The following is a 55,710-nucleotide window of genomic DNA, read 5'->3' on the forward strand; positions in this document are numbered from 1 at the left end:
CCGGGCTCGCTGAAGGCGAGCGATTCGTTAGCCCAGGGTGGAGTCCGCGGCAAGCGAAGCGCGGCAAGGACGTAACCCTGGGTGTAGAACCAAAGAAGAAAAAAACCCTGAAGGGGTGAGATAACGGGCAAAGAGGGCCTAATGATCAAGGCAGGTGGATGCCGCGGTCTTCGGGGTTTTCGGCGGGGCGGTAGAAGATGGCGATGTTGCCGATCACGCCTACCAGGTCGCTGGCGGTGCGCTCGGCCATCAACTCAGCCAGCTTCTTGCGCTCGTCTTTATGGTCGACGAACTTGACTTTGATCAGTTCGTGGGCGTTGATGGAGCGGTCGAACTCTTCCACCAGCGGTTCGGTCAGTCCATGCTGCCCCACCTGCACCACGGGTTTGAGGCTGTGGGCCAAGCCTTTCAGATATTTTCGCTGACTTCCTGACAATCCCAGCATAGGCCGAGACTTTAACACGTCTGCACGACCCCCGGTCGAACTTCCAACTCCCAATCTCCAATTCACAAGTTCGGACTCTCTGGCGAATCGGTCCCTGTCAGGGACAAGAACGGAAGGTCCTGGCTCAGAACTTATGACCGGCAGCACTAGCCTTGCATCTGGGCGATGAGGCGGCGGACGGCGGGGGAGGCCGGGGCGTCGACGACGGAGCCGTTCTCGAAATGGATGCGGGTGCCCGGATGGGGACGGACGCGGGGGCCGGGCAGCAGGATTCCCGTCAGGTTGAGCGGGTCGGCGGCCGATATCGAGATGCGTTCAGGCTCCTGGGGCGTACCCGAGCGGCGCAGGTGGCGCAGGGCGTCCACCGCCTCGGGAAGGGCGAACTGCTCGCCCCTGGGTCCGGAGACGAAGCGTCCGCCGCGCACCTCTCCGCGCGACTCCATGCGCCGCAAGATCATGAGCAGGTCGCGCCAGGGCACGTTGAGGCTCTCGCGCTGGGCCAGGTCGCGGAAGACCACTCCCCAGCGGGCCAGCAACTGGCGGGCGTAGGACTCGACTGCCTCGGTCTCTTGCCGCTCTGTCTGCATCCCTTCGCCGCCGGCCTGGGACAGGTGAGGACGCAGCAGCGTCCAGCGTCCGGTGGGAGACCCCTGCTTGCGCGGCATGGCGCGTCCGCGGCGCAGCGACTTGCGGCGCACCGGTTTGCGGCGGCGCTTGGGATCGATGAGACGGCGCAGGTTGTCGAAGCCGTCGGCGGTGGCCAAGCCCGAAGCGGCCAGTTCCCACAGCCCTTCCTCCACCTGAGAGGGCAGCAGTCCGCTGGCATCCACCAGGTCGTCGAGAAAACTGGCGCCCAACCGGCGCAGGGTTTCCAGCACCGCTTGTCCGTGGGCGGAAAGGTCGGCAGCCGGGTCGCCCTGACCGTGGTGCAGACCCAGCAGGCCGCGCAGGTCCTGGCGGTGAAAGAAGGCCACCGGGGCCAGCTTGGTGGGACGTCCGGAGCGGCCCGACTCGGAGGCGTCCTCGCCGTAACCGCTGCGGACGCTCAGGCGTCCCCAGGCGAAGCGTCCCGACAGGCACAGGTTGTCGAGCAGGTCGGGAGAGTAGTCGGAGAGGCGGGCCGGCAAGAGGACGCTTTCCCAAGCCGAAGCCGGGGCTTCCAGTCCTTGCAGTTGTTCCAGCACCTGTTCCAGTCCGGCCTGCCCGTGCAGCCGCGTACCCGGGACGAGGTGTTGCCAGCGCAGCAGAAAGCGCATGAAGGTGGACTCCGAGACCGCTTCGATCTGGCGGCGAAGGCGTCCCAGGGTGAGACGGTGGATGCGGGCCAGCAGTCGGCGGTCGCACCATTCCAGCGCGGTTTCTCCGCCCGGGCGGAAGCTGCCCCGCAGGATCTGCCCCTGGCCCTCCAGGCCGGCCAGGGCGATTTCGATATCGCCCAGCGGAAGGCCGTAAGCATCGGCCAGTTCGTGGGCCGTGACCGGGCCGCAGGTTTCCATGCGTCCGCGCACCAGCTCGCGCAGCGACTCTTCCCGCGACAGGTCGCGGTCGCGGTTCCACAGGAAGTCTTCGTCCCGGGTCAATCGCAGTCCGTAGATCTTTTCGATGATCAAGGCGCGCTCGACCGCTACCCAGAGGACGCGCCGCACTCCGTCCTCGCCCTGCAGCTCCACCCGCAGCGCCCGATGCGGTAAAGACTCGCCGTTACCGGCCAGGCTCGATGCGGTCTGGCCGGAGGCTTGCCGGTAAGTTCCACCTTGGCCCCGCGCGGCCACGGCCAGGGGATGAAGCTCCTGAAAGCAGGCCTGAAGCTCGTCGTCTTTCTCCTCGGGCAGGACGATGAGCGTCAGCAGCGCGTCGTGCAGTTCGTCGGCGTTGCGCATCAGCGGCGCGGCTTCTTCCACCACCCTCTGGATGGCCGAAGCGTCGAGCAGGCCCATCTCTTCTTCGCGGGGAGGCAGGAAGCGCCGGGTCTGCACCGCCCGGGCCCGCCGTTCTTCCAGCGGGGCGTCGTCCAAAAAGGCGTAGGGATTGGCGTTGAGGATCTCGTGGGAGAGGGGCGAGGGCTCCGGCGTGTCGACCGCCGCGCATTCGACCCGTCCCTCTTCGATGGCGGCCAGCAGGTCTTCCAGGGCCTCGACGTCCATGGCCTCGGTGAGGCAGTCGTGGAGGGTGTCCTTAACCAGCGGATGGTCGGGCACTTCGATGTCGCCCACGATGTTTTCGAGGCAGGCGGCGGACTCGGGAAAGACCGAGGCCAGCAGGTCTTGGGAGCGCATGCGCTGAAGCTGGGGAGGCACCTTCTTGCCGCCGGCGAAGCGCAGCACTTGCAGGGCCCGTCCCGCGTTCCAGCGCCAGCGGGTGGGGAAGAGGGGCGAGTCGAGCGTGGCCTGAACCAGCACCTCGCGGACGTTGTGCGAGGTGAGGAAGGCGAAGACGCTCTCCAGCGGAAAGCTGTGCTGGTCGCTGAGCGAGATGCAGATGCCGTTCTCGGTGGCCGCCGCCTGCAGCTCGAAGTTGAAGGAGCGGCAGAACTTCTTGCGCAGGGCCAGCCCCCAGGCGCGGTTGAGGCGGCTGCCCAGGGGCGAGTGGATGATGAGCTGCATGCCTCCGCCCTCGTCGAAGAAGCGCTCGGCCACCAGGCAGTCGAGGCTAGGCATGCGTCCTCCCAGCGCCCGCTGCCCGGCCCGCAGATAGTCCACCGCCTGGCGGGCCGCCGAGGCGTCCAGTCCGCAGTGTTCTTGCAGCCATTGCCCGGCCTCCTCGGGGGACGATTCCACGGCCTTGCAGCGCACTTCGCTGAGGGCCTGGGAAAGCTCCTGGGTGCGTCCCGGCACTTCGCCGAACCAGAAGGGAATGGTGGGAGCGGCGCCCTGAGCGTCCTCGACTCGCAGGACGCCTTCCTCCAGCTTGCGGATGCGCCAGGAGGTGTTGCCCAGCAGAAAGATGTCCCCCTTGGAGCTTTCCAGCGCGAAGTCCTCGTCGACGCTGCCGACGGGGATGTCTCCCGGGTCCATCTTGACCAGATAGTCGGCCACCTCGGGGATGGCGCCTCCCGAAGTGATGGCGCTGAGGCGGGCGTTGCGGCGTCCCCGCACCAGGCCGTTGACGCGGTCGCGGTGCAGATAGGCCCCCCGGCGTCCCTTGCGGGTAGAGGTGCCTTCCGAAAGCATGGCCAGCAGGGCCTCATAGTCGCGGCGCTCGAGTTGGTTGTAGGGCATGGCCCGGCTCAGCACCCGGAAAAGCTCCTCCTCCTTCCAGTCGCGCGAGGCGCATTCGGCCACGATCTGCTGGGCCAGCACGTCCAGCGGACTGTGGGGGATGAGGATGCGGTCCAGGTCGCCGCGTCCGACGGCGTGGACCAGGGCGGCGCATTCCAGCAGGTCGTCGCGGCTGAGGGCGATGAGGCGTCCTTTGGGAATGGCGCCCTTCCAGTGTCCCGAGCGTCCGATGCGCTGCAAGGCCAGGGCGATGGCGCGTGTGGCGCCGATCTGGCACACCAGGTCGACGTGACCGATGTCGATGCCCAGCTCCAGCGAAGCCGTGGCCACCACCGCCTTCAGTTCGCCCTTCTTGAGGCGCCGTTCGGCGCTGAGGCGGATTTCTTTGGAGAGGCTGCCGTGGTGGCAAGCGACCAGCTCCTCGCCCAGCATCTCCGAGAGGTGGTGGGTGACGCGCTCGGCCAGGCGCCGGGTGTTGACGAAGACCAGCGTGGTCTTGTGTTCCCCGATGTAGCGGGCCAGCAGGCGGTAGACGTCCTGCCAGGTGTCGTGGGAAGGGACGGCCGCCAATTCGTCCTCGGGGATCTCCACCTCGAGGTCCGTCTGGCGGCGATGCCCCACGTCCACGATCTCGCAGTGCCGGTCCCGGCCCACCAGGTAGCGGGCCATCTTTTCCACCGGTTTGACGGTGGCCGAGAGTCCGATGCGTTGCAGCGGACGTCCGCAAAGGGCCTCCAGCCTCTCCAGCGTCAGCAGCAGGTGGGAGCCGCGCTTGTCGCGGGCCAGCGAGTGGATCTCGTCGAGGATGACCGTCCGCGTGGTGCTGAGGGCTCTGCGCCCGTACTCGCTTGTGAGCAGGATGTAGAGGGATTCCGGGGTGGTGACCAGGATATGGGGAGGATGCTGAAGCATCTTGCGGCGTTCTGATTGGGGCGTATCGCCGCTGCGCACCTGGGGACGGATTTCGGGGAGCTCCAGGCCCATGCGCGTGGCGCCTTGAGCGATCTCCCGCAGCGGACTGAGCAGGTTGGCCCGGATGTCGTTGGCCAGCGCCTTGAGGGGAGAGACGTAGACGACCTGAATCTCGTCCTCGAGTTGGCCCCGCAGTCCGCGGCGGGCCAGGTCGTCGATTTCGCACAAGAAGGCCGACAGCGTCTTGCCCGATCCCGTGGGAGCCGAGATGAGGACGTTGCGCCCCTCCCTGATCAGCGGCCAGCCCATTCGCTGCGGCTCGGTAGGCTCACCGAAGGTCTCCGAAAACCACTGCGCCACCGCCGGATGAAATGCGTCCAGACTCATGAAAAACCCTCGGCAAACCCGCTACTCCCCGCCGCCGGCTCAAAAAGATGAAAAGTCTCCTCCTCAACCATGGGCCCGGTGCGCTGGAAGATGTCTTGCAGGCGCGGATCCCCGATCAGCCGGGGCCAGAGCTCCTCGAACTCCTGCAAATCCTCGAACTCCCACAATTCGATGAACTCGCCCACCGTCCCCACCTTGGACTTGAAAATGCCGGCCAGCTTGAGTCGATGCTCGCGCACCAGGGGGAGGATCTCTTGCTGGAAGATGCCTTCGAAGGGGCCGATCTGATGGGCGCGCACCCGGTAGCTTACCCGCAACAGGATCATATTCACCAGTTTAACACGCCGCAGGCTGCGCCACTCCCAACCGCCAACTGCCAGCTCTCAAGCCATATCAGAGGCTCTGGAAGTAGCGGTAGGTCTGCAGACCGCCCGAGAGATTCTTGGCGTCGTAGCCGTTTTGGCGCAGGGCGCGGACGGCGTAGTAGGCCCGCTGGCCCACCATGCAGATGACCCAGATCTCGCGGTCCTTGGGCAATTCGTGCATGCGGTGGCGCAGTTGGGAAAGAGGCACGTTGACCGCTCCCGGAACGTGTTCCTTCTCGTATTCCTGCGGCTCGCGGACGTCCACCAGCAGGGCCCCGGTTTGCGACAATTGGCGCCAATCGGCCAGCGGCAGGTCGCCTCTCAAGTGGTTGGCCGCGATCATTCCGGCCATGTTGACCGGATCTTTGGCGGCCCCGAACTGGGGGGCGTAGCACAGTTCGGCCTCTTCCAGATCGTAGACGGTGGCGTTCATTTGCAGGGCCATGGCGATGGTGTCGATGCGGCGCTCCACTCCTTTTTCGCCCACCGCCTGGGCTCCCAACAGCTTGCCGTCGCCCCGCGAGAAGAGAAGCTTCAGATGGATGGGCCGCGCCCCCGGGAAGTAGCTGACGTGATGTCCCGGATGCAGGTAGACGCAGGCGAACTCATTCATGCCGTCGGCCAGCAGCCCCTTCTCGCTGGCTCCGGTCTGAGCCACCACCAGTTTGAAGATGCCGCAGACCGCCGTCGACTGGGCGCCGCGGAAGGTGGAAGGCCGTTCCAGGATGGAATCGGCGGCCACTCGTCCCTGCCGGTTGGCGGGTCCCGCCAGGGGAAAGACGCGCGGAGTCCCCGAGACCACATGACGCACTTCCACGGCGTCGCCCACGGCCCACACGTGGGGGGCGGAAGTGCGCATCTGTTCGTCCACCCTGATGGCTCCCTGATTCCCCAGCGCCAGTCCGGCTTGGCGGGCCAGCGTACTCTCCGGACGCACTCCCATGGCCAGGATGACCAGTCCCGCCGGCAGGCGCCGGCCCGATTCGGTCAGCACCCGCAAGGCGTCCCCCCGCCTTTCGAAGCCCCGCAGAGCGTCGCCCAGCACGATCTCCACTCCCTGGGCGCGCAGATGTTCTTCCACGGGCTTGGCCATCTCAGGGTCCATAGATGGAAGAATCTGCTCAGCCTTCTCCAGCAGGGTGATGGAAAGGCCCCGTCGCGACAGGTTTTCGGCCATCTCCATTCCGATGAAGCCGGCCCCCGCGATGACCGCGCCATGCTTGCTTTGCCGCCGCTCGAGCCACTCGCGGATGCGCCGCGAGTCGGGAATGGTGCGCAGCGAAAAAATGCCGGGCAGATCGATTCCCGGCAGCGGCGGGCGGATGGGAGCCGCTCCGGGAGAAAGCACCAGAGCGTCGTAGTCTTCCCGATAGACCTCGTCGCTGCGCAGGTTCTTGACCTCGATGGTCCGCCGGCGGGTATCCAGGGAGAGAACCTCGCTCAGCGTCCGCACCTCGATGTTGAAGCGCTCCTGGAAGAGTTGGGGAGAGGCTACCAGCAGTTGGGCTTCGTTGGAGATGACGTCGCCCACATAGTAGGGCAGGCCGCAGTTGGCGAAGGACACGTAGGGTCCGCGGTCGATGATGACGATGCGGCAGCTTTCGCACAGCCTTCTGGCCCGCGCCGCACAGGACGCCCCTCCCGCCACGCCGCCGACGATGATGATCTTCTTGCTCATGATTCCGTCCTGCTGCAACCGAAGCAACGGTCGGGCCAATCCTGAGCAGCGTGACAGGGAGGCGCAGGGCCGGGGCCCTGTGGGATTTGCCTTGCAATGGGGGATTTCGCCTCCTCCCCTCAACATCAAGTCGGCTTTTTTGGGATACTGAACGGGTTTTGAGTCGAGAACTGAATACCCCCTTGTGGGAAAGGAGATAGCTTTCATGAAGAAACTGGCGCTTGCAGCAATTGCCCTGACGGTTCTGACGGCCAACGCCTGGGCGGGCGTGGTGGTCGAGATGACGGTGACCGACCTGACCAACAACCAAAGCCGGCCCGCCAAAATCTACGCACAGGACGGGCTCCTGCGGATGGACACGGAAGAGCCGGGGGAAGGGAGCATCACCGTCCTCTTCCTGGGCGACTCCACCGCCTTCATTCTTCACGAAGAGCAGTCCTACATCGAGATGGACGAGGAAACCGTGGCCCGGCTTTCCAGTCAGATCGATCAGGCCATGAAGCAGATGGAGGAGCAGTTGAAGAACATGCCTCCGGCCCAGCGCGAGATGATGGAAAAGATGATGAAGGATCGCATGCCCAACATGATGGGCGAGGCCATGGAGCCTCCGGTGATCGAGAAAGGCGGCACCAGCCAGACCGCCGGCTACAGTTGCACTATGTATGAAATCTACCGCAAGGACGAGAAAGTACGCGAACTGTGCGCCGCCTCGCGTTCCGAGCTGCAGGCCGGCGAAGAACTCGTCGAGTCCTTTCAGGCCATGGCCAAGTTCATGCAGAAGATGATGGAAGCCATGCCTCAGATGAGCGAGATGATGGAGGGCACTTTCGCCGAGTTCGCCTCCATAGACGGCTTTCCGGTCATGTCGCGCCAATTCGACGACGGCCAGGCCGTGGAAGAAACGCTGCTCGACAGCATCCAGCCGATGAGCCTGGGACCCAACATTTTCAAGATCCCCTCCGGCTACAAGAAGCAGAGCGTCGGCAACTGAGTGCCGGCTAGGAATCGAGAGTGCCGACCGGTCCGGTCCGCCGCCGGCGGGCCGGACGGTTCTGAAAGACTTTAGCCTTCTCGCCCAGCATGCGTGTGACGTGGGTGAGTTGATGGCGCAGATTGCGCTCTTCGCCCATCACCAAGGCCCGCCCCTCCAGCACCTCGCGGCGGAATTCCGTCCAGTTGGAGGCCTTGCAGGCGGTAAAAGCCGTGCCCAGCATGGACAGGTAATGTCCGTCTGAGCCGCCGGTCACCGGTTTTCCGTTCTGCACCGCCCATCCCACCGCCATCAAATTGCTCTTGTGGGGCAGCACCTGATTGATGACCTCGATGCAGTCGGCCGCCTGCACGAATTGAGGATGCTTGCAGAAGAAGGGATAGCTGCGGCGGGGACCCGGCACGAAAGGATGGGGCAAGGTCACCAGGATGTCGCGCCCTTGCACCGCCTGAAAGAGCTTGTGGGTGGTCAGGCGGGTGCGGCAACTGGCCAGCGATGACTTGTTGCGCCGGATGAAGGGGGCCACTTCGCGGCTGAAGAAGTTTTCCAGGGCGTCGCAGTCGTCGAAGTAAAGCAAGATGTCCTTGCCTTCCCAGGTGGTCACCTCGACGCCGGGGAAGACCCGTCCCGGAGCCAACCGTTCGGCTTCCAGAACCCCGCTGATGGCGTTGTGGTCGGTGATGACCAGATGCACGCTCATCTCCTCCGCCGCCGCTACGATGTCGCGCACCGGGGTGGAGCAGTCGTGGCTATGATCGCTGTGGAAGTGCATGTCGACCAACATGTGGTCTCGACGCAGAGCGGCGATGTCCGGCCTCTCGAAGACAACTTGCATTGGCCTCCTATGGTCCGCCGCGGCGCCCCTCCATGTCAAGCCGCCGGGGAACCGAGAAGACCTGCACCTTCTTGACAAGAAAAGCGCGCAGCCGGTAAAAGAAGGCGGTCCCGACGGTCTCTTCTTGCCGGGAGTAAACGCCATGACATCGGATGAAGCCCGCGCCATCGCCGCCTCGGCCCTGGGCGAAACCTCGGCCAATCACCTGCAGGTGGCCTTCGTGTTGGAAAAGGAGGGCGACTGGGTGATTCTGCTGACGCGGGGAGGCCAGGACTGGGTGGTCAGGGTGCCCGTCCAAGAAGCTCCTACGGCCGACCTCTTCCGCCGCCGGGTGGCGCAAGAAGTCCAACGCCTTTTTTGATGGGGAGAGAAGATTCATGGCCAAGCTATGGGGAGGACGGTTTTCGCAGCAGGCCGATGAGGTCTTCGCCCGCTTCAACGCCTCTCTTCCTTTCGACCGCCGCCTGCTGGACTGCGACCTGCAAGCCGCCCGGGCCCACTGCCAGGCCCTGCAAGAGGCCGGGGCCCTGAGCCAAGAGGAGTCTGAACGCCTGCAGCAGGCCCTGCTGCAAATCGGCCGCCAGGCCCAAGAAGACCCCTCCTTCATCGATCAGGCCATCGCCGATGGCGTCGAGGACGTGCACAGCCTGGTGGAAAGCCAACTGCAGCAGCGGGTGGGCGAGTTGGGACTCAAGCTCAATACCGGACGCAGCCGCAATGACCAGGTGGCGACCGGCTTCCGGCTCTATCTGCGCGGGGCCTGCGACGAGTCGCTGTGGCTGCTCAGGCAATTGCAGTCGGCCCTGCTGGAACTGGCCGCCCGAAACCGGCAAGCCGTGCTCCCCGGCTATACCCATCTGCAACGGGCCCAACCGCTGCTCTGGCCGCACTACTTGCTGGCCTATGTGGAGATGTTGGAACGCGACGCTCAGCGCTTCTCTGAAGCCCGCCGCCGCATCAACACCTGTCCGTTGGGGGCCGCAGCCCTGGCCGGCTCAAACTATCCCGTGGACCGGCGGCTGCAAGCCCGCTTGATGGGCTTCGAAGCGGTGGCCCGCAACAGCGTGGACGCCATCGCCGACCGTGACTTCGTGCTCGACTACACTTCGGCCGCGTCGATCCTCATGATGCACCTTTCCCGTCTCTGCGAAGACTGGATCCTCTACAGCTCGAGCGAGTTCGGCTTCCTCAGCTTCGGCGATGCCGTCACCACCGGCTCATCGCTGATGCCTCAGAAGAAGAATCCCGACGCCCTGGAGCTGATCCGCGGCAAGTCGGCCCGCGTCTTCGCCGCCCATCAGGGCATGCTGGCGCTGCTCAAGGGACTGCCCCTGGCCTACAACAAGGACCTGCAAGAGGACAAGGAAGGCGCCTTCGACTGCGCCGACACGGTAACCGACAGCCTGCGTATCGCCGCCATCGTGGCCCGCCACACTACCCTCCATCCCGAGCGCATGCGCCAAGCCGCCGGCGAAGGCTATCTCAACGCCACCGAGTTGGCCGACTACCTGGCGGGCAAAGGACTGCCCTTCCGCAGCGCCCATGAAGTGGCGGGCAAGGCGGTGCTGAGGGCCATCGAACTGGGGTGTCCTCTGGAAGAGATGGACCTTTCGGAGTACCGCCGCATTTCTGACCTCTTCGCTTCCGATCTCTTTCAATGCCTGACTCTGGAGAGGACGCTGGCGTCCAAGGACGTGGAGGGCGGCACGGCCCCGTCACGGGTCGAGGCAGCCCTGCAAGAGGCCCGCCGCCGGGTGGCTCAGGCGCAGCGCCTGTTGGAGGAATCGCGGGAGTCCGCTGCGGGTCCCGAGCGCTGACCGTCAATTTCCCGACGCTTTCTCCAGAATTTGACGATTCTCTGACGCCCCTGCCGGGTCTCCTAAATCTCTGTGGATGAAGGACAAAATTGCTGGTTAGCTGCTTTCGCGCGGCTCCTTGCGCCTTGGCATGCCGTTTGCGTACTAGCAGGTCGGGGTAAAACGACTCTCCGGTCCCGGTCCCAAACAGATGGGGGAGACCGGGTCGGAGATGAGGGCAAACGGATCCCGGACGCCGCCAAGCCGAGGCGTCCGGGACCGATGCTCGCAGCTAGGAGAGGACAAGTCATGACGCCGGCCCGCCGACAGCCTCAGCAAGCCCAAGACCTTCAACAGCAGAAAGAAGAAATGGAAGACATCCTGCGGCAGGTTGGCGACTACGTGTCGCGGCTGTCCGAGGGCTGCACCCTGGTGCGGGAGAACTTCCAGCAGGGTGATCACGCCCTGGGACAAAAGCGCCTCAGCGAAATGCTGGAGGGGCTGGGCTGGGTCACCAAGGCCTTTGCCGTTTCCCGTCCGCTGCTGCAAGAACGGCGCATCGAGCTGGCCTTGGACGGTCTTCCCGATGCTCTCCAGCCAGCCTTGGAGGGGTTGCAGAATCAAGACTTCGGCTTGGTCGGCGACGTGCTCGAGTACGAGGTTCAGCCCATCCTGCAAGAGTGGCGGTTGGAGCTTGAGAAACTCTAACAGGTGAAGGGTGAGCGCGATGCCAGCGATCAAGGTCTCCAAGCTCAAGGGCCGTGTCCGCCCCTTGGCGGTTGACGGGGGTCAGCCCGTTCGCGGCGAACTGCTTCCCTACGGGCGCCAAACCATCGAGGAGGAAGACCTGCAAGCGGTCTGTGAAGCCTTGCGGTCGCCTCTCATCACCACGGGCCCGCGGGTCGATTCTTTCGAGAAAGCCTTCGCCAGGCGGGTGGGAGTCCGTCAATGCGTCGCCGTCAACAGCGGCACGGCGGCACTGCACTGCGCCGCTCACGTGCTGGGAATCGGTCCGGGCGACGAGGTCATCGTGCCGACCTTGACCTTCGCGGCCACCGCCAACGTGGTTCTCTACCAGGGTGCGCGTCCGGTTTTCGCCGACGTCGATCCCGACCAGTTGCTCATCGATCCAACCAGCGTGGAAAGCCTGATCACGCCCCGCACGCGGGCCATATTCGCCGTCGACTATGCCGGCCAGCCTTGCGATTATCCGGCCCTGCGCCAGTTGGCCGAGCGCCACGGCCTGGCCCTGCTGGCCGATGCCTGTCATGCGCCGGGCGCCAGGCTGCAAGGCCGTCCGGTGGGTAGCCTGGCCGATGTGACCTGCTTTTCCCTTCATCCCGTCAAGCACATGACGACGGGAGAAGGCGGCTTGATTACCACCGACCGGGAAGACTGGGCGGCCCGAATGCGGCGCTTCCGCAATCACGGCATCAGCGTCGATCATCGTGACCGCCTCAAAAATGGATCCTGGCACTACGAAATCCGTCAGCTTGGCTATAACTATCGCTTGACCGACGTGCAGAGCGCTCTGGGCCTGTCCCAGTTGCGCCGGCTGCGTCAGTGGGTCAAGTCCCGCCGGCGCATTGCCGCCCGTTATGACCGGGAGCTGAGGCAATTCGACGCGCTGCGTCCGCTCAAGGTCAGAGAGGACGTCGAGCATGCCTACCACCTTTACGTGGTGCGTCTTGATCTGTCCCGCCTGAGGGTCGGCCGCGGCCAGGTCTTCAAAGCCTTGAGGGCCGAAGGAATCGGCGTCAACGTCCACTACATCCCCGTCCACCTGCACCCGCTCTACCGGCGCCAGTTGGGCACCGGCCCAGGACTCTGTCCCCAGGCCGAGAAGGCCTATTCGGAGATCGTCACTCTGCCCGTCTTTCCCTCCATGACCCCCGGCGAGCAGGACGACGTCCTGGAGGCCTTAAACAAGGTCCTGCAAGCTTACCGCCGCTGAACCCGGCTGCTTCCACGCTCAGTCATCCTCTTCTGCAAGCTCGATGCGCACCCGCAGGCGCGCCCCGTCCTGATCATATGGCGCGCCGGGATAGGGAGGAAAGGTGCGGGCCCGCAGAATATCGATGAGCTCGCGGCCGCTGTAGCTCTTGTCGGGATCGATACGCAGCTCGCGGTCGAGATCGCCCGCCTGGCGCGGCGCCGACGGCGACTTGGGCTGAGGACGCGCCTGCAGGCGGCCTTGCAGCCACAGCGGAATCGAGGAAGCCAGCAACTGAGTGGCGGTATCGATCAAACGGGCGTAGAGAGCCGCTGCGGTGTCGGTGCCGAGGGTATGAACCGCCTCCTGAGCCAGGATGGGTCCCGTGTTGAGTCCGCCGTCGATGAGATGCAGGGTGACTCCGGCGGGCTCTTTGGCGGCGATGGCCCAGGCGTGAGGATGAGCTCCCCGTCCATGCGGAAGCAGCGAGGGGTGGAGGTTGGCTGCGCCCTCGGGAAAGAGGTCGAGAATCGAGGCGGGTATGGAATCGCCGTAGAGGACGCTGAGTCCATGAGTGGGTCGCAGCCCCTCCATCTCGCTTCGCGTCTGCTCTTTTTCGAGTTGGTCGGACTTCCAGATCGGGATGTCGTCTCCCACGGCGTTTCGAATACGCTCGGAGTCTCTTTCCCCCGGCGGATGCACGACCGCTCCCACCACCTGGCCGGCGAGAAACTCCACCGCCCGAATCCCCAGTTCACCGTTGACGAAAAGTACCAGACGAGCCATTCAACCTCCTCGCTTTCATCCCTCCGCGTGCTGGCGTGGTCGCGGCGGAGTCCATTTCATTCTAACCCGTCCGGGCCCAAAAAAGGCCTAAAGTCTCGCCCCTGGTTGGGGACGCTTCGGCCGCATGGCCAAGCGGTGGCCCCTGCCGACGCAAACGAGGTAAAAGGACAGCGCAGGGCTGTGAATTGTGATAAGCTTTCCCAGTCATTGTGGACGGCGCCTTCGTGTGCCGATTGGAGAACGGTCAGAGAAACTTCGGAGAGTACCTTCCTGCAGGTCTTTGTTCCAGTTCCGAAATTATGGGGAATAACCGTATCCACAGGACGGGTTGTTCCGTGCTGCCCTCGACTCGGAGTGCGGGGTGGAACCTCAGTTTCAAATCAGTCAGATGCCGGTCTCAGACCGGGCAGAGGAGTATCGAGTATCATGTCGAAGAGGATTTATGTTGGAAACCTCCCCTACAGCACCAACGAAGCCGAATTGCGCGAGCTTTTCGAGCAGCATGGGGAGGTGGACGATGTCAGCCTGATCTACGACCGCGACACCGGCCGCGCCCGGGGCTTCGGCTTCGTGGAAATGGAAGACGGTGACGCCGATGACGCCATCGGCGCCCTCAATGGGTCGGAGTTGGGCGGACGACGCCTGACGGTTAACGAAGCCCGTCCCCGTGGCGGCGGCGGCGGTGGCGGAGGCCGCGGCAACTACCGCAACGAACCCCGCTGGTAGCCCACGCCAGTGCTGCGGGTCAAGTTTCTGAGCCATGCTGCATCCTAACTTCATTCGGATTCACCTCATACTTGCATTTCGCACCTCGATCTTGGCAAGACTCTGGCTCAAAACTCCTGACTCGCCGGGCACTGCGACCCCACGCTAAATGAGATTGCGCAGCCGAGCGCGACCCGCCTGCGAGCGGCGCGGTTGGCTGACCAGGAAGTTTCAGGCCGCATCCGGTTTTCGCCGGATGCGGCCTTTTCTATCTGGAGGCTTTCCGTTGCCGCCAGCTCGCGTAAGTGGCATCCTATGCCGGTTAATCGATAACTCGCAGAGAGGATGCTTTTATGCTCACGGTTTGGACTCGGCACGGTGTCATGCGGCTCCATCTCGCGCTGGCCTTGCTGGCGCTTTTCCTCCCCGCCTGCGCGCCTTCGCAGGCTCCCGGAGCCGCCGACGACACCCCGGCGCCCCCGGCCGAAGAATTACGGCCCCAAGAGCCCTTCGTCACCTCCGACACCGACCGGCTGCGGGCCGCCCTGGTCTTTCCTCTCAGCGAAAACCTGCTGCGCTCGGTCGCGGCGGCGGTGCCGGGCGGCCATCCGCTGGCCCGCACCCAGCCGATGGGAAAGGTGGAAGAGCATTCCCAGTTGGTGAAGTTGCTGGAAGGCAACGAGGTGACCGTGCTGGACGCGCGGGATCTGGCCCAGCAGGCCATCGAGGAGGCCCGCCGCCAGGGCGGCCTGCAGGAATGGCTGCGCGAGGCTTTCCCGCAGAGCGCCGAGAGGGCCATCCAACGCTTGGACGAACTGAACGCCGACAGTCTCTTCAACCAGCGCGACGATCATTTTTATCTGCGGGCCGAGGACGGCTCCTTCGACCCCATCTTTCCCGGAGTGCCTTCCATGTACTGGGCCCGCGACTGGGCCATCAGCACTCCCCGCGGATTGATCATCGGCAACGGCATGCGCTTCGGGCGTTCACGCGAAAACCACGTGGCCCGGCTCATCTTTCAATTCGCGCCCCTCTTTCAGCAGATTCCGGTGGCTTTCGACGCCTCGGCCCATCAGGTTCACTTGGATGGAGGCGACACCATCGTCCTCGACCGGGACACCCTGCTGCTGGGCGTGGGCAACCGTTCCAGCCGCGAGGCCGCGCCTCTCCTGGCCAAGGAGCTCAACATGGAGGTGCTGGCCGTCAACATGCCGCCGCGCGATCGGGGCGGGGCGCTGGGCCGGTCCTTGCTGCACCTCGATACCATCTTCAACATCGTCGACCACGACAAGGCCCTGGCTTTGCCCTACTTTCTGGAAGAGGAATTCTCCCAAAGCAATCCGCTCAAAGACGTCCTGGCCGGGTTGAAGCGTCAGACCGAAGAGCTGATCGAAGCCCATCCCGACTACGATTTCCCCGACACCGAAGAGATTCAGAGCACCCTCGAGGCTATTCCCGAGGTCGGTTGGGTGACCCGCTATGCGGCGGGGACGGGCGAGGAGCAAGCCCTGGAAATGAAGCTGGTCGACTACTTTCGTCAAGAGGGATACACCGTGATTCCGGTGGGCGGACCTCAGGGCGGCCTGCCCCCGCTCAAGTACTTTCTGGAACGGGTGCTCTACGAGTTGAATTGGCAGGGAGCCAACGTGGTGCAATTGGCCCCCGGGCACGTCATCGCCTACCGCCACAACGTCCACACCAACCAGGCCCTGCGCGACGCCGGCGTGCAGGTCTCGACCTTCGACGGCGACCTGCTGGCCCACCACAACGGCGGACCCCACTGCCTGGTCATGCCGTTGTTGCGAAACCCCTGACGGGCGTCGCCAACTTCCAACTCTTGCAACTTGCAAGGACCAACTCACAATCGGATGCGTCCCGGGCTTTCCATTAAAGACACGACTATTTCAAGCAGAAAATCGTGACTCGAGATCTGTCGTTTCTCCCTTCTATGCTGTGGGCGTTGTGTCAAATGCTTCACCCATAGTAAAGGAGAAACGACGATGAGACAGAGTGTTCGATGGTTGATCTGCGGGTTGGTGTTGGCGGGGCTGCTGGCCGTGGGCGGCGCCAAACTGATCGTGGGCGAGATGGCGGATGCCGAGGCGTTTTGTTGCGGTGCACCTCCGCCTAGCTGCGGCGAGTTCGGGATGCCAAGGTGTGAATAAGAGCCTTTAGGAGCGGTTTCTAGCTGATATATTGCACCCATAGGTGACTTCATGGCATACTTCAGGCGATGTCTGAGGCAATGTTTGTCCTCTTGGGTTTGAGCCACTTGGTGGTCATCGCTCACCTCCTAATCAGCTCCCGCTACGGAATTGCAAAGCAGATGCCTTTGCTCAAGGCCTTTATCGGCTGGTCGCTCGTTCAGGAACTTCTCGCACAGTCCATCTGGCTTCTCGATGGACACGGCACATTGTTCTACTTCCACTTCTACTACGTCACCTGCTTGATTCACTTTGGGTTCATCACGGTCCTGATCCTTGATGTACATCGGGGGTGCCGTATTCGCTGGACTTGGAGGTCAAGTGGAATGATGGCGGTTTTCTTGGTGGTCTTCTTGGGGCACTTTCTGATCACTGCCGGAGCAGCGGCCAGCGGATACCTGGTAGCCATCACTTTGCTGTTGCATGTGCATGCTTTCTTGTGCGCGGCCCTGAACCTGGCCTTGGCCTACAGCTCCGGCGTCGACCTGGGGCGGGTTCGGGGAGCCGCGCTGTGGGCCGTTTCGGTGGTCACCGTACTCAACTACGTGGTCTACATCACACCGGCCTTCGACCTGCTCCCCTACGCCGTCATGCGCCACCTCATCCCCTGGGTATCGCTGCTCTTCTGGCTGCTCCTGCTCTACGGCCTGCGCTTCAAACCCGAACAAGCCTTCCAAACCGCCCGCCCCAAAACACGCACCACCTGAGTCACCAGCTGTGGTGGGCCCGCTCTCAGGCCGTGTGGGCGACCAGGGAGGCTTTTCGCAGGGCCTGGGTGAGGTCGGCAATGAGGTCTTCGGGGGCCTCGATGCCTACCGAGAAGCGGATCAGGCTGTCGCTGATGCCGGCGCGCCGGCGCTGCTCGGGCGTCATGCCCACGTGCGAGGTTGTGGCCGGACGCGTCACCAGCGACTCCACGCCTCCCAGGCTGGGAGCCGAAACCGGAAGCTCCAGGGCCTTGAGAAAAGCGTCGGCCTGCTCCACTCCACCCCTCAGTACGAAGCTGAGCATGCTCCCGTATCCGTCCAGCAATTGAGAGGCGCGTTCATGGTCGCGATGCGACTCCAGTCCCGGATAGTGCACCTTGGCAACCCCCTCCTGCTTCTCCAGGAAGCGGGCGATTTGCAGGGCCGAGGCGTTCTGATGGCGCATGCGCAGGGCCAGCGTCTTGAGTCCCCGGTGGAGCAGGAAACAAGCATGGGGGTCAAGGGAACCGCCCAGGTGATTAAGCTTGTGGCGGGCTCGCCGCACCAGCAACTTCTTTCCGATGATGGCGCCCGCAACGATGTCGGTGTGGCCGTTGAGGCTCTTGGTGGCCGAGTGCAGCGAAAGGTCGAATCCCCATTCGGCGGGACGGAAGTTGACGGGGCTGGCGAAGGTGTTGTCGATCATCGACACCAGTCCGTGCTTGCGGGCGAACTCCACGGCCGCCTTCAAATCGCCAACCTGAATCAGGGGGTTGGAGACGGTCTCGACGTAGATGGCCTTGGTCGAGGTCCGCATCTTCCGCTCCCAGGAGGCGGGATCGTCGGGGTCGATGTAGTCGATCTCGATGCCCAGATCCTTGAAGTCCTGGTCGATGAAGTTGTGGGTGCCTCCGTAAAGGGTCTCCTGGGCCAGCAGGTGATCGCCGGACCTGAGCACGCTCAGCAGGGCCGTGGTGATGGCGGCCATTCCCGAGGACGTGAGCAGGGCGTCCTCGGCGTTTTCCAGGGCAGCCAGCTTGCGGTGAAGGACCAGGTGGTTGGGAGTGTTGTTGAGGCGGATGTACTTGATGTCGTGGTAGTCGCTCTGGCCCCCGAATTCGTAGGTTGAAGACTGGAAAATAGGCAGGCTGACGGCCCCCTCGATGCGTTCCTCCGGATCTCCGGCATGGATCAGCTTGGTGTCGAATCTCAGGTCTTTCTTCACGTCCGGCTCCTTTCGCTGGCGAGCATCCAGTTTAGCCCCAAAGCCGTCCCCCGTCCATGCTCCTGCTATGGTGAGGCCATGAGACGCTACTGTCGCCGCCCTTTTCCTCCTTACCGGCACCGCCCGGGACGCACGCCCCATCCCGTGCTGGATGAAGGGGGGCATTTATACGGTCAGGAAGAGCCTCGGCCCGGCCGTTTTGATCCACAACGGTGGGAGGAGAGCGAGGACTACCTGTGGGGCGCCGACCTCTTCAATCACGGCTACTTTTGGGAGGCCCACGAGGCCTGGGAAGGACTTTGGCGCGGGGTGCGGGGCAGGCCCGAGGGCGACTTCCTGCGTGGATTGATCCAGGTGGCGGCGGCCTTCCTCAAGCGGGCCCAAGGCCGGGAGAAGGGAACGCTCAGCCTGCGCGGCAAGGCCTTTGAGAAACTGCGTCCGCTGGCGGAGGGGCGAGGGCGCTACGCCGGCGTTCGACTGGCGGACTGGATGCAGGACGTCGACGAGGCCCTCTCCCAAGACAAGGCAGCGCCTCCCCTGCTTATCGGAGAAGGGTGATGAACTATCCGGAACGGGCCGGGTTGCCCCGCCCGTTCCGTCCACCGCCACCGCCCCCCCCGAGCCACCGTCCACTCCTCTTGCGGTGCCGCGCCCGTCACCGTTGACGTCAAGCACAAACCCATCCAAAAGCCAACACTGATATTGACCCGCATGTGTTCATAGCGCTGCATGAGCACGTTTCCGTCGCTCAATCCCCACCCGGACGCGTTCTAGAAAGAAGATGACCGATGTGGGGGCCTAAGCAGTGTTGCACTAAAATTGATCAATGGTTAAAATCGCATGCGTCATGAAAACAGGAAGAGACCTCGAGGACTTGAAGAGCTGAGGCGGACGGCTAAAGAGGGAAGCATTGTCCACACCCTGCACTTTCGCAAGGAACTGCGTGACGCGGGGGCTGACTCCGAGGATGTGAACAGTGTCTTGCATGATCCTGACACCGTGCTGGAATCGATGCAGTTCGACCAAAGTTTCAGCAACTGGAAGTGTCGGATCAGGGGCCCAGACAGTCGGGGCGAACCCTTGACGATCATCGCTGCCCTGGATGAGGAGAACGCCACCATCGTCCTCATCACCGCCTTCTAGGAGGACATACGTATGCAATGTACCTGCAGATTCGAAGTCATGGAAGAACCCTATCCATTTCAAGAAACACGGGTGGAGGGCGTCGTTTTGGTCGGGTTGGAGCGAAAAAAGTGCGGGCGTTGCGGCGCCGACGATCTTCGCATTCCCAGGATGGGCCAGTTGCTGAGGCTTCTGGCTTACTCGGTGGTGGCCCGGCCTGGTCGGCTGGCGCCGCCGGAGATATCAAAGCTGCGCGCGGACCTGCTCTTTCAGCAGGGTGAATTTGCCAGCATGCTTGGCGTCAGCCAGCCCGTGCTGTGCCGCTGGGAGACCGGCAAGCGCAGGCCTTCCCGCATCAGCGATGTGGCGCTGCGGCTGGCCTTTTTGACGATGCCCCCACGAAACGGGCGCTTCCCGTGGGAAGCTCCCGTGCAAGAACGTCTCTCCCCCTTGTTGGGACCTTTGGTGCACCTGGCCCGTCCCCGCTCCTGGCCGATTCGTTTCGACGTGCGCAGGTCGCCCCAGGATCTGATCGAAGAGGTCGTATATCGAGCCCGGAAAACCGTGGCTTCCGGGACTGCGGAGGCGACCCCGGATGTCACTTCGGCTGGGATTTCGGTACAATGACGGGGTGATTGAACGTAGGAAAAGCATCGCGGTCAGGGTCGGCGACGTGATGGTGGGAGGGGAGCATCCCATCGTCGTCCAGTCGATGACCAATACCGACACCGCCGACGTCGACTCCACCGTCAACCAGGTCGCGGCCCTGCACGAGGCCGGATCCGAACTGGTCAGGGTGACGGTCAATACCGATGAGGCCGCCAAGGCGCTGCCGCGCATCGTGGAAGAACTCGACAAGCGCGGCTGCCAGGTGCCGGTGATCGGCGACTTCCACTACAACGGACACCTGTTGCTGACCCGCTACCCCGAATGCGCCCGAGCCCTGGCCAAGTACCGCATCAACCCCGGAAACGTGGGCATGGGACGCCACCATGACACCAACTTCAGGGCCATGATCGAAGTGGCCCTGAAGAACGGGAAACCCGTCCGCATCGGCGTCAACTGGGGCTCTCTCGACCAGGCCCTGCTCTCGCGCATGATGGACCAGAACGCCCGGCTCGACGAGCCCAAGGACGCTAAGGAAGTGCTGGTTGAGACCATCATCCGCAGCGGAATCGAATCGGCCGGACTGGCCCGGGAATACGGCCTGCCCAAGGACCGCATCATCATCAGCGCCAAGGTTTCGGAAGTGCCGGACCTGGTGGACGTCTACACCCGCCTGGCCGGACGCTGCGACTACGCCCTCCACCTCGGACTGACCGAGGCGGGGATGGGCACGCGGGGCATCGTGGCCAGCACGGCCGGGCTTTCGGTGCTGCTGCAGCGGGGCATCGGCGACACCATCCGCGTCAGCCTGACACCCCGTCCCGGCGGCGACCGGCGCGAGGAGGTCTACGTGGCTCAGCAGGTGCTGCAAGCCCTTCACATCCGCAGTTTCTCGCCCCGGGTCACGGCCTGCCCCGGCTGCGGCCGCACCACCTCGACCTTTTTCCAGGAACTGGCCGACCAGATCCAGGAGGTGCTGGGGCGCAAGATGACGGCCTGGAAAGAGACCTATCCGGGCGTGGAGGAACTCAAGGTGGCGGTGATGGGATGCGTCGTCAACGGACCGGGCGAGTCCAAGCACGCCGACATCGGCATTTCGCTTCCCGGCACCGGCGAATCGCCCAAAGCCCCCGTCTACGTCGACGGACGCCACTTCCGCACCCTCAAAGGCCCCGACATCGCCGGGGACTTCCTCGACATCCTGGAAGAATACGTAGAAGGACGCTACGGCGGCGCCGATGAACCGGTGGGCGCCTCCAGCGCCAGCGCAACATGATGCACCATTGATCGATTGCTGCGCGGCCAAGCCGGCACTCCCCTGCACGCCATGATTCAAGCCCGCCGCCTCAACAAGCTCTACGGCAGACAGAAGGCCATCGAGGACCTTACCTTCAGCGTTGAAGCAGGTGAAATTGTAGGACTGCTGGGCCCCAACGGAGCGGGCAAGACGACTACCATGCGCATTCTGGCGGGATACTTCCCGCCCACCTCGGGCACGGTGCGGGTGGCCGGATTCGACCTGCTGCGCCAGCCGCGACAGGCCAAGTCGCGCATCGGATACCTTCCTGAGAGGCCGCCTCTTTATCCTCATTTGCGGGTGGACGCCTACCTGCGCCTGGTGGACACTCTCAAAGGCGCCGCCGAAGAACCCTTCAGCCGGCGCCTGCAACAGGTCAAGGACGAGTGCGGACTGTCCGACTGCGGATCGCAGCTCATCGCTCACCTCTCCAAGGGCTTCCGCCGCCGGCTGGGACTGGCCCAGGCTCTCATCCATGACCCCCAGGTGCTGATCCTGGACGAGCCCACCGAAGGCCTCGATCCCCAGCAGATCAGCGAGGTGCGCACGCTCATCCAGGGTTTGGCGGGACGCCGCTCGGTGCTGCTTTCCACCCACATCCTTCCCGAAGTCAGCGTCACCTGCGGACGCGTCCTCATCATCCACCGCGGACGCCTCATCGCCGAGGGCTCGCCCCGCGACCTGCGTTCGCGCCTGGGCCGCGGCGCTCTCATCGAGATGCAGGTGGAAGGCCCGGTGGAATCGCTTCCCGCCCGCCTCAGGGCCATGGCCGGCGTCAGCAACGCCGTGCTGGAAGAATCGCCGGGCCGCGGACGCCTGCTGCTGGTGGAAGCCGAGGCCGGCGCCGACATCCGCGCCCAGTCGGCCCGCCTGGTGGTGGAATCGGGATGCGGATTGCTCAGCATGCACAGCCGCGACGCCTCGCTGGAAGATATTTTCCTCCACCTCACGACCGAGGAGGAACGGGCCGCCCCAGACTCCCCACCGTCCTCTCGGGAGGACCCGGACAGGGAGGAGGTGGCTGGGTGAGTCCCGTCCTGGCGCTGGCACGCAAGGAGCTGTCGCGCCTCTTTGCCACTCCCGTGGCCTACCTGCTCTTGGCCGCCTTTTATCTGGCCCTGGGAGTGGTCTTTCTGCTGCTGCTCGAGGGCCTGCAGAGCCAATTCCAGCAGGTGGCTGCCGAGGCCCGCCAAAGCGGAGCTTCAGCGCCCGCCTTCGACCTGCCGGAGGCGCTTTTGGAAGCCCTCATCCAGGTCATGGGCAACCTGTTCCTCTTCCTGGCGCCCGTGTTGACCATGGGCTTTTTCGCCGGCGAGTCGAGGCAGGGGACGCTGGAACTGCTCCTCACCTCTCCCCTCTCGGCCCTTCAGATCGCTCTCGGCAAGTACCTGGCGGCCCTGCTCTTCCTGCTGCTCATGACGGCTCCGGCCTTCGGGCTCTCCCTGCTGCTGGCGGGACTCAGTTCGCCGCCGCTGCCCTGGACCTCGGCCTTGCTGGCTCCGCTGGGGCTGCTGCTGCTGGCTTCCGCCATGCTCTCGCTCACGCTGGCCGTTTCCTCCTTGACGGAAAGCCAGTTGCTCTCGGCCGTGCTGGGCTTCGTCCTGCTGACGATCTTGTGGTTGCTGGCTTCCTTTCCCTGGCCGCTGCCCTCGGCGGCTCAGGACCTCTTCCGCTATGCATCGCTGGCCCACCATTTCAACGACTTCACCTACGGCGTTTTAGACACCCGCCACCTGATCTACTGGCTCTCGCTGACCGGACTGGGTCTGGCCTTGACGGGGCTTTCGCTGCACCAGCGCAGATGGAGGACGTGAGCCATGAAATCCCTGCGCCGCCCCATCCTCTACCTGGCTTTGGCCCTGCTCTTGAGCAGCTCGGCGGGATCCTTGACCTCGGGCCGGTTCGACGGCCCCATCCTCTACGTCTTCGCGGCCGGGACGGCTCTGTTGCTGCTGGGCCTGCTGAGCGGCGGCCTGAGGGCTCCGCGGCGGGCGGCCGAAGCCCAACTGAGCGCGCTGGCCTGGGCGGTCCTCTCCTTGATCCTGTTCCTGCTCGTCAATCTGGCCAGCGCCCATAACTACCGTCGCCTCGACTTCAGCCAGGCCCGGCTCAACTCGCTTTCGCCGATAAGTCTGACGGTGCTGGAGAATTCCCAGGGGCCTTTGCATCTGTTGGCCTTCATCCGCGATCCCCAGGCGGTGCAGGCGCTGCGCCACCTGATGGAGCAGTACCGGGCCGCCTATCCTCAATGGACGTACCGCATCGTCGACCCTCAGCAGGAACCCGCGCTGGCGCGCGAACACGGTATCGAATCCCCGACTCAGGCCGTGCTGGAAAGCGATTTGGGACGCCATAGGCTCGACCTCCTCTTCCCCAATCAGCAGTGGCGTCCCGACAACGAAGAACGCATCACGGCAGGGGTGCTGCAAGTCACCCAGGTCGAGACCAAAGCCGCCTATTTCCTGGTGGGACACGGAGAGCGTGATTTGGACGACCTGCGCGCCGAAGGCTTCCGCATGGCCGCCGATGCCCTGCGGGCCCAACGCTATCAGGTCCGCACCCTCTCGCTGATGCAAGTCCAGGCCGTGCCCGAGGACGCGCGAGTCCTCATCGCGGCGGGCCCTCAGGTGGACTTTCAGCCCCGTGAAACCGACCTGCTGCGCGATTACCTCGACAACGGCGGATGCCTGATGATCATGGTCGACCCGCTCACCGACTTCCGCATGGATGACTTCCTGGGGGCCTACGGACTGGCCCTGGGCGGAGACCTGCTGCTGGACGAAACGGCGGCCTCTCCCGTCCTGGGCTCCATCGCACCCCTGGCCATCGTCGACCGGGCTCATCCCGTGACCCGGCCCATCTATGGCAACTACCTGGTCTTCCCGCGGGCCCAAAGCGTGCAGCGAAGGGAAAGCCGGCTGGGGTACGGCACTTATGGGCTGGCCTCCACCTCTCCCCGCAGTTGGAGCGAAAGCGAAGTGAATACCGCACCATACTCTTTTGATTCCGAGGAGGACCGCCGAGGCCCTCACTTCGTGGCCGCGGCGGCTTCGCTTCCCCCTTCCCGCCTGCTGCTGGTGGGCGACTCCGATTTCGCTGCCAACGCCTACTTCGGGGAGTACCGCTCGGGAGACTTTTTCGTGCTGGCCGTGCAGTGGCTGATGGGCGATGCCGAATCCCTCAAGATCCCCCCGCGCAGCGAGGTGGACCGGCGATTCCGCATCACCCTGGGCGGGCTGCGCGCGCTGCGTTGGACGCTGCTGGCCGGACTTCCCTTGTTGCCTCTGCTGGCCGGCCTGTGGGTGTGGCGGCGTCGGCGCGCCTGAATCCTTCGGCCTGGCACAGGCATCATAACAACCGTGCGTTCAAATGCCCCTCTTTCCACGGAAAAATTGCAACGTGCAGAGGACTTGCGGCGTGAGAGAGGGGCAAGGAGTTCGAAGACAAGGACGGGGTGAGGCATATGGAAATCGGCATCACCTGTTATCCCACCTACGGCGGCAGCGGCATCGTGGCCACCGAACTGGGACAACAATTGGCCCGCAGGGGACACACGGTTCACTTCATCAGCTCGTCGCTGCCCAACCGCTTGATGGAGCTGGGCGACAACGTTTTCTTCCACGAAGTGGAGCCCATGAACTACCCCCTCTTCGAGTACGTGCCCTACGATTTGGCGCTGGCCACCAAGATGGTGGACGTGGCTTCAAGCCATGACCTCGACCTTCTCCACGTCCACTACGCCATTCCCCACGCCATCAGCGGATACCTGGCCCGCGAGATGATGCGTCCGCGCTGCCTGCCGGTCATCACCACCCTGCACGGCACCGACATCACCCTGGTGGGCAAAGACCACTCCTACCTTTCCATCACGCGCTTCGGAATCGAACAGAGCGACGGCGTCACGGCCGTCAGCGAGTTCCTGCGTCAGGCCACCTTGGAGGAGTTCTGCGACTGCGACATCCGCACCATTCCCAACTTCGTCGACGTGGAGAGGGTGCGCCGCATGGACTCTCCCGAACTGCGCTCGCGCTTCGCGCCCAACGGCGAGAAGGTGCTGGTGCATACCTCAAACTTCCGTCCCGTCAAGCGCGTCGAGGACGTCATCCGGGTCTTTGAGCAGGTGCAGCGCCAGGTGCCGGCCGTCCTGCTCATGATGGGCGACGGCGTGGAACGCTCCAAGGCCCAATACCTGGCCAAGCAACTGGGGCTCTCAAAGAAGATCTTCTTCATGGGAATGGTGGGGATGGTGGAAAGCTACCTCTCCATCTGCGACCTCATGCTGCTGCCCTCGGAAACCGAGAGCTTCGGGTTGGCGGCGCTGGAAGCCATGGCCTGCGAGGTGCCGGTTGTGGCTACCGACGTGGGCGGACTTCCCGAGGTTGTGACTCCAGGCAGCAACGGATACCTGTGCCGCCTGGGCGACGTTGACGAGATGGCCGCCAAAGCGCTGGAGATCCTCCACCCCGACAACCTCCCCCGCTACGCCCAAAACGCCCGCCGCACGGCCGTCGACGTTTTCTCCATCGACAAGGTCGTGCCCAAGTACGAGGAGTACTATCAGGAAGTCCTCGACCGCCAGCCTGTTGGTTGTTCTTAACGGATCGACATTCGAATGTCGAGCTTCGAACGTCACTCCCACGTTTCCCGGATGAACCCTTCCACCTCGTCCCAGTAGTCGATGCGGGTGCCGTCGGGGAGGCGAAGGCCGTGGTTGGCGCCGGGATAGACCTTGTAGCGGAAGGGCTGGCCCTGCTCGATGAGTTCGTCGAGGTGAGCCAGGCATTCGGGTATGGGGATGCTGCGGTCTTTCTCCCCCAGCAGCCACAGGGTCGGAGCCTTCATGATGCGCAGCGAGGGGAGGGGATCGAACCCGTCCGGCCCCTGGTATCGGGCCAGGCGCTCCTGGATCTCCTCATCCGTCAGCGTGGTGGGGCGCCCCGCGTCGTCTCCGGTCAAATCGCTGTAGTAGATTTCCTCTCCCACCGTCACCGTGGGTCCCGAGACGATGACGGCGAAAGCCACCAATGGGGACTGAGATGCGGCCTTGGGGATGATCCAGCCGGCTTGGCTGACGCCCACCAGTCCAATGCGTGCGCGGTCGATCCTGGGATGACTGGCCAGCAAGCGCACGCCTGCCAGCGCGTCCTGGGCCAGGAGTCCCAGCATATGCTCGCTGTTGGCGGGACCGACGCCGCTGTAGAGGCCTGAAGAGCGTCCCACGCCGCGCTTGTCGTAGATGAGCACGGCGAATCCGCGCGGAACCAGAGCCTCGGCGACCCGCCGCATCACGCGCCGGGTGCTGCGTCCCGACCCGTGGACGGCCACCACGGCTGGGAAAGGCCCGCTGCCCTCGGGCAGGATCAAGTCGCCCGCCAGAACGGCATCGCCGCTCTCGAAGGTGATGTCGTCGGGTCTCTCGGAAGCCCCCCCGCGGATGCTTGAACCGGCTGCGCCGCCGGCCTTAGCCGGGGACGTGCCGGAACCGTCTCCGCCCGAGCCGCTCCCGACCCCGACGCCGCCGAAGAACCACAGGACGCCTGCCGGCAGCAGCGCCACGGCGAAGACCAATCCGATCAGACCCAGCAGGGGCAGCAAGTTGCGCTTGAGTTCCTGCCGTGAAGCTTGGCGTCGATCTCGCGGACGGTCCATGGTCGTTCTTTCTCCTCCCGACCTCCCGATACTGGCGAGGTGTTGCAGCCGCGGGCGAAGCGGCTACAAACTCCAAGGTTTTTGTATTCTATATTTTCGCACGCCAGCACGGTCATTGGGCGAGAAATCTTGAGAACGGAGGGAGGGACGGGGCGGCTTAGAGAAGGCTTTTCAGGCGTGGCATCAGGGCCTCGGTCCATGCCGCAAGCAGTTCCTGATCGGTGTCTTCGCTGACCAGATAAATGAAGAAGTCCTCATCTTCGGCGGCGATGACGGTGGCCTCCGGGTGGTTGAAGACGTTGACGTCGAGGGAAGCGATGACCTGGCGGGCCAAGTCCTCGCGGGAGGCCAATTGTTGCCCGTCGCGGCGAACTTCCAGCACGATTGAAATCCGGTGCTCCCCGTCGCGGGTCAGGAAGGGGTAATGAATGAAGGAAACGCCCTCGGCCTGGCAGAAGTGGGCCATGCCCAGCGAGTACTCCCCAGGCAGTTCGGCCAAGGCTTCGCCCCAAGCGGGGTTGGAAGGGAGTACCGGCAGTTGGCCGTGCTCTCCAGGGTCGCTCGAGCACTTGAAATGATCGCGCAGGGCCTGGTAGTAGTGATCGACGGCTTCAACGCTGAGCGGGTAGAACTGCCACAGTGCGTAAAGGGCCAGAGTGGCGATGAGAAGGGCGGCCGCCCGGCTCAGGTAGCGCATCATTCCCGGCGGGCTGTCGAGTCCGTCCAGGATGCGCTCCTGCAGCCCTTCGGGTACCGGTTGAGACTCCCAGGCGCGGCGCACCGACTGGCGCGTTTCTTCCCGGCTTTGCCGTTCCGCGGTGCAGGCGGAGCAGGACTCCAAGTGGCTGAGCAGGTCGCGGTTGGACTCCACCGACAGCTCTCCGGCGATGAAGTCATCGAGGAGCTGAAGGGTCCTGCTGCAGTCCTTGGGTTGGTAACGTGTCATGTCTCAATCACTCTAACTTGGGGCCGGGAGAGCATGCAGTCGACTATTTAACAATGGCGATGATTGCCGATCTCGCTTTGCTCTGCTGTTCGTTCTCCAACTAAGTTAGCCCCGTTATCCCGCCCCGCCGGCCCGGTCATCGTCCCGGCAGGCCTGCAGGAACTTCTTGCGGAACATGTTGCGTCCCCGGTTGAGACGCGACATCACCGTTCCCAGCGGCAATTCGGTAATGTGGGCGATTTCCTGATAAGTAAACCCCTCGGCGTCGGCCAAGAGCAGAACCGTGCGGTAATGCTCGGGCAGGGACTGGATGATGCTGAGTATTTCTTGGTTTTCCAGTTGACGTGTTCCGGCGGGCTCGACGGCCAGGCGTTCTTCGGAAACGTCCTCCACCTCCACCCACTGAAAGCGTCCCTGCTTGCGCAGGTGCTTGCTTCGAATGCGGAAGAGAATGCGGAAGAGCCAGGCTTTGCAGTCGCTGCCGGCTTGATATCCGTGGAACGACTTCCAGGCCTCCTGGTAGGTTTCTTGCACCAGGTCTTCGGCGACCGTGGGATTTCGCATCATGCCCAGGGCGGCCCGATAAAGAGCCTCCCGATGAGGCAGGGCTTCCTCGCGAAAAACGGCCCGTCGGTTTCGACCCGGTATCACGTCATGATTCTAGCGTCCTTTCTCTTTGGCGTCCAAAAGACCTTGTGACGCATCCTCCTGAGAATCCTCAACAAAGAGTCCTCGCCTTGCTGTCGATGGCGTCGGTCAAGGTGGCCATCCGCTTCATGTTGATAAGCAGCTTGCGTCCCTGGTATTCGATGAATCCCTTCTTGCGGAATCCCGACATGATGGTCGACACATGAGGACGGTTGGCCCCGATCAGGCGGGCCAGATGCTCGTGGGAGAGGGGGAAACGCAGCTTGCGCACGCAGTCCTGGGAGACGATATCCTTGCCGTGGCTGGCGCCCAGCTTGATGAGGGTTTGGGCCAGGCGTTCCTCGGTTCCCATGAAGCTCAGCGACTTGATGTCTTCGCGCGCCTCGCCCAGCTTCTGGCTGAGGATGCGGATGAAGTTGAGAGCCAGACTGGAACGCTCGGTCAGCAACGTCACGAAGGCTTGACGCGAGAGCACTCCCACCCAGCATTCCTCGTGAGCGGTGGCTTCCGATTGATGGGCCGGCCGGGGACCGAGGATATTCTCTCCCAGAATGTCGCCCGTCTTGAAAAAGCCCACGATGCGTTCTTTGCCGCCCTCGCTGCCCACCGCCGACCGCACGCTGCCGCGGAAGATGATGTAGATCTGGTTAGCGGCCTGGCCGCGTTCGAAAAGGGTGTCGCCTTTGGCGAATATCCGGTCCTTGCAGATCCCGGCCACGGCTGTGACGTCATCGTCCTTCAGACCCTCCAGCAGCGGGCATTGCTTGAGGTGCCACAACTTGTCCATGTTGGCCATCTCTTTGCTCATGCGAGATGTGGTGCGTATCATTCGTCTTGATCTCCCTTCACCTTTATGAAATGGTGGCGGGTCAGCGGTTTATTCCCAAGATTTTGAGTATAATCATGGCGCTTCCGGCGGGGTGGTAGAATCGAGTGGTTTGTCACTAGCGCCGGAGGGGTTTTCATGGCCAAGATCATTCTTGAAGAGGACTTGCGGGACGTGCCCGAGGGCGGGACTTTTTCCGTACCGGCGGGAGCCGTCGTTACCGATTTGGCGCGCGAGGCGGCTGAAAAGCGCTCCATCACCCTGCAAGAGTCGACGGGCGGCACCATCGCCCTGGGCGCCGATCATGGCGGCTTCGCCATGAAGGAAGAGGTCAAGAAGCTGCTGCGGGAACTGGGCCATGAAGTGCATGACGTGGGGGTTTTCGACGAGTCCCCCGCCGACTATCCCGAGGTGGCCTACCAGGTGGCGCTGGCCGTATCGCAGGGACGCTGCCGCTGGGGCATCATGGTGGACGGTGCCGGCATCGGATCCTGCATGGCGGCCAACAAGGTGCCGGGCGTGCGGGCGGCCCTCTGTTACGACGAGGCCACGGCCCGCAACAGCCGTCAGCACAACTACGCCAACGTGCTCACCCTGGGCGGACGCATGATTTCGAGCCAAGCCATGGAAACCATCGTCCGCACTTGGCTGGAAACCCCTTACGGCGAGGCGCGCCATGGCCGCCGCGTCGACAAGATCATGGACATCGAAAGTAAGTACCTGCGTTGACAAGCGCCGGGAATCCAAGGGAAGAGACCCTCATGGCAAGAAATCCAGCGACATCTGTTTATCGAGTATTGGCCCTGACGGCCCTGTTGGCCCTTCTGGCCTGGGCCTGCCAGACGTCTGAACCAGCCGAGACGCTTTCCAAAGAAAGCTATTCGGAATACCTGCGAACCCTTTCTGGCGACGAATACGAGGGACGAGCCCCGGCAACGCCCGGAGGCAGCAAGGCGGCCGAATACATCCGGGACAAGTTCCAGGCCTTCGGACTGCAGCCCGTCAACGGCGACTCCTTTTATCAGCAGGTGTCGCTGGTTGGCATGACGGCTTCCTCCGACCTGACCCTCGAGATCGGCGGCGCGGCCCGGCACAGCCTGCGGATGCCTCAGGACGCGGTGGCCTGGGCGGGAGTCGAAGAAGAGCGCATCGAGGTTTCCGATGCCGATTTGGTCTTCGTCGGCTACGGCGTCAACGCTCCCGAGGCCCATTGGGACGATTACAAGGGGCACGATGTCGAGGGCAAGGTGCTGCTCATGCTGGTCAACGACCCGCCTTCCGACGATCCCACCCATTTCGGCGGCAAGGCCCTGACCTACTACGGACGCTGGACCTACAAGCTGGAGGAAGCCGCCCGCCGGGGAGCCGTGGGCGTCATGCTCATCCACGAAACCGAGATGGCCGGCTACCCCTGGGGCGTGGTGGTCAATTCCTGGACGGGAGAGCAAATGTCGCTGCCGGCTCAGGGCGAGAAGAGCACCCGCTTCGAGTCGTGGATCAAGAACCAGCGTGCCGACGAACTCCTGAAAGCGGCCGGAAGCAGCTTCCAGGAAGCCCGCGAGAAGGCGTCCTCCCCCGAATTCGAGCCCATCGACCTGCCTTTCAAGGTCTCGGTGGCTTTCGACAACGCCATCCGCAGGGCCGAGGCCCCCAACGTCTTGGCCAAGCTTGAAGGGTCCGATCCCGAACTCAAGGAGCAGGTGGTGATCGTCACTTCCCACTACGATCACCTGGGCAAGGCCGAGGCCACGGTCGACTTCCGCAACCAGGACGATCTCATCTACAACGGGGCCTTCGACAATGCCTCGGGTACGGCGGCTCTCCTCGAAATGGCCCGGGTGATGGTCTCCTGGCCTCACGAGCGCCGGCCCAAGCGAAGCGTCATCTTCGCCGCCGTCACGGCCGAAGAGCAGGGATTGCTGGGATCTCAATACTACGCCCAGAACCCGCTCGTTCCGCTTTCCGAAACTCAGGCCAACATCAACATCGACGGCGTCAACGTGTGGGGACCGGCCGAGGACATCGTGGCCATGGGCGCCGAGCGCTCCACCCTGGAGCCGCTGGTGCAGCAGGTGGCCGGGGAAATGGAGATGACCCTCTCCCCCGATCCTTCTCCGGAGAAGGGCTATTACTTCCGTTCCGACCATTTCAACTTCGTCAAGGTGGGCGTCCCTTCGGTCTATCTCGACATGGGATTGCAGTTCCGCGACAAGCCTGACGATTGGGGCAGGAAGTTGATGGAGGACTACGTTGCCAACCACTATCATCAGCCCAGCGACGAGTTCGATCCCGAGTGGCCGCTGACGGGGGCGCTGCAACTGATGGAATTCACCATGAAGGTGATCGAGCGGGTGGGCAATGCCGAGGATATGATGCAGTGGCGGGAAGGCGACCCCTTCTACGAAATGCGCCGCCGGCAACTGCAAGCCGGTTCCTGACGCGTTTCCATGATTTTCCGTCTAGACAACGTCGCCAAAGAGTTCGGCACTCAGTTGCTCTTCCGCGAAGTCACGGCCCAGTGCAACGAAGGTGAGCGCATCGGTCTGATCGGACGCAACGGCACCGGCAAGACCACCCTCTTCGACCTGATCGAGGGGAAGGAGAAACCCGACCAGGGACGCGTCAGCCGCTCCTCCGGGCTGGAAGTGGGGCGCATCGCGCAGATTCCCGATTTCCAGCCCGGCAACAGCGTGCGCCAGGAGGCTCTGCGCGTTTTCGAGCACTTCCGCCAGATGGAAGAGCGGGTCGCCCAGCTCGAGCACGACATGGCCGGGGGTGAGCTGTCCGAGCAGTTGGCCCGCGAATACGACCAGTTGCGCAGCCGGCTTCACCTCCACGGCGGATACGATTACGAGGCCCGCACCGAGGCCGTACTGCTGGGCATCGGCTTCCCCAAGGACCTGGTCGACGCTCCCTGGGAACGCCTCTCGGGAGGACAGAAAAACCGCCTGCTGGTGGCTCAGACATTGCTCTCTCCCAGCGATCTGCTGCTGCTCGACGAGCCCACAAACCATCTCGACCTTAAGGCCATCCTGTGGCTGACCGAGTATCTGCGGGGACTGCCCGAAGCTTACATCGTGGTCAGCCATGACCGCCGCTTTCTCGACGACGTCACCGACCGGACCTGGGAGCTGGAAGGCAAGCGGCTGCATCTCTACTCGGGCTCTTTCAGCAAGGCGCGCAAAGAGCGCGAGCAGCGCATGGCCCAGCGCGAGGCCGAGTACCAGCGGCAGCAGGAATGGAAGTCCAAGACCGAGGACTTTATCCGGCGCAACATCTACGGGCAGAAGACCAAGCAGGCCCAGTCGCGCCGCAAGAAGCTGGAAAGGACCGAGTGGCTGGAGGCGCCCCAGCGGGACGATGCCGTCCTCCACCTCAAGATATCGGAAGGACGCCGGGGCGGGGCCCAGACCTTCACTTTGCGAGATGCCGATCTGGGCTACCCGTCCAAGACGGTGCTGCGCGGCGTGTCGTTGAGCGTCCGGCGGGGTGAGCGCCTGGGGCTGGTGGGCTCCAACGGCAGCGGCAAGACCACTTTGCTCAAAACCCTGGCGGGCGACCTGCCCGTGCTTGACGGCGACTTCGAGTGGGGACCGAACAACGACCTGGCCTACTACTCTCAGGAGCCCGAGTTGGGCAACAGGGACGAGACCGTCTACGACGTCCTGCGCCGGCTCGACCCCCGCACCACCGACGAAGAACTGCGCAACTTCGCGGCTCTCTTTCTCTTCCGGGGCAACGACATCGAAAAGCCTCTGGGAGCTCTCAGCGGAGGCGAGCGCAGTCGTCTGGCCCTGGCGGGACTGGTCTACGAGTCGGCCAACGTCCTCATCATGGACGAGCCCACCAACCACCTCGACATCGCCAGCCGCGAGGCCCTGGAACGGATGCTCTCCACCTACAAGGGCACTTTGCTGGTGGTCTCCCACGATCTCTACTTCCTGGGCAACGTGGTCGACCAGTTCTACTGGCTTCACGACGGCGGCCTGCACCCCCTCAAGTCCCTCAGCGACCTCCACTACGACGACCCTCTGGCGGCGGGAAACGGGAGACCAGCGCGGGACGTGACCAAGGCTGCTCAGCCTGACCGCGTCAACTCAGCGCCCAAGTCGAAACTCTCCAAGAACCGCCTTCGCAAAATGCGCCGGGAGGTCGAGAACCTGGAAGCCAAAGTGGCCCATCTGGAATCGGAAAAATCCCGTCTCGAAGATCTCCTCCAAGACCCTCAACGGTCCTACGAAGATCTCCAGGAGCTCTCTCAGTCCCACGCCCAAGTCGATCGGCAGTTAACCGACCTCTACTGGAAGTGGGAAGAAAAAGCCGAAGAACTGGCCCGCCAGGAGTCCTGAATTCCCCCCGTTACGCGTTTAGGCACCCGCAGGTCAGTCCTGGCGCAGGGCCAGGAGGGGGTCTATGGTGGCGGCGCGGCGGGCGGGGGCCAGGGTGGCCAAGGTGGCGGCCAGGGCCAGCAGCAGCGTTACGGCGCCGTAGGTGACGGCGTCCAGGGAGCTGACGTTGAGCAGCAGGCCCGACATCAGTTCTCCGGCGGCCATGGCGCCGGCAAGGCCCAAGACCAGTCCCACCGCCAGCAGCTTGAGTCCGTTGCCCAGAACCTGTCCCATGACGTGGGCGCGGCGGGCGCCCAGCGCCATGCGGATGCCGATTTCGTGGGTCTGCTGGCTGACGGCGTAGGAGATCACTCCGTAGACGCCGCCCAGTGCCAAGATCAGCGCCACTGCAGCGAAGAGTCCGAAGACCCAGGAATAGGCCCGGCGGATATAGAGCGAGCGGTCCAGCCTTTCGGCCATGGTGGCCACATTGTAGATGGGCAGTGAGGCGTCGAGTTCGCGCACCAGCCGGCGCGAGGGCTCGACCAGGGTGTTGGGATCGACCGAGGTGCGCAGCACCATGGTCATGCGAGGGATGCTGAATTGCCGGAAAGGCACGAAGACGCCCGGTCTCATGTCTTGGTCCAGTCCATAGTGCTTGGTGTCGTGGGCCACGCCCACCACCGTCATCCAGTCGCGTCCGCCCCCGCCCCGGATGCGTTTGCCTACGGCATCCTGATTGGGCCAGTGGAGGCGGGCCATGCTCTCGTTGATCACCACCACCTCGTTTTCCTCAAGGCCTTCGCTCTCCTCGAACCAGCGTCCGGATTTCACGCGGATGCCCATGGTTTCGAAGTAATCGGGGGTGGCTACCCTGAAGAGGACCACTGGATTGGCTTCGTCCTCGCCGCGTTCGGGCGCTCCCTCGGCTTCGAAGAAATTGCCCCAGTGGCCTCCCAGCGGCGTGGATGAGACGGCGCCCGCCGAGACGACTCCGGGAAGGGCCTTGCTGCGTTCGATCAATTCCTGAAAAAAGGCCCGGATCTGTTCGTCCTCGGAATGCCTCTGGGGAGATAGGGAAACGCCATAGGTGAGGATGTTGGACACCTGAAATCCCGGATCGACCTCTTGCAGTCCGGCGAAGGTGCGGAAAAGCAGTCCGGCCCCGATCAGCAGCACGAAGGCCAGCGCCAGTTCGGCCACCACCAGTCCGTTGAGGGTGCGCCGTCCGCCTGCCGAAGCGCCCGCCCGCAGGGCCGAGTCGCGGATCACCTGCTGCACGTTGAGGCGGGTCGACTGAAAGGAGGGCATGAGTCCGAAGAGCACCGCCGTTGAGAGCAGCACGGCCACGAAAAAGAGCAGGAAGCGCCAGTCGAAGCTGAAGGCCACCCATGCGGGCATGCGGTCCGCCATCAGGGCCACCACAGCGCGCAGTCCGGCCCAGCCGGCCAGTCCGCCGAGGACACCGCCCAAGAGCGAGTAGAGCAGGCTTTCGGTGAGCAACTGGCGCATGATGCGCGTGCGGCTGGCGCCCAGCGAGAGGCGGATGCCCATTTCGCGCGTCCGCGAGGCGCCGCGGGCCAGCATCAGCCCGGCCACGTTGGCACAGGCGATCAGCAGCACAAGTCCCACCGCTCCCAGAAGCAGCATGGTCACGGCCCGCACGTCGCCCAGATAGCGCTCGCGCAGCGGCGTCAGGCGGGGCGAGGTGATGTCGTTGACCGAACGCTGCTCGACCTGGCCCTTGTGGACGCGGGTCAGGTCCTGGCGGGCCTGCTCGATGGTGACGCCCGGCTTGAGGCGTCCGATGCCGTCCAGGTACCAGCCGTCCTGGGAGGTGGGGTCGGACTGCAGCGGTATCCACAGGTCGACGGCGTCGGGGAAGACGGCTTCTCTGGGCAGCACGCCGATGATTTCGTAGGGGGTGTCGTCGAGTCTCAGGGTCTCGCCCAGCACGTCTTCGCGTCCGCCGTAAAGGCGCTGCCACATGCCGTGGCTCAAGAGCACGACTTTCTCGCCGCCCACCTGGTCTTCTTCAGGAGTGAAATTGCGTCCCAGCACCGGGCGGTAGCCCAGCAGCGCCGCCAGGTCGTGGGTGGTCTCCAGTCCGCGCACCCGCTCGGCGTCGCCTTCGGTGGCCAGGTTGAAGGTGGAATCGTCCCACACCGAAATCAGCTCGAAGGTCTGGTTGTCACGCCGCCAGACGTGGAAGTCCGGGTCGGAAATGCCCACGTATTCCAGGTTCCACTGAGGGGCTTTCTCGTCCAGGTCGACCAGCCGTTCGGGAGCGGGCAGCGGCAGGGGACGCATGAAGAGTCCGCTGTAGATGTTGAAGATGACCGTGTTGCCGGCGATCCCCAGCGCCAGCATGCCCGTGATCATCAGGGTGAAACCCGGCTTGCGCAACATCCAACGCAGCGACAACTTCACGTCTTGCCAAAATGCCGTCATGCCCTCACTCCTCCTTCTCCACGCCTGGCGCCAACCGAACCATATCCAGTGTGACGAAACTCGCCGTCGAATGGTTGGTCCGTTTGCCTTTTCTCTAAGACACTCCGCCTTGCGGTCGGTTAGCCCTTTTGACGGCAATGAGCTCCCAGTGCCGCCGGTCATCGGGATCCTTCGACCAGAGCACTCCCATTTCTCAACCCTTTTCCCGGATTATTCGCGCCCATCTTCGTAGATTTCCCCTTGAGGAGCGTTAGTAGAAGCTGAAAGGAGGCATCGAGCAAGTACAATGCACCGCCCGGGGGCGTGGCCGGCGCGACCGCCTTGCGCCCACAACTCTTAGAAAGGAGGTCCCAAATGCAACTGACCCTCGATTTGCCCGAAGAACTGATGAAAGACGTCCAATTCGAAGCCGACCACGAAGAGGTTTCGGTCGAGGAATGGCTCAAAAAGCTCATCGCGCGCAACGTCTGGCGCCGCCAACTGCAAAACCGCAAACCCGGCAACCGCCCCCACATTTCAGAAGTTATCGCCGACCTGATGAAGGACGTGCCCGCTGAGGACTTGGAGATGTTGCCAGACCCCAGAGAGCTTGACCACTATCTTTACGGAACGCCGAAAAGAAACAGCGATGAGTAGGACCATCTTCGCGGACACCTTCTACTGGATCGCCCTAGCCAAGCCCACAGATCCAGCTCATGCTGGCGCCTGCAGCCTAAGGGAGAGCATGACGGATGCCAGTCTCCTGACAACTGATGAGGTGCTGGTCGAGTATTTGGCTTACTTCTCGGCGACGCCCGCCCATGTGAGACTACGGGTGGCCCTAAGTGTCAGGAGTATCCTCAACGACCCTGTCATTGACGTTGTCCCCCAAGATCGGGAGACCTTCCTGGCCGGTCTCGACTACTTCCAGGCCCGCCTGGACAAGCACTACAGCCTCACCGACTGCATCGCCATGCTAACCATGCGCAAACGCGGCGTCACCGCCGTCCTGACCAACGACCGCCACTTCGCCCAGGAAGGTTTCCGGCTCCTCTTCGACGGCGGACCGGGCTAGGAGAGAACCCAAATGAAGCTGACCATCGATCTTGCCCGAAGAACTGATGAGAGACGTCCAATTCGAAGCCGACCACGAAGAGGTCCCGGTCGAGGAATGGCTCAAGAAGCTCATCAAGCGCAACGTCTGGCGCCGCCAACTGCAAAACCGCATGCGCGGCAACTGCCCCCACATCGCGGAACTCATCCTTGAGAACATGAAGGACGCATTTCCCGAGGAATTGGCCAAGCACCCCAGAGACGGAGCGAGCGAACACGACCACTACATTTACGGCACCCCGAAGAGGAACTCATGATTGAGGCTGGGGTGCTCTTCCCCGATACCTTTCACTGGATCGCTCTCACCGAGCCTCGAGACGCTGGGCACGAACGCGCCCTTGCGCTGTCGCGCCAACTCAACGCAGATAACGTTACGATCCCTAGGACAGAGCGACCTACCAGTCGGGAAGTTCGTAGGCCATGAGGATCAAGGAATCTCCTTCCTTAAACTCGTATTGCTGCCAGTTGACTGTTCCCCTGCGCATGCGTCGGTCGCGGCTGGGATTCAGCACTAGGACTCGTTCGCCGGCAGAAGTCAGGGACTCGTAACCCAACAGACAGACTTCTTCCCTTGAATCGACGATTTTCTGGTAGAGATTTCGAAACTTGCATCCCAGCCACTCCTCCGGCACAGGCGTGAGGTAAATCTCGTTGCTGTCCATGGAGGCGGTGAGGAGTCGCTCGAAGACCTCGGTGATGCCCGGACTGATGACGCTTTGAGCCATGATTTTTTCAGCAAGATCCTCGACCGAGACGATCTCGGCGTTCTTGAGCCGTTCGAAGTGCTCCCGGTTCTCGGATTCCAGCACCTCGACCACCAAGTGAATGTCTCCTTTAAGATCCCTGGCCGCGAGAGCCACCATCAGACTTCGGTGGTCGCTGTATTTGGCAGCTTCGCGCGAGCTTCGATCAGCCAGGATGACCAGGGTCCTGAAGTCCTCCACTCCCGCGTTTTTCAGGACCTCTCGCTTGAGGGGATCTCCGAATACAAAGCTGACATCTTCAGGCGCGCCGCTTTTATCGGACTCAGCCACGCCGGGAGCGGTCATGGGGCAGATAACTTTGAAGGAATACCTGTAGCGGCGTCGAATAATCGGAGCCTGCAACTGGGTAATGATGTCCCGAGAACCGGGGTTCCAGCCGCAAATGCCGATTCTTATGTCCTGCCTTTCTATTGACCGTTTGGGGAGTTGAAGCTGATCGATGGTTGACATGACTTTCCCTCCGCTGGTTTCTTTCCGCAGTTTCCGCCAAAGCCTCTGCCAAGCCGGCTTTCGCAGAGCCGAGGCCGTGTCGGCCATGATGATGAGTTCGTCCTCGGGGCTGAGTCGGGTATGGGCTCCCGGATGGTCGTTCGATTCCGGGAACTTGCGCGGGTTCAGTACGATTTGCACCCTGTTCCGGCGGAATCCTACTGCGATGGCGTCCCGCGAACGGGGAAGCTGACGCTGAATCTGGCCGAAGGTCGAGTTCGCCAGATCCCGGTTGAGGGGCAGGAAGTAAATCTCTTGCGACTGCCGGGCAAAAGTCAGCAGTTCGTCATAGACGCCCATGACGCGGGGAGTAATCACCGATTGGCTCACGAGTTTCTCTGAGAGATCGCTGACATTGACGACTTGATTGACCCGGCAGGACTTCAGGTGCTCTTCGGTTTTGTGGCTGTTGGCCTCGGCCATGGTGTATACGGACGGCTTCAGGGCCTCGATGGCCAGTGTGCTGGCCACGTTTTGCAGCTCCGATTCCTCGCTGCCGGGATCGTCGCTGAGCAGCAGGGCGAACTTGGCCGTGGTTGCATTGGCCCTGGCCAGAGTGGACTTTTGGCATGGCCTGCCTTCCACGACCCATACGTTTTTGAAGTGATGGCGGTTGCGGACAGTGGTCTTCGATGAGTCCGAGGTGATGACCGCGATGGGCGGTTTTTTGGCAAGGTCGCCGCTGCGCAAGTGACGGATTAGACGCTCGCTCCGTTTCGACCAGCCGGCGATGATGACGTGATCGCGCAACTTGAAAAGGCGGGGTTTGGTTCTCAGCCGCTGTATCCCGAAGGCTTGCTCCACCAAAATCGAAACGATGGTGGCGGTGAAGAGCGCGACCACCGCCGCACCCAAACTCAGGATGAGGATGGAAACCACCGTTCCCGCGGGCGTGATGGGATACTTGGACTCGAGTCCGCTGAACAGGTAATGGAGGATGGCGATGGCTGACTTGCCGAAAGAATCGAAGGCGCTGTTCTTTGACCCTTCGACGATGAACATGGTGGAAGCCCCGCCCAGCCACACGCAGACCAGCAAAACCAGGATGCGCCCCAGCGTAAACTGATGGATAAAGAGTGCAGTCCGGGAACGCAGCAGCAGGAATGGAATCAACAGAATGATGACTGGCATCAAGTAGTCCTTATATTCCTGGACCAGCCTTGCCAGTTCGGCCCGATGCTCTTCGTGGTAGCGCCGTGAAGACGGGTGGATTGGAATGGTGATGTCGGATAGCCCTGTCAGGGGCGTCAGGTCAGCCAGGAACGGGAGTCCCTCGTGGCCCGGCAGATCGTAAACAGCTTCGAGCAAAGGCGCCACGACGTCCGCCGGCACCTCACGCCCCAGGACCAGCAACGCCCTGAGGCCCAGGGAAGCGATATTGCGCTTTCCCGAGTAGACATCGTAGGGGATCTCGCAAAGGCTCAAGTAAGGCTGCTTGCTTCTCAGGCTCTGGATGATGTTCTGGTCGATTTCCAGCAAGGTGATCATGTCTTGCTGAGAGGCTTCCACCAGCGAGGTGACCGGAACGGCGGAGGTCACGAAGACCACGTCGAGGTTGCGGAATCTGAGTTCTTCGAGGGCTTCGCCCAGGCGGATGTAGAGAGTTTCCCAAGGCGGCCCTTCCGCCTTGCGGCTTAGCAGATTCAACTCGTCGAGTATCATCAAGGCGTGTGAAGCGGAACCGCTGCCTAGCTCACCGATTCCTATCCGCAGCGACTTCTCGGAGTAGACGAGATCGCTTATCTGGTCGAATCCCAACTCGCGGCGAGCCGCCACGTGTACGATTTCGTCGTAAAGTGAGGCCAGCGCTCGATAGGGGCGTCCGTTGAGGTGCTCGGCCGCGGCTACGTCATTCTGCACCAGCGCAATGTCGCATTCCCCCGAACGCAGCATGCCGGTGTTGTCATAGGATCCTTGAGTGGTTTTGACCTCGAGTTGAAAGTCGGACATGAAGGGGTGACGGGCGATCTGTTGCGCCAGCCGGTTGTAGTTGCCGGCGGGACGCCCGGAACAGAAGTGGATCGCCCGCCCCGTCTCCTGCCCGCCTGCAAGTGGCCCGGCCCTGCCGAGAAACGCCGCCCACAGCAGGGCCGCTATAAGGCAGCTCCTGATGAAAATGTGCCAGCTTCCAGCCATTGATCCCACTACAGACAAGACACGCTTGAGGCAAAAGTGGGTGACACTCGACGACGCCGGCCCCTAATTTTTCAACCCTTTCCCAGGATTATTCGGCCCCAACTTCGTAGATCTCCCCTTGAGCAGCGTTGGTAAAGGCTGAAAGGAGGCATCGAGCAAGTACAATGCAGCGCCCGGAGGCGTGGCCGGCGCGGCCGCCTGCCAGCCATAGCTTTCAGAAAGGAGGTCTCAAAATGCAACTGACCCTCGACTTGCCCGAAGAACTGATGAAAGACATCCAGTTCGAATCCGACCACGAAGAGGTCCCGGTCGAGGAATGGCTCAAAAAGCTCATCAAGCGCAACGTCTGGCGCCGCCAACTGCAAAACCGCAAACCCGGCAACCGGCCCCACATTTCAGAAGTTATCGCCGACCTGATGAAGGACGTCCCCCCTGAGGACTTGGAGATGCTGCCAGACTCCAGAGAGCTGGACCACTATCTCTACGGAACGCCGAAAAAAAACAGCGATGAGTAGGACCATCTTCGCGGACACCTTCCTTACGCGGTGCCCTCCGTGGCTTCGGGCACGCTCGCTCATTGGCTCGGAGTCCCTACCCCCTTGAAGAGGCGGAGCAAGCGGCATGACTGTTCTTCTAATCGTTGCATGGGAATTGCCGGGGAACCTGCTGGGGGTAGGGGTTTCGGGGGGAAATGGGTGCGGTGGGAGGGTGCAATTGAGATGCCGGCAGTGGTTCCATGGAGAGGTATGGCTGTTTTCTTTCATGGCAACTATGGGATGCACCGGGGGCGGATGGCGCGGATGGTGGGGCGGTTGAGGAGGTTTCCTGAGGCTACCCACCGCGAGATCGGGGAGTTCTTCGGGTATTCGCAAGCCTATTCAGCCCGCTACCGCAGTTGGCTGCACAAGTGCGGGATGGTGCTGCCGGGACGGCCCTTTGAACTGACCGAATGGGGACGGGTCGTCGTCGAGCACGACCGGGCCCTGGAAAGCCAGGCGACCCAGTGGTTCCTACACTGGGAGCTGGTCACTCATCCCACCCGGGCCCAGGTTTGGCACCGCTTCTGGCATGACTTCCTGGACGACCGGAGCTTTTTTCAGGAGCCGCAGTTGCTGAGATACATCGCCGACTTCCTCAGGGGCCTCAGCGAGGAAGAACCCCCCGGCGACGACCGCATGGCCCGCTCGGTCCTCAACAAACTCATCGAAAGCTACACGGCCCCTCAAGCCCTGGGCCAACTGGGACTGGTGGTGACAGACGGCGACCGTTTTCTCAAAGGCGCTCCTCACATTCGAGGTCCCTGGAAAACGCCCGAGGAATGGGTGGCCGAATACGAAACGAGTCAATCGCGCTGAAAACCTTCCAATTCCCGGCGGGTGGGGAGGGAGGGCTGGGCGCCCAGGCGGGTGACGGAGAAGGCTCCGGCGATGTTGGCGCGGGAGACGGCTTCGGACAGGGGGAGTCCGTCGGCCAGGGCGCAGGCCAGGGCTCCGTTGAAGGCGTCGCCGGCGGCGGTGGCGTCGACGGCGTTTACCTTGGGGGCGGGGATGAGCATGGCCTGGTCTTCGCTGAGCAGGTAGGCGCCCTTGTCCCCCAAGGTGATCACCACGCTGGACGCTCCCATCTCGCGCATCCGCCGGGCGGCGCGCCGGGCCGAGGACTCGTCCTCCACTTTGAGTCCGCTGAGGATCTCGGCTTCGCTCTCGTTGGGCGTGAGGACGCTGAGCTGACCGAGCAACTCCGGCTCGAGCCTTTGGGCAGGCGCCGGGTTGAGAATGACGATGAGCCCCTCGCGCCTTCCCAAAGCTGCCGCATGGCGGACCGTCTCCATAGGCACCTCGAGCTGCAGCAGCAAGGCTTGGGCCCGGCCCAGTTTCCCGCCGGCCCGGTCGACGTCGCCGGGAGACAGTTCGCTGTTGGCGCCCGGTGCCACGGCGATGGCGTTCTGGCCCCCCTTCTCGACGATGATCAGGGCGGCGCCCGAGGGAAGTCCGGGGTCGAGCTGGACATGGGAACAATCGATGCCCTCGTCCTCAAGCTTGCGCAGCGCCTGCTTGCCGAAGTCGTCGGCTCCCAGCCGCGCCACAAAGGTCACCTGAGCCCCCAGCCGGGCGGCGGCCACCGCCTGATTGGCTCCCTTGCCGCCCGCGGCGGTGGTCAAGTGGCCTCCCATCACCGTCTCTCCCGGCGCTGGAATGCGTTCGGTTTGGACGATCAAGTCGGTGTTGGAACTCCCCACCACCACGATGCGCGCCTGTTTCATTGCAGCGAATCCTTGAGCAGCTTCTTGAAGCCGGGAATGTCGAGTCGCCAGTGGACTTCGGCGTTAGGCCCGCCCTCCAGCAGCTCTTCCCAGGCGGCGCGGTTGCGTTCGTCGGAAACCACGCCGAGCTGGTCGACCACCGTCATCCCGCGCGTCAGTTCGCTCTGCGTTTCCACCTGAACGTAATGCCGGCTGCGGCGCAGCCCCAGCGCGGGGTTCAGCGCCAAGGACATGGCCACCGGGTCGGGAAGGGCCAGTCCGATGTCGCCCGACTGGCGGCGATTGGCGCGGATGGCCACCTCGTTGCAGTCCAGCGCGAAATGGGCCAAAGGCGTGTCGAGAGCCCTGATCTCCTCCATCTCCGCCTCGCTCAGATTGGCCTCCCCACGGCACAACTCCCATCCCACCATTTCGATGGGCAGGCCCGAGAAAAACACGATCCGCGCCGCCTCGGGATCTACCCACATATTGTACTCGGCGGCGGGAGTCACATTGCCCACGGTGCAGGCCGCGCCTCCCATGATGACGCAGCGACCCACGTTCCGGGCCATCCGCGGCTCCCGCAAGAGCGCCTGGGCCACATTGGTCAGCGGCCCCAAGGTCACCAGCGTCAATCCCGGATGGCGCCGGCACGCCGAAAGCAGGGCCTCCACCGCATGCCCCCGGGCGGCTTGCCCCGCGGGGGGCGGATAATGCCGATCACCCAATCCGTCACGACCGTGGAAGAAGGCCGCGTCCACCGGCCGGCGCATCAGCGGACGCTCGGCCCCGGCAAAAACCGCGGCCTGCTCCCCGCACAACTCAACGGTATAGAGCGTATTGCGCATCCCCTGGGGCAAGGGAACATTCCCCGAAACCACGCTGATGCCCAGCACCTCGGCATCGCTATGGCGCAACGCCATCAGCAGCGCCACCACGTCATCCGATCCCGCATCGGTATCGATCCAAAACCCTCGCGCCATGGGCTGCATTATCCCTGCCGCACGCGGCCCCGGCAACGGCGGGCTTTTTCGTGCGAGCAGAGGCGCGATTAGCCCAGACAGGCCTCGATGACGTCGCAGGCGGCCCTGTAGCCTCCCGTCCGGCGCATAGAGTCTCTGATCTGACGGGCCTTGTCGAGGTAGTGAGGCTGTTGCAGAGCCTCCACTGCCTCCCGCAGGCGCGTGGGATCGACCTGGGCGGGCTTGAGGGCCTTTCCAGCGCCGACTTGCACCAGCCGTCCCGCCACCACGGCCTGCTCAGAAAGGAAGGGGATGGCCAGGGCCGGGACGCCGAAGTAGAGGCATTCGTTAACGGTGTTCATCCCGCCCCGGGTGATGGCGGCTTTGGCGCCCTCCAGCAGGCGAAGCTGAGGAGCATAGCGGCAGAGGATGAAGTTGGATGGAGCCTGCTGCTCGAAGTCTTCAACGTCGAGTCCGCCGCCCAGCGTAAGCACCACCTGCCAATCGCTGGAGGCGAAGGCCTGAAAACAGTGCTCGAAGAAGTCGCTCTCGCGGTTGAAGAGCGTCCCTAAGGAGATGTAAAGCAGCGGGCGCCGTGGATCGAGGCGCTTGAAGGGAAAGTCGACGTCGTCGCGGGAATGCTGAAGCGAAGGCCCCACGAAGTGAACGTCGGGTCCGAAAGAGTCGGCGAAGGGTTGAAAGCCGGGCCAGGTGTAGACCAGGCTGGCGGCCGTCCCCCGGGCGAATATCAAGTCGAGCATGGCGGGAGACGGGAAGTCCTGACGGCGCAGGGCCCGGCCAACCGAGCGGATGCGCCACAAGGTCTTCAGCTTGGTCATCGTGCGCGACCAGGAAAAAGGGATGTCATAGAGTCCGCGTGCCAACCCCAGCATGCGCCGGTGAAAGGCGAAGGTGCTGACCGAAGCAATGGAAGGCAGTCCCAGCACTTGGGCCGTCAGCTTGCCCCAGGGAGCCACCGAGTCATGCATGATCAAGTCAAAGGCTTCATCGCGCACGCTAGATAAGCAGTCGGTCAGAAACCACTGGCAAGCCTCCATGACCGTGAGGGGCAGGCGGTTGATGTTTTCAGGAGTGACCGAAAGTTCCTCGAGGAGCGGATGTCCGTAAGAGCGGAAATCGGCGCCCGCCGCTTCAAGACGTTCTGCGAAGCTGTGCGAGCACCAGTAGACCACCTCATGGGCCCTGTTGCGCAGCTCCTCGACCACCGCCAGAGTAGGGTTGACGTGTCCAAAGGCAGGGAATCCGAAAAACGCAATCTTGGCCACAATTTTTAGCCTAGGCTAAAAATAAAAGATATGCAAGTTTCCCACTGTTCTTTGGCAAACGTCTGACCCCAAAAAGTCGTTTTTCCCTCCCAGGCGCTGAACGTGAACAAATGGCGCTTGGGGGACGTAGTAAGCTTTATCTATGCTTGAGAATCTGAAGCGGGTGATTCTGCCCCTGGCGCTGCTGGTCATTGTCGGTTTCCTGGTCATGGTGGTGAGCCAGACGGCGCAGGTGGTCGACATGGCCTCCCGCATCGACCCCCGGCTGGGGACGGCGGTGCTTTGGGCGTTGTTGGCCGTCTACGCGGGTCTGGTGGCGGTTCCGGTGGTGCGGTTGCTGCTCATGCCGCGTCCCCTCAAGCCGCCCGAGAGCGATCAGGGTCCGGAGTTCGAGCGGCACTTGAAACGGCTGGGACGGCGTCTGGCCTCCAACCGGGAGTTGACCGGGCACGCCTTCGACCTGAGCAGCCGCCAGGGGGTGGAGGCGGCGCTGGCGGTGCTCGATGAGCGGGCCGAGGCGGAGATCCGCACGCGCGCCGCCACCGTCTTCCTGATGACCGCGATTTCCCAGAGCGGACGGCTGGACGGCCTGCTGGTTCTCGTCAACCAGACCCAGATGGTCTACCAGATCGCCAAGATCTACTACCAGCGGCCCACTCTGCGCGATCTGGCGCGGCTCTACGCCAACGTAGCCGCCACCGCCTTCATCGTGGGGGAATTAGAAGACAGCGAAGTGGGCGATCAACTGGCCGCCATGACCGCGGCCAGCGCCGGATCGGTGGTGGGAGCCGTGCCCGGACTTCAGGCCGTCACGGCCCTCTTCGTCAATTCCCTGGTCACCGGCTCGGCCAGCGCCTTCCTCACCTTGCGGGTGGGTTTGATCGCCAAGGGATATTGCGACGCCCTGGTCAAGCCGCAGCGCAAAACCCTGCGCCGCAGCGCCTCGGCTCAAGCATTGAAGATGCTCTCCACCATCATCTCGCGAGGATCGAAGGTGGTCTGGAACGCGTTTGCGGCAGGGGGCCGCAAACGCGCCCGTTCAGCCTTGGGCTCGGTCCGTGACTGGTTCCGAACGACCCCCGAGGACGACCTGCCGGGCCAATCCGGCGGACAGCAGTCCTGATCACCTTTCCCGACGACCTGCTATTCGGCGGTCAGTTCTCTCAACTTGGCGCGGACGTCCTCCATTTGCACCTCATGGTCGGGCTGCGTCCACAGCACGTCGCCTTGCGCCGAGCGGATCACGATGCCGTGATTGCGAAAGCCCAGTTGGGCCACAGCTTCTTTCGACTCTGGCGTGGTGGCGTCCACGTTCTTTGAATTGACTCGGCCAGGAAACTCGTCTTCGAGCCCGCTCACGGCGGGCATTGTTCTTGCGCAGACCGCTCAGCCAGGCAGGTAGTAGTAGGTGACTTCGAAGTCGGCGCCTTGGGCCTCTCCGCAGCCCGCGCCAAGGAAAGCCGCCGCCAAACCCAGCAGTCCCAACAAGGAAAGAGCGAACGTTTTCTTCATGCGAATCAACCTCCGATGAAAGGATTCAGCGCGCGTGAACCGCGGCTGCCGCCAGCAGTATATCCGGATGGAGGCGGACGCGGTAGTTGGGATTGACGTATTCGAAGAGGATCTCTCCATTCTTGATCAGGAAGACGGACGGAACCGGCAGGATGTGGTGGTCCCGGCCCGAGTGTTCTTCCAGCATGCGATGGTAGCGCTTGTCGGGCTGCCGGTAGGCGATCCCGAACTTCTTGGCGCCCTCGGCGCTGGCGTCGGAAAGCAGGGTGTAACGGAATCCTTGGCTGTCAGCCTCGGCGATCCGCTTTGAGAGGGTGGCGGGGGAATCGGGGCTGACGGCCACGATCTGGTATCCGAGTTCGATGAGGTCTTGCTCGATTTGCTGCAGTTGTCCCAACTGCTTATTGCAGTACGGTCACCAGCCGCCCCGGTAATAGATCATGACCATGGGCTTCTGTGCGGCCAACTCCCTGAGGGACACCTCGCTCCCGTCGGCCCTGCGGTAGGTGACGTCGGGAATCTCCATGCCGATCAGCAGGGGATGAACGTCTTCGGCGGAATCAGGCACCGCGTCCTGCGCCCACAGCGGACCCAGGAACAGCCCTGTCAACAGCAGCAGCGCCGGCAACAGGCGCCGGTTCGAGAGCGGGAATTCAGGCATCGGCTTCATATTTGTAATCCTTCCGACAATAATTAATGGCTAAGCCAAGTAAATCCGGCCTGATCTTAGCACACCTGGGCCCGTCGAGAAGGGCGGCCCTAGGCCTCTTCGCTGAGCCGGCGCTTGATGTGCTCGATGGCTTCGATGGACTCGGGGTCGCTGCCGTTGAGGATGGCCAGGTAGACGCTGGCCCAGTCGATGAGCTGCAGCAGCGAAACCATGCGGTCGAGTCGGGATTCTCCGTTGCTGTCGCATTCGATGGTGTCGCCGGCCTTGTCCTGCAGATAGCGGCGGGTCAGGTCGAAGCGGCGCGCCAGGCGGGGGTGCTCGTCCTGGTCGCGCAGAAAGACGGCGACGGTGTGCTTGAGCACCTCGTGAGGGTGTTCCCATCCGGCGATTTCGTTGTGGTTCATCTCGGGGAGGGCGGCCGTCCAGGCCAGTTGCTTGGCGTTTTCGGTGATCTGCCCCCTCCAGCGCCGGGCGATGGGCGCGGTCAGTCCGCTGCCTCCGTAGATCAACACAAGGCGTCCATGCAGGCGGCGGGCCAGGTGTTTGGCCGGGTTGGCTTTGAGGGGCGTGTCGAGTCCCAGCAGGCGGGAGCGTTCGTGGGCCGACTCTGCGGCTTGTTGCAAGGGACCGCTGGGATCGGGAGCCAGTCCCAGGCGGTGCACTGCGCAGAGCAGGGCCGACAAGGCATATCCCAGGGAGTTGCGGGGAGCCAGTCCCGAAGGCAACTGAATGCAGGGGAGTTGGTCTGCAGAGGCCTTTTTCAGCAGCTCTCCTCCCGAGGTGACGCAGAGGATGCGGCAGTCCTTGGCGCGGGCTTGCGCAAAGGCGTCCAAGGCCTCCTCGGTGTTGCCCGAGTAGCTGGAGATGACGGCCAGCGTGGCCCGATCGGCGAAGGGGGGCAGTCCGTAGGAGCGGTGCACCAGCCAGGGGAGGCGCAAGTCCTCTCCCAGCGCCGCTTGCAGCAAGTCGCCGGCGATGCCCGAGCCCCCCAGTCCGCAATAGACCGCCGAGCGTACGCCTTGGGCCGGGCGGACGCCGAGATGCGAGGCCAGGGCGGGTCCCGACTGCAATTGCTGTCCGAACTGGCGCAGGCTCTCGAAAGTGCCTTGCACCATGCCTTGGGCGAGGGCGCCGGGATGATCGAGTCTGGTCTTCAAGAACCCCTCCGTAGCAGCTTAGACTCTACCAGACCCCTGCCATGATGTGTCGCCTTTTTGGCTGGGGTTTGATTCCATCACGGAGTATGCGAAGATGGCCCTGTCCAGCCGCCCCGCGGGAAGGAAGGGAATGATCGTCAAGCTTCATAAGCTGCATTGTTACGGCAATGACTTTCTGGTGGCCTACCGGTGCCAGCTTGAGGACGACCGCTATAGCGCTCTGGCCCGGTCCTGTTGTGATCGCCACACGGGAATAGGAGCCGACGGCCTGGTCTTCCTGAAGCCCGCCGATCAAGAGGGACGCTTCGACTACCGCATCTTCAACCAGGACGGCAGCGAAGCCGAACTCTCGGGTAACGGAGCCCGCTGCGCCTGCGCGCTGGTGCATCGCAACGACTGGTGCTCGCAGGACGAAATCGTGCTTCAGACCTTGTGCGGCGACAAGACATTCAGCCGCCTCTCCCAGAAGGACGGCCGCTGGCGGTACCGCAGTTCCCTGGGCCGGCCCGGTTTTCGTCCCGAGCAGGTGCCCTTTAAGGACACCCATGCCACGCGCATCCCTGAACGCATCCTGCGTTATCCCCTCGACGCCGGAGGCGAAGCGTTGCAGATCACGGCTCTTTCCATGGGCAACCCGCAATGTCAAATCCTGGTCGACTGCCTGCCCAAGGGTGAACGCTTTCAGCGCTTGGGGTCGGCGCTGGAACGGCATCAGGTCTTTCCCCAGCGCGCCAACGTCGGATTCGTGCAGGTCATCGACGAGCACAAGGTACGGGCCAAGATCTGGGAGCGGGGCGTGGGCCCCACTCAGTCCTCGGGCACCGGCTGCTCGGCCGCCGCCGTGGCCGCCATCGTCAACGGACGATGCACCTCTCCCGTCGAGGTGGTGACCCAGAGCGGCTCGCAAAAAGTGGAGTGGAGCGAAGGTCAAGAGGTGGTCCTGACCGGCGAGTCCCGCTACGTCGCCGAAATCGACTTCGACTGGCAAACCTGAGCCCCTGACGGGCGACTTGCAACCACGGACTCCCGAGGGGGTCTGGCATAATGAGGCCATGATTCGAGCCAGCAAGAGCTTTGTGGCGGGAGTGGGCTTGGTGGGAGTGGGACTGGCGGCAGCGGCCTTGCTGTTGACGGGCTGCGCCGGCGAGCAGTCTATCCTCACCCACATCCCCGATTCCGCGCCTGTGGCCACGGTCGATGGCCGCACCGTTCTTTACGAGGACGTGAAGGTCGACAGCCACAAGATCGAAACCCTCTTCCAGCGCCGTCGGGGACATTCGCCGAACAGCCGGCAGGATTGGGAGGAAGTCTCCCAGATGCAGCGTCTGGCCGAGCGCGAAAACCTGATTCAGGTCATCCGAGGCCTGGTGCGCGAGCGGCAGTACGCCCAGTGGGGGATTATGGTCGATGAGGCCCAAATCGAGCGGGAGATCGAATCGCGCGCCCAGCGGACCGGCCTCGACCCCCGGGAAGCTGAGGCCATGGTCGATCGCCAGATCCAGCAGACCGAAGACCTGATCGCCGCCGTCGAAGCCGTGCGCGACGACCGCATGAGTCTCGAGGAAGCCCGCCGCGAGTATCTTTCGGAGTACGACGAGCTGACCTCCCAGTACTGGTCCAACTACTATGCCCAGCGTCCCGCTGATGAACAGATCAAAGTCTTGCGCCGGGCCCAGGCTCAACTGCGGACCGAGGGCGCGGGCGCCTTCTTGCGTCCGCTGGTGGAACGCGATCTGCGCGGCCAGCAAGTGCAGCGCCGTCTGGAAGAGGAACTGGCCAAGGTCTACCCCGACTACAAGCAGGTTTCGGTGGACGCCAAGCATGGATCGGACTCGGCCAGAGACCGCTTGGCCGCCATGCGCAGCGAGTGGTGGAGCCAACGCTTCCAGGACGCCCAGGTGGAGATTCTCCACCCGCGCTTTGAGGGCGACTGGGAAGAGGTCGTCTACGACAAGGCCGACGAACCCGCCGATTGAGCCGATTCAAGCGCAAGTGTTGCTATCCGCCGGAGCGGCTGCCACACTGGTAAGTGTGTGCAGATCACACCTCTTGCCAACGAGGCCGAGGACATGGCTGAAATCAAGGTCCGGCCAGCTCGCGAATCGGACGCCCAAGGGATCGCGGAGTGCTTCCGCACTTCCTACCGAGGCAGTTACTGCTACCAGGACTTCTACCGCCCCCAGGCCGTCAAGCGTCTCATTTACGCCGAGGACACGGTCATCGTCGTGGCCGTGGAAGAGGAGAGCGGCGAGGTGCTGGGGACGGCCGCCGTGCTGGAGGAGAAGGGCGCCCTCAGCGACCTGACGGCCGAGTTCGGGAGGCTGGTTGTGCATCCCAAGGCCCGCCGCCACGGAGTGGGTCACCGGCTCATGGAAGGCCGCCTCCGATTGGTGCGCGACCGGCTTCACGTGGGTGTCGTCGAAGCCCGCACCTGCAACGCCTTCTCTTGCCGTATTGCGCTGGGGCACGGTTTCTCCCCCGCAGGACTGCTGCCTTCCTCGGTGGCCTTCGAGGAGCGGGAGAATCTGGCCGTGCTCGTTCAGTATTTCGGGGAGGCCTTGCGCCTGCGCCGCAACCATCCTCGCATCATTCCCGAGGCCTATCCGCTGGCCCACCTGGTCATGTCCAACTGCGGACTCGACTTCGACGTCATCGAGGACGAGGAATCCCCCTCCTACCCCTCCGGGAACGATTTCGAGTTGGAGGAGTTGACCTCATCGGAGGGCTACGCCAACCTGCTGCGCATCGAGCGGGGACGCCTCAAGAAACGCGAGCTGTTCGGTCCCATGCGCCTCCACTACGGTTTTTTCAAGCTGCGGGCGCGCAACTCGAACTACCTGCTGGCCCGCCGCGAGGGACGCCTGGCGGGGGCGCTGGGCTACATCATCGACCGCGAGGAGGGCCAGGTGCGCGTCTTCGAGTTCATCAGCATTGAGGAAGAGAGCGCCACCTATCTCTTCAAGCAATTGCTGAAGCGGGCGGGCCGCGCCGGCATGACCTACGTCGAGGCCGACGTGAGCGCCTATGCTCCCCGCATGCAGAGGACGCTCTTGGAGCTGGGTTTCCTGCCCGTGGCCTATCTTCCTTCGCTGGTTTTCCACAAGGTGGAACGGCTCGACATCCTCAAGATGGCACGCGTCTTTTCGCCGGTGGCCTCCAACAGTCCCGACCTGCCCCGGGAAGTGCAGCGCCTGTCAGAGGTGGTGCTGCGCGGATTCGCCTCGCGCGAGATTCAGCCCCGCATCTTGCGGGCCGTCGATCAGGTCGAGCTCTTTCGGGGACTCAGCCGCGAGCAGTCGCGCCGCCTGGCTGCCTGCTGCCGCCTGGCCGATTTCCAGGCTGGCGAGAGTGTCTTCGCCAAAGGCGATCCCGGCCAGGGGGTGTTGTTGGTGCTGCGGGGCCGCATCGACGTCGAGGTAGACGGCCGCCAGGTGGGAACAGTGGGCAAGGGTGAATCGCTGGGCGAGATCTCGGCCTTGCGCGGATTCGTCCACTCGGCCTCGGCCCGCGCCCGCACCCCGGTGACGGCCGGACTGCTGCCCCGCGACCAACTGCGGTCCCTCATCCGCCGCCGTCCCGACATCGGCGTCATCCTCTACCGCAACCTGGCCCTGGGCCTGGGACGAAAACTCCAACGCGCCGACCTGGCTCTGCTGGGCCAGGCGTGACGGTTGCTCGTGGGGCCGCTTATTCCACCCTTCAGAGCTGTCGCGAAAGTCCTCAAGACGACAACCTCGAAGGTCCGTTATTCCACCCCTTCAGAAGGGTTTTTCTAGAGGTACTTACCTTACCCAGGGTGTCGCTTGGGCGCAGGCGCCCTCGCTTTACCCTGGGCTAGCGAATCACACCCCTTCGGGGTTCTCAGAAAGCAAGAAAGTGCTCCTTGAAACGCTTTGGGACTGGTTCGGGCTGCGCCTTTGCGACACCCTCTGAAAGGGGTGAGATAACCGTCGTTACTCTCTCTGCATGAAATTCCACACCGAGAGGGCTGCGAAGAGGGCCAGGCCGGCCAGGTCGCTGGGGGAAAGGAAGGCCCGTCCGCCGGGGAAAAGGGTGAGGACGGCGGCAGCGATCATCAAGGCCCTCTGAAGCCCGCTCAGGCGGGCGAAGAAGTAACCCGCGATGCCCGCCGCCAGGGGGACGATGCCCAGCAGCGAAGCCAGGAAAGCCGGGACGATGGCGCTCCAGGCCGCCGCCGAGCCGTCCGGCGCCAGCATCAGCAACTGAGGACGCGCCACGAAGATATAGGGCAACGAAAATCCCACCAGGGCAATGCGGAAGGCCGCCATCGAGGTCTGCATGATGGGCGATCCGGCGATGGAGGCGGCGGTGTAGGCGGCCAGCGCCACGGGAGGCGTGACCATGGCCATCATCCCGAAATAAAAGATGAAGAAGTGAGCGGCCAGCGGCACCACTCCCAGGCTGCCCAGCAGGGGGCCGATCAGGGTCGCCAGCAACAGGTAGCAGACCGCCGAGGGCAGCCCCATGCCCAGCACGATGGATGAGACCATGATCAGCACCAGGGCCAGGAAGAGGTTCTGCTGGGCCAGCGGAAGCACCAGGCTGGGGAAGCGCGTCCCCACGCCGGTCAGAGTCACCACTCCGATGATGATGCCCACGCAGGCGGCGGCGGCCACCAGCGCCACTCCCGCGGCCGCCGTCTTTTGACAAGCCTCCAGCAGAGACTTGAGTCCGATGCGGGTCTTGGAATGGAAGACGGCCAGCACCAGCACCACCGCCATGGCCAGGGTGACGGCCCGGAAAGGCGTGTAGCCCACCACCAAAAATCCCACCAGCGCGGCCAGCGACCCGAAGAAGATGAAGCCTTCCAGAGGATGGTTTTCCTCGCGCGCCTCCACCTCGGCCGCGTCCGATCCGACCCGGCGGGCGTAGAAGTGGACGATGAGCAGCAGGGAGAGGTAGTAGAGGACGGCCGGCAGCAGAGCGGCCCGGATGATCTCCAGATAGGTTACCGGCGGAGTCACGATCTCCAGCATCATGTAGGCGCCGGCGCCCATGATGGGCGGCACCAGGGCGCCCCCTGAACTGGCGGCGGCTTCCACCCCGGCGGCGATGCGCCGCTGGAATCCGGAGCTGCGCATCATGGGGATGGTGAAGGTTCCCGTGGTGGCGGTGTTGGCTACGGCGCTGCCCGAGAGCGAGCCCATGAGTCCGCTGGAGAGGACGGCCACCTTGGCGGCTCCCCCGGGGGAGCGGCGGAAAATGCGGCGGGCCAGATCGATGATGAATCCGGTGGCTCCGGCCATCTCCAGGAGGACGCCGAAAAGCACGAAGAGAAAGACGTAGGTGAACATGACCTTCAAGGCCGTTCCGTAGACGCCCTGCCCTTGCAGAAAGGCTTGAGAGACGATGCGTTCCACGGCGTAGCCGCGGTGGGGAAAAAGCCAGCTCGGCATGGAGGGGCCGAAGTAAGCGTAAAGCAGGAAGACCACCGAGAGGATGGGCAAGGCCCATCCGATGGCTCGCCGGGTGGCTTCCAGAACCAGCAGCAGTCCCACCACGCCCACGGCGATGTCGGTGGCGTTCTCAAGTCCGGCGCGTCCTCCCAGCGAGCGGCTGCCGGGCCAGTAGGCCCGGAAAAAGGGCTCGTTTTGCACCACCAGGTAGGCCGAGATAAGCAAAGTCAAGGCGGCCAGCAGGAGGTCTAGCGCTTGCGAGGCGCCATGCTTTTTCCACCGGGGATGGAGGGGGAAGGTGAGAAAGCAGATGATCAACCCCAGGGCCGCAAAGATGGCCAGTTCGGCCTGGGGCGTGAGCATGGGGTAGTTGACTTCCCAAAGCGTGAAGAGTACCAGGGCGATGGCCGAATAACGCACCGTAACAGACCGCACTCGTTTCAGCATGGGTCCTTATACGCTCCTTGGCATTGGCCGGGTCGGCAAAAACGGTCTCTTATCGGTCTTCAGATTGGGATTGGTCTTCGGCCTCAGCCTCCGGCCAGATGCCGATCTCGCGGTAGTAGCGGATGGCTCCCGGATGGAAGGGCGTTCCTACGTTGCGCACCACGTTTTCGGGGTTGATGGCCCGTCCGGCCGGGTGCTTTTCCGCCACCTGCTGACGGTTCTCATAGAGCGTCTTGGTGATCTGATAGACGAGTTCTTCGTCAACCGAGGCCGCCGTGATCAGGTGCATCGACCCCACGTTGAGACCCTGGAAAGGCTCTTCCTGATTGCGGTAGGTGGCGGCGGGAATGGTGGCCGCGGTGAAGAAGGGATAGTCTCGGATGGCCCGCTGCTTGGCTTCTTCGTCGTAAGGGACGAAGTAGATGTCCATCGAGGCGGAAGCCTGGGTGATGGAGGCGGTGGGCACGGCGCCTCCCAGGAAGGCGGCGGAGGCCGAACCGTCGGAGAGCATGTCGACGGCCCCGGCCTGGGAGTTGTAAAGGGGCGTGAAGTCGTCATAGCTCACGCCGTGGGCCTCCAAAAGGGGAGCCAGGAAGTGCTCGAATCCCGCCCCCGGCGGACCTACCACCACGCGCTTGCCCTTGAGGTCTTCAACGCTGCGGACCGAGGAGCCGGCCGAAGTGATGAAGAGGGCGATGTTGGGGGCCAGCGTCATCAGGGAACGCATCTCGTAGGCTTTGTCCCAGTCGCGGCCTCCTTTCAGCGAGGAGTAGGTGATGGCGGCGTTGCTGACGGCCAGGTCGAGGTCTCCCGCGTCCAGCCGCCGGATGTTCTCCTGCGATCCGCTGGTGGCCTCGTTGTTGACCTCCCAATTGCCGGCGGCGTTGGCGTTGAGGACTTCGGCCACGGCGCTGCCCACCACGAAAAAGGCGCCTCCCGGAGGTGCCGAGCCGATGCTGACAAAGCGCCTCTGGCCCCCTTGGCCGTCCGACTCCCCGCCTCCGCAGGCGCTCAACAGCAAAGCTGCAGCCGCAGCCATGATCCAAAAGTGAATTCCTCGCATAAATGAAATGTCCTTCGAGAATGTCAGTGGCTTGTCACTAAACCGGTTCGGCCCGCGGTTTGCCTTGGGCCTTGGGTTGATGTTCTCCGCACCAGTCGCTGCCGTCGGTGCGCGGCCAAAGGGTGAGGCGGTCGGCCTGAAACTCGGGGCCGGGATATACCGCGGGTGGATGAATGCGGCATTCGCCCTGCAGCGCTCCCATGCGCGTGCGGGCGATTCGGTGCCAGAAGCGGCAGTTGCTGCATTGTTGCGCCATCGGCCGACAGCATAAAGCTTCCCGGCTTGGAGAACAAGGCAGTCTGTGGGAAGAGCGCGACCGGTTCCCCGAGTAGCGCCGAAAGAACAGATTATGAAACAATTGGGTGGCAAAGAAGTCAAAGAAAAGAGGTGTGCATGCGTAGGTAGGATGCTCTGCAATGCTGCCAAAGAGGAAG

At 63.3% G+C, this 55,710-nt stretch carries 52 protein-coding genes and 1 pseudogene; 28 read left to right on the top strand and 25 right to left on the bottom strand.

Going from position 1 to position 55,710, the window contains the following annotated elements; translation table 11 throughout:
* Positions 1-145: 145 nt before the first annotated feature.
* The 4 genes from yhbY to VLU25_05260 form a co-directional block, all read right to left on the bottom strand.
* On the bottom strand, positions 146-445 hold the full coding sequence (gene yhbY / locus VLU25_05245; GenBank protein ID HSR67327.1) for a ribosome assembly RNA-binding protein YhbY: 300 nt from the start codon (positions 443-445) through the stop codon (positions 146-148).
* A 146-nt stretch (positions 446-591) separates the two neighbouring features.
* Complete coding sequence (locus VLU25_05250; GenBank protein ID HSR67328.1) at positions 592-4,962, bottom strand: DEAD/DEAH box helicase; 4,371 nt, start codon at positions 4,960-4,962, stop codon at positions 592-594.
* The gene (locus VLU25_05255; protein HSR67329.1) at positions 4,959-5,288 is read right to left on the bottom strand and encodes an NIPSNAP family protein; all 330 of its coding nucleotides are present in this window, start codon (positions 5,286-5,288) and stop codon (positions 4,959-4,961) included. The genes VLU25_05250 and VLU25_05255 overlap by 4 nt, the downstream gene beginning before the upstream one ends.
* Before the next feature lie 67 nt (positions 5,289-5,355).
* Positions 5,356-7,005 (bottom strand): FAD-dependent oxidoreductase, encoded by a 1,650-nt coding sequence (locus tag VLU25_05260; GenBank protein HSR67330.1) that lies wholly within the window; start codon positions 7,003-7,005, stop codon positions 5,356-5,358.
* A gap of 205 nt (positions 7,006-7,210) precedes the next feature.
* On the opposite strand from VLU25_05260, the gene VLU25_05265 reads away from it, so the two are divergent.
* Positions 7,211-7,996, top strand: coding sequence for a DUF4412 domain-containing protein (locus VLU25_05265; protein ID HSR67331.1), 786 nt, complete (start codon positions 7,211-7,213; stop codon positions 7,994-7,996).
* Between the two features lie 7 nt (positions 7,997-8,003).
* Here the strand turns inward: VLU25_05265 and VLU25_05270 are convergent, their stop codons facing one another.
* Positions 8,004-8,831, bottom strand: a complete 828-nt coding sequence (locus tag VLU25_05270; GenBank protein ID HSR67332.1) for a PHP-associated domain-containing protein — start codon at positions 8,829-8,831, stop codon at positions 8,004-8,006.
* Positions 8,832-8,973: 142 nt separating this feature from the next.
* Between VLU25_05270 and VLU25_05275 the strand changes: the two genes are divergently transcribed.
* The 4 genes from VLU25_05275 (at position 8,974) to pseC (ending at position 12,581) form a co-directional block, all read left to right on the top strand.
* Complete coding sequence (locus VLU25_05275) at positions 8,974-9,192, top strand: hypothetical protein (protein HSR67333.1); 219 nt, start codon at positions 8,974-8,976, stop codon at positions 9,190-9,192.
* A 16-nt stretch (positions 9,193-9,208) separates the two neighbouring features.
* Positions 9,209-10,648: an argininosuccinate lyase gene (gene argH, locus VLU25_05280; GenBank protein HSR67334.1), complete on the top strand. Its 1,440-nt coding sequence runs from the start codon at positions 9,209-9,211 to the stop codon at positions 10,646-10,648.
* Between the two features lie 288 nt (positions 10,649-10,936).
* Entirely contained in the window at positions 10,937-11,335 is a 399-nt protein-coding gene (locus VLU25_05285) for a hypothetical protein (protein HSR67335.1), read from the top strand.
* Between the two features lie 19 nt (positions 11,336-11,354).
* Positions 11,355-12,581 carry a UDP-4-amino-4,6-dideoxy-N-acetyl-beta-L-altrosamine transaminase gene (gene pseC / locus VLU25_05290; protein ID HSR67336.1) on the top strand — a complete coding sequence of 409 codons (1,227 nt, stop codon included), beginning with the start codon at positions 11,355-11,357 and terminating at the stop codon, positions 12,579-12,581.
* An 18-nt stretch (positions 12,582-12,599) separates the two neighbouring features.
* Here the strand turns inward: pseC and VLU25_05295 are convergent, their stop codons facing one another.
* Complete coding sequence (locus VLU25_05295; GenBank protein ID HSR67337.1) at positions 12,600-13,346, bottom strand: formyltransferase family protein; 747 nt, start codon at positions 13,344-13,346, stop codon at positions 12,600-12,602.
* 426 nt (positions 13,347-13,772) lie between these two features.
* On the opposite strand from VLU25_05295, the gene VLU25_05300 reads away from it, so the two are divergent.
* Positions 13,773-14,072, top strand: a complete 300-nt coding sequence (locus VLU25_05300) for an RNA-binding protein (GenBank protein ID HSR67338.1) — start codon at positions 13,773-13,775, stop codon at positions 14,070-14,072.
* 332 nt (positions 14,073-14,404) lie between these two features.
* Positions 14,405-15,865, top strand: coding sequence for an arginine deiminase family protein (locus VLU25_05305; GenBank protein HSR67339.1), 1,461 nt, complete (start codon positions 14,405-14,407; stop codon positions 15,863-15,865).
* 479 nt (positions 15,866-16,344) lie between these two features.
* Here VLU25_05305 and VLU25_05310 read toward each other — a convergent pair whose 3' ends face one another.
* Positions 16,345-16,542: a hypothetical protein gene (locus tag VLU25_05310; GenBank protein HSR67340.1), complete on the bottom strand. Its 198-nt coding sequence runs from the start codon at positions 16,540-16,542 to the stop codon at positions 16,345-16,347.
* 39 nt (positions 16,543-16,581) lie between these two features.
* On the opposite strand from VLU25_05310, the gene VLU25_05315 reads away from it, so the two are divergent.
* Positions 16,582-16,962: a hypothetical protein gene (locus tag VLU25_05315; GenBank protein HSR67341.1), complete on the top strand. Its 381-nt coding sequence runs from the start codon at positions 16,582-16,584 to the stop codon at positions 16,960-16,962.
* A 25-nt stretch (positions 16,963-16,987) separates the two neighbouring features.
* Here VLU25_05315 and VLU25_05320 read toward each other — a convergent pair whose 3' ends face one another.
* On the bottom strand, positions 16,988-18,166 hold the full coding sequence (locus tag VLU25_05320) for an aminotransferase class I/II-fold pyridoxal phosphate-dependent enzyme (protein ID HSR67342.1): 1,179 nt from the start codon (positions 18,164-18,166) through the stop codon (positions 16,988-16,990).
* 78 nt (positions 18,167-18,244) lie between these two features.
* Here VLU25_05320 and VLU25_05325 point away from each other — a divergent pair, with 78 nt between their 5' ends.
* The 8 genes from VLU25_05325 to bshA all read left to right on the top strand — a co-directional run bounded on the left by VLU25_05325 (position 18,245) and on the right by bshA (position 25,788).
* A complete protein-coding gene (locus VLU25_05325) occupies positions 18,245-18,724 on the top strand; it encodes a DUF309 domain-containing protein (protein ID HSR67343.1) in 480 nt (159 codons plus the stop codon).
* Between the two features lie 282 nt (positions 18,725-19,006).
* Positions 19,007-19,309 carry a DUF4258 domain-containing protein gene (locus tag VLU25_05330; protein ID HSR67344.1) on the top strand — a complete coding sequence of 101 codons (303 nt, stop codon included), beginning with the start codon at positions 19,007-19,009 and terminating at the stop codon, positions 19,307-19,309.
* A 12-nt stretch (positions 19,310-19,321) separates the two neighbouring features.
* The gene (locus VLU25_05335; protein ID HSR67345.1) at positions 19,322-19,915 is read left to right on the top strand and encodes a helix-turn-helix domain-containing protein; all 594 of its coding nucleotides are present in this window, start codon (positions 19,322-19,324) and stop codon (positions 19,913-19,915) included.
* Between the two features lie 49 nt (positions 19,916-19,964).
* Entirely contained in the window at positions 19,965-21,170 is a 1,206-nt protein-coding gene (gene ispG / locus VLU25_05340) for a flavodoxin-dependent (E)-4-hydroxy-3-methylbut-2-enyl-diphosphate synthase (GenBank protein ID HSR67346.1), read from the top strand.
* Between the two features lie 15 nt (positions 21,171-21,185).
* Complete coding sequence (locus tag VLU25_05345; GenBank protein HSR67347.1) at positions 21,186-22,220, top strand: ABC transporter ATP-binding protein; 1,035 nt, start codon at positions 21,186-21,188, stop codon at positions 22,218-22,220.
* Positions 22,217-23,005 (top strand): ABC transporter permease subunit, encoded by a 789-nt coding sequence (locus tag VLU25_05350; GenBank protein HSR67348.1) that lies wholly within the window; start codon positions 22,217-22,219, stop codon positions 23,003-23,005. The genes VLU25_05345 and VLU25_05350 overlap by 4 nt, the downstream gene beginning before the upstream one ends.
* A gap of 3 nt (positions 23,006-23,008) precedes the next feature.
* Positions 23,009-24,517, top strand: coding sequence for a GldG family protein (locus tag VLU25_05355; GenBank protein ID HSR67349.1), 1,509 nt, complete (start codon positions 23,009-23,011; stop codon positions 24,515-24,517).
* Positions 24,518-24,654: 137 nt separating this feature from the next.
* Positions 24,655-25,788, top strand: a complete 1,134-nt coding sequence (gene bshA, locus VLU25_05360; GenBank protein ID HSR67350.1) for an N-acetyl-alpha-D-glucosaminyl L-malate synthase BshA — start codon at positions 24,655-24,657, stop codon at positions 25,786-25,788.
* A gap of 32 nt (positions 25,789-25,820) precedes the next feature.
* Here bshA and VLU25_05365 read toward each other — a convergent pair whose 3' ends face one another.
* The 4 genes from VLU25_05365 to VLU25_05380 all read right to left on the bottom strand — a co-directional run bounded on the left by VLU25_05365 (position 25,821) and on the right by VLU25_05380 (position 29,221).
* A complete protein-coding gene (locus VLU25_05365) occupies positions 25,821-26,840 on the bottom strand; it encodes a prolyl oligopeptidase family serine peptidase (protein ID HSR67351.1) in 1,020 nt (339 codons plus the stop codon).
* Between the two features lie 157 nt (positions 26,841-26,997).
* A complete protein-coding gene (locus VLU25_05370) occupies positions 26,998-27,786 on the bottom strand; it encodes a zf-HC2 domain-containing protein (GenBank protein HSR67352.1) in 789 nt (262 codons plus the stop codon).
* Between the two features lie 114 nt (positions 27,787-27,900).
* A complete protein-coding gene (locus VLU25_05375) occupies positions 27,901-28,437 on the bottom strand; it encodes a sigma-70 family RNA polymerase sigma factor (protein ID HSR67353.1) in 537 nt (178 codons plus the stop codon).
* A gap of 67 nt (positions 28,438-28,504) precedes the next feature.
* On the bottom strand, positions 28,505-29,221 hold the full coding sequence (locus VLU25_05380; GenBank protein ID HSR67354.1) for a Crp/Fnr family transcriptional regulator: 717 nt from the start codon (positions 29,219-29,221) through the stop codon (positions 28,505-28,507).
* A 177-nt stretch (positions 29,222-29,398) separates the two neighbouring features.
* On the opposite strand from VLU25_05380, the gene rpiB reads away from it, so the two are divergent.
* Genes rpiB through VLU25_05395 form a run of 3 tightly spaced genes read left to right on the top strand, consistent with a single transcriptional unit; the run spans position 29,399 to position 33,609 of the window.
* Positions 29,399-29,989 (top strand): ribose 5-phosphate isomerase B, encoded by a 591-nt coding sequence (rpiB, locus tag VLU25_05385; GenBank protein HSR67355.1) that lies wholly within the window; start codon positions 29,399-29,401, stop codon positions 29,987-29,989.
* Between the two features lie 32 nt (positions 29,990-30,021).
* Positions 30,022-31,698, top strand: coding sequence for a M28 family peptidase (locus VLU25_05390; GenBank protein HSR67356.1), 1,677 nt, complete (start codon positions 30,022-30,024; stop codon positions 31,696-31,698).
* Between the two features lie 9 nt (positions 31,699-31,707).
* On the top strand, positions 31,708-33,609 hold the full coding sequence (locus tag VLU25_05395; protein HSR67357.1) for an ABC-F family ATP-binding cassette domain-containing protein: 1,902 nt from the start codon (positions 31,708-31,710) through the stop codon (positions 33,607-33,609).
* 33 nt (positions 33,610-33,642) lie between these two features.
* On the opposite strand, the gene VLU25_05400 is transcribed toward VLU25_05395, so the two are convergent.
* Positions 33,643-36,039 carry an ABC transporter permease gene (locus VLU25_05400; protein ID HSR67358.1) on the bottom strand — a complete coding sequence of 799 codons (2,397 nt, stop codon included), beginning with the start codon at positions 36,037-36,039 and terminating at the stop codon, positions 33,643-33,645.
* 354 nt (positions 36,040-36,393) lie between these two features.
* Here VLU25_05400 and VLU25_05405 point away from each other — a divergent pair, with 354 nt between their 5' ends.
* The 3 genes from VLU25_05405 to VLU25_05415 are packed head-to-tail and all read left to right on the top strand — an operon-like array spanning position 36,394 to position 37,388.
* Positions 36,394-36,675: a hypothetical protein gene (locus VLU25_05405; GenBank protein ID HSR67359.1), complete on the top strand. Its 282-nt coding sequence runs from the start codon at positions 36,394-36,396 to the stop codon at positions 36,673-36,675.
* Positions 36,668-37,093 (top strand): nucleic acid-binding protein, encoded by a 426-nt coding sequence (locus VLU25_05410; GenBank protein HSR67360.1) that lies wholly within the window; start codon positions 36,668-36,670, stop codon positions 37,091-37,093. The genes VLU25_05405 and VLU25_05410 overlap by 8 nt, the downstream gene beginning before the upstream one ends.
* 46 nt (positions 37,094-37,139) lie before the next feature.
* Complete coding sequence (locus tag VLU25_05415) at positions 37,140-37,388, top strand: hypothetical protein (GenBank protein ID HSR67361.1); 249 nt, start codon at positions 37,140-37,142, stop codon at positions 37,386-37,388.
* 138 nt (positions 37,389-37,526) lie between these two features.
* Here VLU25_05415 and VLU25_05420 read toward each other — a convergent pair whose 3' ends face one another.
* A complete protein-coding gene (locus tag VLU25_05420; GenBank protein HSR67362.1) occupies positions 37,527-40,520 on the bottom strand; it encodes a TAXI family TRAP transporter solute-binding subunit in 2,994 nt (997 codons plus the stop codon).
* 233 nt (positions 40,521-40,753) lie between these two features.
* On the opposite strand from VLU25_05420, the gene VLU25_05425 reads away from it, so the two are divergent.
* Positions 40,754-41,035, top strand: coding sequence for a hypothetical protein (locus tag VLU25_05425; GenBank protein ID HSR67363.1), 282 nt, complete (start codon positions 40,754-40,756; stop codon positions 41,033-41,035).
* Positions 41,036-41,266: 231 nt separating this feature from the next.
* Entirely contained in the window at positions 41,267-41,875 is a 609-nt protein-coding gene (locus tag VLU25_05430; GenBank protein ID HSR67364.1) for a DUF4007 family protein, read from the top strand.
* Here VLU25_05430 and rbsK read toward each other — a convergent pair.
* The 3 genes from rbsK to VLU25_05445 all read right to left on the bottom strand — a co-directional run bounded on the left by rbsK (position 41,863) and on the right by VLU25_05445 (position 45,010).
* On the bottom strand, positions 41,863-42,783 hold the full coding sequence (rbsK, locus tag VLU25_05435) for a ribokinase (GenBank protein HSR67365.1): 921 nt from the start codon (positions 42,781-42,783) through the stop codon (positions 41,863-41,865). The two genes, VLU25_05430 and rbsK, sit on opposite strands and share 13 nt — an antisense overlap.
* Positions 42,780-43,745: a nucleoside hydrolase gene (locus tag VLU25_05440; GenBank protein HSR67366.1), complete on the bottom strand. Its 966-nt coding sequence runs from the start codon at positions 43,743-43,745 to the stop codon at positions 42,780-42,782. Before VLU25_05440 ends, rbsK begins: the two co-directional genes overlap by 4 nt.
* 68 nt (positions 43,746-43,813) lie before the next feature.
* Positions 43,814-45,010, bottom strand: a complete 1,197-nt coding sequence (locus VLU25_05445; GenBank protein ID HSR67367.1) for a macrolide family glycosyltransferase — start codon at positions 45,008-45,010, stop codon at positions 43,814-43,816.
* 142 nt (positions 45,011-45,152) lie between these two features.
* Here VLU25_05445 and VLU25_05450 point away from each other — a divergent pair, with 142 nt between their 5' ends.
* Positions 45,153-46,133, top strand: coding sequence for a DUF697 domain-containing protein (locus VLU25_05450; protein ID HSR67368.1), 981 nt, complete (start codon positions 45,153-45,155; stop codon positions 46,131-46,133).
* 20 nt (positions 46,134-46,153) lie between these two features.
* On the opposite strand, the gene VLU25_05455 is transcribed toward VLU25_05450, so the two are convergent.
* The 5 genes and pseudogenes from VLU25_05455 to VLU25_05475 all read right to left on the bottom strand — a co-directional run bounded on the left by VLU25_05455 (position 46,154) and on the right by VLU25_05475 (position 48,349).
* Positions 46,154-46,369, bottom strand: a complete 216-nt coding sequence (locus VLU25_05455; GenBank protein HSR67369.1) for a hypothetical protein — start codon at positions 46,367-46,369, stop codon at positions 46,154-46,156.
* A 27-nt stretch (positions 46,370-46,396) separates the two neighbouring features.
* Positions 46,397-46,522, bottom strand: a complete 126-nt coding sequence (locus VLU25_05460) for a hypothetical protein (protein HSR67370.1) — start codon at positions 46,520-46,522, stop codon at positions 46,397-46,399.
* 25 nt (positions 46,523-46,547) lie between these two features.
* Positions 46,548-46,925 (bottom strand): annotated as a pseudogene (locus VLU25_05465) (redoxin domain-containing protein).
* 12 nt (positions 46,926-46,937) lie between these two features.
* A complete protein-coding gene (locus VLU25_05470) occupies positions 46,938-47,192 on the bottom strand; it encodes a hypothetical protein (protein HSR67371.1) in 255 nt (84 codons plus the stop codon).
* An 89-nt stretch (positions 47,193-47,281) separates the two neighbouring features.
* Positions 47,282-48,349, bottom strand: coding sequence for a bifunctional phosphoglucose/phosphomannose isomerase (locus tag VLU25_05475; protein ID HSR67372.1), 1,068 nt, complete (start codon positions 48,347-48,349; stop codon positions 47,282-47,284).
* A gap of 130 nt (positions 48,350-48,479) precedes the next feature.
* On the opposite strand from VLU25_05475, the gene dapF reads away from it, so the two are divergent.
* The 3 genes from dapF to VLU25_05490 all read left to right on the top strand — a co-directional run bounded on the left by dapF (position 48,480) and on the right by VLU25_05490 (position 52,017).
* Positions 48,480-49,343 (top strand): diaminopimelate epimerase, encoded by an 864-nt coding sequence (gene dapF / locus VLU25_05480; protein HSR67373.1) that lies wholly within the window; start codon positions 48,480-48,482, stop codon positions 49,341-49,343.
* A 58-nt stretch (positions 49,344-49,401) separates the two neighbouring features.
* Positions 49,402-50,325 (top strand): hypothetical protein, encoded by a 924-nt coding sequence (locus tag VLU25_05485; protein HSR67374.1) that lies wholly within the window; start codon positions 49,402-49,404, stop codon positions 50,323-50,325.
* A gap of 93 nt (positions 50,326-50,418) precedes the next feature.
* Positions 50,419-52,017 (top strand): GNAT family N-acetyltransferase, encoded by a 1,599-nt coding sequence (locus tag VLU25_05490; protein ID HSR67375.1) that lies wholly within the window; start codon positions 50,419-50,421, stop codon positions 52,015-52,017.
* A gap of 285 nt (positions 52,018-52,302) precedes the next feature.
* On the opposite strand, the gene VLU25_05495 is transcribed toward VLU25_05490, so the two are convergent.
* From VLU25_05495 to VLU25_05505, 3 genes are read right to left on the bottom strand one after another with little or no spacing between them, the layout of a single operon-like run.
* Positions 52,303-54,213: a TRAP transporter fused permease subunit gene (locus VLU25_05495; GenBank protein HSR67376.1), complete on the bottom strand. Its 1,911-nt coding sequence runs from the start codon at positions 54,211-54,213 to the stop codon at positions 52,303-52,305.
* A gap of 49 nt (positions 54,214-54,262) precedes the next feature.
* Positions 54,263-55,276 (bottom strand): TAXI family TRAP transporter solute-binding subunit, encoded by a 1,014-nt coding sequence (locus VLU25_05500; protein HSR67377.1) that lies wholly within the window; start codon positions 55,274-55,276, stop codon positions 54,263-54,265.
* Positions 55,277-55,313: 37 nt separating this feature from the next.
* Positions 55,314-55,532, bottom strand: coding sequence for a hypothetical protein (locus tag VLU25_05505; GenBank protein HSR67378.1), 219 nt, complete (start codon positions 55,530-55,532; stop codon positions 55,314-55,316).
* Positions 55,533-55,710: the final 178 nt, after the last annotated feature.

This window comes from Acidobacteriota bacterium (genome assembly GCA_035471785.1).
Taxonomy (GTDB): Bacteria; Acidobacteriota; UBA6911; order RPQK01; family DATIPO01; genus JANQFM01.

What these genes read in the sequence shown, in the direction of transcription:
- VLU25_05370 (HSR67352.1), bottom strand. Translation starts at nt 27,786, where the DNA reads ATGACACGTTACCAACCCAAGGACTGCAGCAGGACCCTTCAGCTCCTC.
- VLU25_05440 (HSR67366.1), bottom strand. Translation starts at nt 43,745, where the DNA reads ATGGCGCGAGGGTTTTGGATCGATACCGATGCGGGATCGGATGACGTG.
- VLU25_05250 (HSR67328.1), bottom strand. Translation starts at nt 4,962, where the DNA reads ATGAGTCTGGACGCATTTCATCCGGCGGTGGCGCAGTGGTTTTCGGAG.
- VLU25_05335 (HSR67345.1), top strand. Translation starts at nt 19,322, where the DNA reads ATGCAATGTACCTGCAGATTCGAAGTCATGGAAGAACCCTATCCATTT.
- VLU25_05355 (HSR67349.1), top strand. Translation starts at nt 23,009, where the DNA reads ATGAAATCCCTGCGCCGCCCCATCCTCTACCTGGCTTTGGCCCTGCTC.
- VLU25_05495 (HSR67376.1), bottom strand. Translation starts at nt 54,213, where the DNA reads ATGCTGAAACGAGTGCGGTCTGTTACGGTGCGTTATTCGGCCATCGCC.
- VLU25_05430 (HSR67364.1), top strand. Translation starts at nt 41,267, where the DNA reads ATGGCTGTTTTCTTTCATGGCAACTATGGGATGCACCGGGGGCGGATG.
- rbsK (HSR67365.1), bottom strand. Translation starts at nt 42,783, where the DNA reads ATGAAACAGGCGCGCATCGTGGTGGTGGGGAGTTCCAACACCGACTTG.
- VLU25_05500 (HSR67377.1), bottom strand. Translation starts at nt 55,276, where the DNA reads ATGCGAGGAATTCACTTTTGGATCATGGCTGCGGCTGCAGCTTTGCTG.
- yhbY (HSR67327.1), bottom strand. Translation starts at nt 445, where the DNA reads ATGCTGGGATTGTCAGGAAGTCAGCGAAAATATCTGAAAGGCTTGGCC.
- VLU25_05305 (HSR67339.1), top strand. Translation starts at nt 14,405, where the DNA reads ATGCTCACGGTTTGGACTCGGCACGGTGTCATGCGGCTCCATCTCGCG.
- VLU25_05315 (HSR67341.1), top strand. Translation starts at nt 16,582, where the DNA reads ATGATGGCGGTTTTCTTGGTGGTCTTCTTGGGGCACTTTCTGATCACT.
- VLU25_05285 (HSR67335.1), top strand. Translation starts at nt 10,937, where the DNA reads ATGACGCCGGCCCGCCGACAGCCTCAGCAAGCCCAAGACCTTCAACAG.
- VLU25_05380 (HSR67354.1), bottom strand. Translation starts at nt 29,221, where the DNA reads ATGGACAAGTTGTGGCACCTCAAGCAATGCCCGCTGCTGGAGGGTCTG.
- argH (HSR67334.1), top strand. Translation starts at nt 9,209, where the DNA reads ATGGCCAAGCTATGGGGAGGACGGTTTTCGCAGCAGGCCGATGAGGTC.
- VLU25_05425 (HSR67363.1), top strand. Translation starts at nt 40,754, where the DNA reads ATGCAACTGACCCTCGACTTGCCCGAAGAACTGATGAAAGACATCCAG.
- VLU25_05415 (HSR67361.1), top strand. Translation starts at nt 37,140, where the DNA reads ATGAGAGACGTCCAATTCGAAGCCGACCACGAAGAGGTCCCGGTCGAG.
- VLU25_05470 (HSR67371.1), bottom strand. Translation starts at nt 47,192, where the DNA reads ATGAAGCCGATGCCTGAATTCCCGCTCTCGAACCGGCGCCTGTTGCCG.
- VLU25_05420 (HSR67362.1), bottom strand. Translation starts at nt 40,520, where the DNA reads ATGGCTGGAAGCTGGCACATTTTCATCAGGAGCTGCCTTATAGCGGCC.
- VLU25_05460 (HSR67370.1), bottom strand. Translation starts at nt 46,522, where the DNA reads ATGAAGAAAACGTTCGCTCTTTCCTTGTTGGGACTGCTGGGTTTGGCG.
- VLU25_05365 (HSR67351.1), bottom strand. Translation starts at nt 26,840, where the DNA reads ATGGACCGTCCGCGAGATCGACGCCAAGCTTCACGGCAGGAACTCAAG.
- VLU25_05275 (HSR67333.1), top strand. Translation starts at nt 8,974, where the DNA reads ATGACATCGGATGAAGCCCGCGCCATCGCCGCCTCGGCCCTGGGCGAA.
- pseC (HSR67336.1), top strand. Translation starts at nt 11,355, where the DNA reads ATGCCAGCGATCAAGGTCTCCAAGCTCAAGGGCCGTGTCCGCCCCTTG.
- VLU25_05270 (HSR67332.1), bottom strand. Translation starts at nt 8,831, where the DNA reads ATGCAAGTTGTCTTCGAGAGGCCGGACATCGCCGCTCTGCGTCGAGAC.
- VLU25_05255 (HSR67329.1), bottom strand. Translation starts at nt 5,288, where the DNA reads ATGATCCTGTTGCGGGTAAGCTACCGGGTGCGCGCCCATCAGATCGGC.
- dapF (HSR67373.1), top strand. Translation starts at nt 48,480, where the DNA reads ATGATCGTCAAGCTTCATAAGCTGCATTGTTACGGCAATGACTTTCTG.
- rpiB (HSR67355.1), top strand. Translation starts at nt 29,399, where the DNA reads ATGGCCAAGATCATTCTTGAAGAGGACTTGCGGGACGTGCCCGAGGGC.
- VLU25_05450 (HSR67368.1), top strand. Translation starts at nt 45,153, where the DNA reads ATGCTTGAGAATCTGAAGCGGGTGATTCTGCCCCTGGCGCTGCTGGTC.
- VLU25_05295 (HSR67337.1), bottom strand. Translation starts at nt 13,346, where the DNA reads ATGGCTCGTCTGGTACTTTTCGTCAACGGTGAACTGGGGATTCGGGCG.
- bshA (HSR67350.1), top strand. Translation starts at nt 24,655, where the DNA reads ATGGAAATCGGCATCACCTGTTATCCCACCTACGGCGGCAGCGGCATC.
- VLU25_05330 (HSR67344.1), top strand. Translation starts at nt 19,007, where the DNA reads ATGCGTCATGAAAACAGGAAGAGACCTCGAGGACTTGAAGAGCTGAGG.
- VLU25_05490 (HSR67375.1), top strand. Translation starts at nt 50,419, where the DNA reads ATGGCTGAAATCAAGGTCCGGCCAGCTCGCGAATCGGACGCCCAAGGG.
- ispG (HSR67346.1), top strand. Translation starts at nt 19,965, where the DNA reads ATGGTGGGAGGGGAGCATCCCATCGTCGTCCAGTCGATGACCAATACC.
- VLU25_05410 (HSR67360.1), top strand. Translation starts at nt 36,668, where the DNA reads ATGAGTAGGACCATCTTCGCGGACACCTTCTACTGGATCGCCCTAGCC.
- VLU25_05485 (HSR67374.1), top strand. Translation starts at nt 49,402, where the DNA reads ATGATTCGAGCCAGCAAGAGCTTTGTGGCGGGAGTGGGCTTGGTGGGA.
- VLU25_05310 (HSR67340.1), bottom strand. Translation starts at nt 16,542, where the DNA reads ATGTACATCAAGGATCAGGACCGTGATGAACCCAAAGTGAATCAAGCA.
- VLU25_05265 (HSR67331.1), top strand. Translation starts at nt 7,211, where the DNA reads ATGAAGAAACTGGCGCTTGCAGCAATTGCCCTGACGGTTCTGACGGCC.
- VLU25_05325 (HSR67343.1), top strand. Translation starts at nt 18,245, where the DNA reads ATGAGACGCTACTGTCGCCGCCCTTTTCCTCCTTACCGGCACCGCCCG.
- VLU25_05405 (HSR67359.1), top strand. Translation starts at nt 36,394, where the DNA reads ATGCAACTGACCCTCGATTTGCCCGAAGAACTGATGAAAGACGTCCAA.
- VLU25_05395 (HSR67357.1), top strand. Translation starts at nt 31,708, where the DNA reads ATGATTTTCCGTCTAGACAACGTCGCCAAAGAGTTCGGCACTCAGTTG.
- VLU25_05400 (HSR67358.1), bottom strand. Translation starts at nt 36,039, where the DNA reads ATGACGGCATTTTGGCAAGACGTGAAGTTGTCGCTGCGTTGGATGTTG.
- VLU25_05260 (HSR67330.1), bottom strand. Translation starts at nt 7,005, where the DNA reads ATGAGCAAGAAGATCATCATCGTCGGCGGCGTGGCGGGAGGGGCGTCC.
- VLU25_05505 (HSR67378.1), bottom strand. Translation starts at nt 55,532, where the DNA reads ATGGCGCAACAATGCAGCAACTGCCGCTTCTGGCACCGAATCGCCCGC.
- VLU25_05390 (HSR67356.1), top strand. Translation starts at nt 30,022, where the DNA reads ATGGCAAGAAATCCAGCGACATCTGTTTATCGAGTATTGGCCCTGACG.
- VLU25_05300 (HSR67338.1), top strand. Translation starts at nt 13,773, where the DNA reads ATGTCGAAGAGGATTTATGTTGGAAACCTCCCCTACAGCACCAACGAA.